At 70.3% G+C, this 55929-nt stretch carries 51 protein-coding genes (1 of these 51 only partly in view); 18 read left to right on the forward strand and 33 right to left on the reverse strand.

Annotation, left to right across the window (positions count from 1 at the left end):
• Positions 1 to 91 precede the first annotated feature (91 nt).
• Complete coding sequence (locus tag ABTZ59_RS19855; protein ID WP_351404370.1) at positions 92 to 652, reverse strand: TetR/AcrR family transcriptional regulator; 561 nt, start codon at positions 650 to 652, stop codon at positions 92 to 94.
• Between the two features lie 124 nt (positions 653 to 776).
• Between ABTZ59_RS19855 and ABTZ59_RS19860 the strand changes: the two genes are divergently transcribed.
• Entirely contained in the window at positions 777 to 1715 is a 939-nt protein-coding gene (locus ABTZ59_RS19860) for an NmrA family NAD(P)-binding protein (protein WP_351404377.1), read from the forward strand.
• Between the two features lie 39 nt (positions 1716 to 1754).
• Here the strand turns inward: ABTZ59_RS19860 and ABTZ59_RS19865 are convergent, their stop codons facing one another.
• Both ABTZ59_RS19865 and ABTZ59_RS19870 read right to left on the reverse strand, forming a co-directional pair.
• Entirely contained in the window at positions 1755 to 2381 is a 627-nt protein-coding gene (locus ABTZ59_RS19865; protein WP_351404383.1) for an HdeD family acid-resistance protein, read from the reverse strand.
• Between the two features lie 120 nt (positions 2382 to 2501).
• Complete coding sequence (locus tag ABTZ59_RS19870; RefSeq protein ID WP_351404391.1) at positions 2502 to 3734, reverse strand: styrene monooxygenase/indole monooxygenase family protein; 1233 nt, start codon at positions 3732 to 3734, stop codon at positions 2502 to 2504.
• Between the two features lie 319 nt (positions 3735 to 4053).
• Here ABTZ59_RS19870 and ABTZ59_RS19875 point away from each other — a divergent pair, with 319 nt between their 5' ends.
• Together ABTZ59_RS19875 and ABTZ59_RS19880 are read left to right on the forward strand one after the other, a co-directional pair.
• The gene (locus ABTZ59_RS19875; protein WP_351404397.1) at positions 4054 to 5448 is read left to right on the forward strand and encodes an MFS transporter; all 1395 of its coding nucleotides are present in this window, start codon (positions 4054 to 4056) and stop codon (positions 5446 to 5448) included.
• Positions 5445 to 6668: an FAD-dependent monooxygenase gene (locus ABTZ59_RS19880; protein ID WP_351404402.1), complete on the forward strand. Its 1224-nt coding sequence runs from the start codon at positions 5445 to 5447 to the stop codon at positions 6666 to 6668. The genes ABTZ59_RS19875 and ABTZ59_RS19880 overlap by 4 nt, the downstream gene beginning before the upstream one ends.
• 90 nt (positions 6669 to 6758) lie before the next feature.
• Here ABTZ59_RS19880 and ABTZ59_RS19885 read toward each other — a convergent pair whose 3' ends face one another.
• The 6 genes from ABTZ59_RS19885 to ABTZ59_RS19910 all read right to left on the reverse strand — a co-directional run bounded on the left by ABTZ59_RS19885 (position 6759) and on the right by ABTZ59_RS19910 (position 13034).
• Positions 6759 to 7442, reverse strand: coding sequence for a response regulator transcription factor (locus ABTZ59_RS19885; RefSeq protein ID WP_351404411.1), 684 nt, complete (start codon positions 7440 to 7442; stop codon positions 6759 to 6761).
• A complete protein-coding gene (locus tag ABTZ59_RS19890) occupies positions 7439 to 8764 on the reverse strand; it encodes a sensor histidine kinase (protein WP_351404432.1) in 1326 nt (441 codons plus the stop codon). The genes ABTZ59_RS19885 and ABTZ59_RS19890 overlap by 4 nt, the downstream gene beginning before the upstream one ends.
• A gap of 83 nt (positions 8765 to 8847) precedes the next feature.
• Positions 8848 to 9723 (reverse strand): hypothetical protein, encoded by an 876-nt coding sequence (locus ABTZ59_RS19895; protein WP_351404441.1) that lies wholly within the window; start codon positions 9721 to 9723, stop codon positions 8848 to 8850.
• Complete coding sequence (locus ABTZ59_RS19900) at positions 9720 to 11588, reverse strand: GMC family oxidoreductase (RefSeq protein ID WP_351404454.1); 1869 nt, start codon at positions 11586 to 11588, stop codon at positions 9720 to 9722. The genes ABTZ59_RS19895 and ABTZ59_RS19900 overlap by 4 nt, the downstream gene beginning before the upstream one ends.
• Entirely contained in the window at positions 11585 to 12010 is a 426-nt protein-coding gene (locus ABTZ59_RS19905; protein ID WP_351404461.1) for a hypothetical protein, read from the reverse strand. The genes ABTZ59_RS19900 and ABTZ59_RS19905 overlap by 4 nt, the downstream gene beginning before the upstream one ends.
• A 217-nt stretch (positions 12011 to 12227) precedes the next feature.
• Complete coding sequence (locus ABTZ59_RS19910; RefSeq protein ID WP_351404469.1) at positions 12228 to 13034, reverse strand: LysR substrate-binding domain-containing protein; 807 nt, start codon at positions 13032 to 13034, stop codon at positions 12228 to 12230.
• Positions 13035 to 13092: 58 nt separating this feature from the next.
• Here ABTZ59_RS19910 and ABTZ59_RS19915 point away from each other — a divergent pair, with 58 nt between their 5' ends.
• Positions 13093 to 13497 carry a DUF5997 family protein gene (locus ABTZ59_RS19915; RefSeq protein WP_351404480.1) on the forward strand — a complete coding sequence of 135 codons (405 nt, stop codon included), beginning with the start codon at positions 13093 to 13095 and terminating at the stop codon, positions 13495 to 13497.
• On the opposite strand, the gene ABTZ59_RS19920 is transcribed toward ABTZ59_RS19915, so the two are convergent.
• The 8 genes from ABTZ59_RS19920 to ABTZ59_RS19955 all read right to left on the reverse strand — a co-directional run bounded on the left by ABTZ59_RS19920 (position 13445) and on the right by ABTZ59_RS19955 (position 22621).
• On the reverse strand, positions 13445 to 14788 hold the full coding sequence (locus ABTZ59_RS19920) for a Gfo/Idh/MocA family protein (protein WP_351404489.1): 1344 nt from the start codon (positions 14786 to 14788) through the stop codon (positions 13445 to 13447). The genes ABTZ59_RS19915 and ABTZ59_RS19920 overlap by 53 nt on opposite strands.
• A gap of 133 nt (positions 14789 to 14921) precedes the next feature.
• Positions 14922 to 15773: a class II fructose-bisphosphate aldolase gene (locus ABTZ59_RS19925; protein ID WP_351404499.1), complete on the reverse strand. Its 852-nt coding sequence runs from the start codon at positions 15771 to 15773 to the stop codon at positions 14922 to 14924.
• Positions 15774 to 15869: 96 nt separating this feature from the next.
• On the reverse strand, positions 15870 to 17198 hold the full coding sequence (locus tag ABTZ59_RS19930) for an alpha-glucosidase/alpha-galactosidase (RefSeq protein WP_351404504.1): 1329 nt from the start codon (positions 17196 to 17198) through the stop codon (positions 15870 to 15872).
• Positions 17198 to 18190, reverse strand: coding sequence for a carbohydrate kinase family protein (locus ABTZ59_RS19935; RefSeq protein ID WP_351404511.1), 993 nt, complete (start codon positions 18188 to 18190; stop codon positions 17198 to 17200). Before ABTZ59_RS19935 ends, ABTZ59_RS19930 begins: the two co-directional genes overlap by 1 nt.
• Positions 18191 to 18250: 60 nt before the next feature.
• Complete coding sequence (locus ABTZ59_RS19940) at positions 18251 to 19147, reverse strand: carbohydrate ABC transporter permease (protein WP_351404520.1); 897 nt, start codon at positions 19145 to 19147, stop codon at positions 18251 to 18253.
• Entirely contained in the window at positions 19144 to 20076 is a 933-nt protein-coding gene (locus ABTZ59_RS19945; RefSeq protein WP_351405591.1) for a carbohydrate ABC transporter permease, read from the reverse strand. The genes ABTZ59_RS19940 and ABTZ59_RS19945 overlap by 4 nt, the downstream gene beginning before the upstream one ends.
• Positions 20077 to 20215: 139 nt before the next feature.
• A complete protein-coding gene (locus ABTZ59_RS19950) occupies positions 20216 to 21556 on the reverse strand; it encodes an ABC transporter substrate-binding protein (protein WP_351404528.1) in 1341 nt (446 codons plus the stop codon).
• A gap of 246 nt (positions 21557 to 21802) precedes the next feature.
• A complete protein-coding gene (locus ABTZ59_RS19955; protein ID WP_503003185.1) occupies positions 21803 to 22621 on the reverse strand; it encodes an endo alpha-1,4 polygalactosaminidase in 819 nt (272 codons plus the stop codon).
• 287 nt (positions 22622 to 22908) lie between these two features.
• Here ABTZ59_RS19955 and ABTZ59_RS19960 point away from each other — a divergent pair, with 287 nt between their 5' ends.
• Both ABTZ59_RS19960 and ABTZ59_RS19965 read left to right on the forward strand, forming a co-directional pair.
• A complete protein-coding gene (locus ABTZ59_RS19960) occupies positions 22909 to 23667 on the forward strand; it encodes a DeoR/GlpR family DNA-binding transcription regulator (RefSeq protein WP_351404541.1) in 759 nt (252 codons plus the stop codon).
• A gap of 209 nt (positions 23668 to 23876) precedes the next feature.
• Positions 23877 to 26351 (forward strand): SpoIIE family protein phosphatase, encoded by a 2475-nt coding sequence (locus ABTZ59_RS19965; protein WP_351404553.1) that lies wholly within the window; start codon positions 23877 to 23879, stop codon positions 26349 to 26351.
• 243 nt (positions 26352 to 26594) lie between these two features.
• On the opposite strand, the gene ABTZ59_RS19970 is transcribed toward ABTZ59_RS19965, so the two are convergent.
• Positions 26595 to 27287: a response regulator gene (locus ABTZ59_RS19970; protein ID WP_351404566.1), complete on the reverse strand. Its 693-nt coding sequence runs from the start codon at positions 27285 to 27287 to the stop codon at positions 26595 to 26597.
• Entirely contained in the window at positions 27284 to 29035 is a 1752-nt protein-coding gene (locus ABTZ59_RS19975) for a sensor histidine kinase (protein ID WP_351404574.1), read from the reverse strand. Before ABTZ59_RS19975 ends, ABTZ59_RS19970 begins: the two co-directional genes overlap by 4 nt.
• A gap of 249 nt (positions 29036 to 29284) precedes the next feature.
• Between ABTZ59_RS19975 and ABTZ59_RS19980 the strand changes: the two genes are divergently transcribed.
• From ABTZ59_RS19980 to ABTZ59_RS19990, 3 genes are all read left to right on the forward strand, one after another.
• Entirely contained in the window at positions 29285 to 30100 is an 816-nt protein-coding gene (locus ABTZ59_RS19980) for an ABC transporter ATP-binding protein (protein ID WP_351404583.1), read from the forward strand.
• Complete coding sequence (locus ABTZ59_RS19985; RefSeq protein ID WP_351404593.1) at positions 30090 to 30986, forward strand: ABC transporter permease; 897 nt, start codon at positions 30090 to 30092, stop codon at positions 30984 to 30986. Before ABTZ59_RS19980 ends, ABTZ59_RS19985 begins: the two co-directional genes overlap by 11 nt.
• Positions 30987 to 31108: 122 nt before the next feature.
• Entirely contained in the window at positions 31109 to 32140 is a 1032-nt protein-coding gene (locus tag ABTZ59_RS19990; RefSeq protein ID WP_351404608.1) for an ABC transporter substrate-binding protein, read from the forward strand.
• 61 nt (positions 32141 to 32201) lie between these two features.
• On the opposite strand, the gene ABTZ59_RS19995 is transcribed toward ABTZ59_RS19990, so the two are convergent.
• The 7 genes from ABTZ59_RS19995 to dnaK form a co-directional block, all read right to left on the reverse strand.
• Complete coding sequence (locus ABTZ59_RS19995) at positions 32202 to 32447, reverse strand: hypothetical protein (RefSeq protein ID WP_351404613.1); 246 nt, start codon at positions 32445 to 32447, stop codon at positions 32202 to 32204.
• A 130-nt stretch (positions 32448 to 32577) separates the two neighbouring features.
• Positions 32578 to 32877, reverse strand: coding sequence for a UBP-type zinc finger domain-containing protein (locus tag ABTZ59_RS20000; protein ID WP_351405600.1), 300 nt, complete (start codon positions 32875 to 32877; stop codon positions 32578 to 32580).
• A gap of 5 nt (positions 32878 to 32882) precedes the next feature.
• Positions 32883 to 35519, reverse strand: a complete 2637-nt coding sequence (gene clpB / locus ABTZ59_RS20005; protein ID WP_351404625.1) for an ATP-dependent chaperone ClpB — start codon at positions 35517 to 35519, stop codon at positions 32883 to 32885.
• Positions 35510 to 35866, reverse strand: a complete 357-nt coding sequence (locus tag ABTZ59_RS20010; RefSeq protein ID WP_351404639.1) for a chaperone modulator CbpM — start codon at positions 35864 to 35866, stop codon at positions 35510 to 35512. Before ABTZ59_RS20010 ends, clpB begins: the two co-directional genes overlap by 10 nt.
• Positions 35863 to 36798 carry a DnaJ C-terminal domain-containing protein gene (locus tag ABTZ59_RS20015; RefSeq protein WP_351404644.1) on the reverse strand — a complete coding sequence of 312 codons (936 nt, stop codon included), beginning with the start codon at positions 36796 to 36798 and terminating at the stop codon, positions 35863 to 35865. The genes ABTZ59_RS20010 and ABTZ59_RS20015 overlap by 4 nt, the downstream gene beginning before the upstream one ends.
• Positions 36799 to 36804: 6 nt before the next feature.
• Positions 36805 to 37356 carry a nucleotide exchange factor GrpE gene (locus ABTZ59_RS20020; RefSeq protein WP_351404653.1) on the reverse strand — a complete coding sequence of 184 codons (552 nt, stop codon included), beginning with the start codon at positions 37354 to 37356 and terminating at the stop codon, positions 36805 to 36807.
• Positions 37357 to 37365: 9 nt separating this feature from the next.
• Positions 37366 to 39258, reverse strand: a complete 1893-nt coding sequence (gene dnaK / locus ABTZ59_RS20025) for a molecular chaperone DnaK (protein WP_351404663.1) — start codon at positions 39256 to 39258, stop codon at positions 37366 to 37368.
• Between the two features lie 273 nt (positions 39259 to 39531).
• Between dnaK and ABTZ59_RS20030 the strand changes: the two genes are divergently transcribed.
• The gene (locus ABTZ59_RS20030) at positions 39532 to 41262 is read left to right on the forward strand and encodes a PucR family transcriptional regulator (RefSeq protein WP_351404670.1); all 1731 of its coding nucleotides are present in this window, start codon (positions 39532 to 39534) and stop codon (positions 41260 to 41262) included.
• Positions 41263 to 41427: 165 nt separating this feature from the next.
• Here ABTZ59_RS20030 and ABTZ59_RS37405 read toward each other — a convergent pair whose 3' ends face one another.
• Positions 41428 to 41505, reverse strand: coding sequence for a 50S ribosomal protein bL37 (locus ABTZ59_RS37405; protein WP_503003238.1), 78 nt, complete (start codon positions 41503 to 41505; stop codon positions 41428 to 41430).
• Positions 41506 to 41708: 203 nt separating this feature from the next.
• On the opposite strand from ABTZ59_RS37405, the gene ABTZ59_RS20035 reads away from it, so the two are divergent.
• From ABTZ59_RS20035 to ABTZ59_RS20050, 4 genes are all read left to right on the forward strand, one after another.
• The gene (locus ABTZ59_RS20035) at positions 41709 to 42110 is read left to right on the forward strand and encodes a DUF6221 family protein (RefSeq protein WP_351404678.1); all 402 of its coding nucleotides are present in this window, start codon (positions 41709 to 41711) and stop codon (positions 42108 to 42110) included.
• Positions 42111 to 42189: 79 nt separating this feature from the next.
• Positions 42190 to 43596: a dihydrolipoyl dehydrogenase gene (lpdA, locus tag ABTZ59_RS20040; protein ID WP_351404689.1), complete on the forward strand. Its 1407-nt coding sequence runs from the start codon at positions 42190 to 42192 to the stop codon at positions 43594 to 43596.
• Between the two features lie 186 nt (positions 43597 to 43782).
• A complete protein-coding gene (locus ABTZ59_RS20045; RefSeq protein WP_351404692.1) occupies positions 43783 to 44385 on the forward strand; it encodes a hypothetical protein in 603 nt (200 codons plus the stop codon).
• 33 nt (positions 44386 to 44418) lie between these two features.
• A complete protein-coding gene (locus ABTZ59_RS20050; protein WP_351404700.1) occupies positions 44419 to 45156 on the forward strand; it encodes a fibronectin type III domain-containing protein in 738 nt (245 codons plus the stop codon).
• A 19-nt stretch (positions 45157 to 45175) separates the two neighbouring features.
• Here the strand turns inward: ABTZ59_RS20050 and ABTZ59_RS20055 are convergent, their stop codons facing one another.
• From ABTZ59_RS20055 to ABTZ59_RS20070, 4 genes are all read right to left on the reverse strand, one after another.
• Positions 45176 to 46228 carry a LacI family DNA-binding transcriptional regulator gene (locus ABTZ59_RS20055; RefSeq protein WP_351404715.1) on the reverse strand — a complete coding sequence of 351 codons (1053 nt, stop codon included), beginning with the start codon at positions 46226 to 46228 and terminating at the stop codon, positions 45176 to 45178.
• Positions 46229 to 46307: 79 nt separating this feature from the next.
• A complete protein-coding gene (locus tag ABTZ59_RS20060; protein WP_351404723.1) occupies positions 46308 to 46895 on the reverse strand; it encodes a DUF305 domain-containing protein in 588 nt (195 codons plus the stop codon).
• A 73-nt stretch (positions 46896 to 46968) separates the two neighbouring features.
• Positions 46969 to 47904 carry a DUF1996 domain-containing protein gene (locus tag ABTZ59_RS20065; RefSeq protein WP_503003240.1) on the reverse strand — a complete coding sequence of 312 codons (936 nt, stop codon included), beginning with the start codon at positions 47902 to 47904 and terminating at the stop codon, positions 46969 to 46971.
• Positions 47905 to 47964: 60 nt separating this feature from the next.
• On the reverse strand, positions 47965 to 49833 hold the full coding sequence (locus ABTZ59_RS20070) for a discoidin domain-containing protein (RefSeq protein WP_503003193.1): 1869 nt from the start codon (positions 49831 to 49833) through the stop codon (positions 47965 to 47967).
• Between the two features lie 371 nt (positions 49834 to 50204).
• Here ABTZ59_RS20070 and ABTZ59_RS20075 point away from each other — a divergent pair, with 371 nt between their 5' ends.
• The 4 genes from ABTZ59_RS20075 to ABTZ59_RS20090 all read left to right on the forward strand — a co-directional run bounded on the left by ABTZ59_RS20075 (position 50205) and on the right by ABTZ59_RS20090 (position 54454).
• On the forward strand, positions 50205 to 51965 hold the full coding sequence (locus ABTZ59_RS20075; RefSeq protein WP_351404734.1) for a pectate lyase-like domain-containing protein: 1761 nt from the start codon (positions 50205 to 50207) through the stop codon (positions 51963 to 51965).
• Positions 51966 to 52152: 187 nt separating this feature from the next.
• Positions 52153 to 52833, forward strand: a complete 681-nt coding sequence (locus ABTZ59_RS20080; protein ID WP_351404750.1) for an ABC transporter permease — start codon at positions 52153 to 52155, stop codon at positions 52831 to 52833.
• The gene (locus ABTZ59_RS20085) at positions 52830 to 53501 is read left to right on the forward strand and encodes an ABC transporter permease (RefSeq protein WP_351404762.1); all 672 of its coding nucleotides are present in this window, start codon (positions 52830 to 52832) and stop codon (positions 53499 to 53501) included. Before ABTZ59_RS20080 ends, ABTZ59_RS20085 begins: the two co-directional genes overlap by 4 nt.
• Positions 53498 to 54454: an ABC transporter substrate-binding protein gene (locus tag ABTZ59_RS20090; protein WP_351404769.1), complete on the forward strand. Its 957-nt coding sequence runs from the start codon at positions 53498 to 53500 to the stop codon at positions 54452 to 54454. The genes ABTZ59_RS20085 and ABTZ59_RS20090 overlap by 4 nt, the downstream gene beginning before the upstream one ends.
• A 1-nt stretch (position 54455) precedes the next feature.
• Here the strand turns inward: ABTZ59_RS20090 and ABTZ59_RS20095 are convergent, their stop codons facing one another.
• Positions 54456 to 55091, reverse strand: coding sequence for a hypothetical protein (locus ABTZ59_RS20095; RefSeq protein WP_351404775.1), 636 nt, complete (start codon positions 55089 to 55091; stop codon positions 54456 to 54458).
• Between the two features lie 5 nt (positions 55092 to 55096).
• A protein-coding gene (locus ABTZ59_RS20100) for a carbohydrate ABC transporter permease (protein ID WP_351404782.1) crosses the window boundary here: on the reverse strand, positions 55097 to 55929 show its 3' portion. It continues 58 nt past the right edge of the window; only the last 833 of its 891 coding nucleotides appear in the window; its start codon lies off the right edge, out of view; its stop codon occupies positions 55097 to 55099.

Raw genomic sequence — 55929 nt, forward strand, 5'->3', positions numbered from 1 at the left:
CAAGTACGTCCAGTACATGGGCGATCCTCCGCCTTGCGATGCACGGCACCAGACGCCGCGGGCTTATCCGCGAAGATCGACCGGACAGGACCTAGCTCCGAGGGCTGATTCCCGCCACGGTCAGACCGAGCAGTCGATGTGCCTCGGTGGCGGGGTCCGGGTGGTGTTCCGTGGCCAGGGCGATGCCCGTGACCAGTGTGACCAAGTCGGCGACGGTCACGTCCCGAGACACCGCGCCGGCCCGCGCGGCCTCACGCAGTAGCGGGTCGGCCGCCTCGGTGAGCCTCGTCGAGCAGGCGTTCACATGTTCCGGGTCGGCCATCCCGTCCCGGGTCAGCGCGTCGGCCATGCCCCGCGCGGAGGCGGCGTACGTGGTGAGCGCGCCCAGCCAGTCAAGTAGCGCGGCCCGTGCGTCGGCCGCCCCGGTCAGCTCCGCGGCCCGGGCGCACAGGGCCTCGATCCGCTCGCTGAACACCGCCTCCAACAGCGCGCCGCGGCTGGGGAAGTGCCGGCGCACGGTGGCCGAGCCGACCCCCGCGGTGCGGGCGATCTGCTCCAGCGAGGCGTCGGCGCCGTGCGCGGCGACCTCTTCCTCGGCCACGGCGAGGATCCGCGCGTAGTTGCGCCGGGCGTCCGCGCGCTGAACGGTCATGGCGTCATCTCCGAGCTTGCTAAGTGGCGGGGCCCTCCGTATCGTACCCGGATGTAAGTGGCGGGCCTCGCCACTTAGGCCCTGGCTGCGAGCCGCCCCCTGCGTGCCCACCACGAGGAACACCATGACTTCAGAATCCGCGACGTCGGCGTCCACGCCTTCGCAGTCCGCACCCGTCCTGGTCACCGGCGCCACCGGTCGCCAGGGTGGCGCCACCGCCCGCGCCCTGCTCGCGACGGGCGTTCCCGTCCGGGCGCTCGTCCGCGATCCCGCGACCGACCGGGCGAAGGCGGTCCAAGCGCTCGGCGCCGAACTGGTCACCGGCGACCTCTACGACCGCGACTCCGTGACCCGGGCTGCCACGGGAGCCCGCGCCGTCTTCTCGGTCCAGATGCCCGACCTGGACGGACGCGCCTTCGAAGGCGAGGTTGCCCAGGCCGTCAGCCTGATCGAGGGCGCGAGGGCCGCCGGAGTGCCGCAGTTCGTGCACACCTCCGTCTCCGGCGCCGGGCAGCACACCCACTGGGTCAAGGACGACTGGGCCTGGATGGAGCCGTACTACGCCGCGAAGGCCGGGATCCAGGACCGGGTGCGCGCGGCGGGCTTCACGCACTGGACGCTCATCAAACCGGGCTTCTTCATGGAGAACTTCCTCCCCTCCGAGGAGATCATGTTCCCTCGCGGAGTCGAAGGCGGCCTTGTGAGCCTCCTGAAGCCCGCGACCCGACTGTCCCTCGTCGCGGTCGAGGACATCGGCCGGGCGGCCGCAGCCGCCATCGCCGCACCCGAGCGGTTCAACCGTGTCGAACTGGAACTGGCCGGCGACCACCTGGCGATGACCGACATCGCCGAGGTCCTCTCCCGCACCCTGGACGCCGAGCTGACCGCGCCCGATCTGACCCGGGACGAGGCGACCGCCGCCGGGATGCCCGGCATGGGCCTCGGTCAGGCGATGCTGAATGAGTATCCGCAGCCCGCCCGGCCGGAATTCGCCCGGGACCTCGGTCTCCCCCTCACCACCTTCGAGGCATGGACACGGAAACACCTGCGGGCCTGGGCCTGACGGAGCAGGGTGCGGGGTGCCGAGTCGTATGCCCGTCAGTCAGCCGCCGGTGGCCGATGCCCTGTCCTCATGAACCCCGCCCGTGTGGCGGGCTGCCAGCGATCTGAGCTGGACGGCGTGCACCACCTCGACCACGCCCAGGATGACCAGCCAGATGCCGGCCACCAGAGTGAGGACGGCGAGTGAGCCGAACGGGGAGACGATCAGCACCACACCGGCCAAGCAGGTGACCACCCCGAGGAACAACTGCCAGCCGCGGGCGGGCAGCCCCTTGGTGGAAGCCGCCACGACGATCAGCATGATCCCGCGGATCAGCCAGCCGAATCCGATCCACAGGGCCAGGAGCAGCAACGACTGCGCCTCTCCCCGGAAGCAGAGCAGTCCGAGCAGCACACACAGGGCTCCGGTGACGAAATGCAGCACTCGCATCCCGCCGGGCACATGCGACCCGAACGCTCCCGCCAGCTGAAAGACGCCGTAGACCAGCAGGTAGATACCGAAGAGGACGCCGACCACCAGCAGCGTCGCTCCCGGCCAGACGAGGACGCAGATACCCAGGGCGATGGCGGCGATTCCCGCCATGAGGAGGACGGTCCAGCCGTGCTTGGCAAGCCTGCCGAGCACGCCTTCCGATACCTCGCCGGGGAAGCCGGTAAAGGAGGCCATGGCACTGCCTTTCGTGGACAAGCCTGGTGACGTGCGGATCCCCCCATCTTCTGCCGCTTCGGGCTTCCCCGCATCGCGGAGTGAGGGCGGGAAGCGCGCTCCCGGGGCCACAGCACTGGGTCAGGCGCGGGTGGCCGAGGCCAGATACGCGTCGGTCGCCGCCGGGTCCGCGAGCCAGTTCGTGAAGTCGGAGGGGTCCGCGTACACGTTGGCGAAGCGGCGGGCGACCGCCTCGTGCGTGACGGCCGCCGACAGGACCCGCAGCATGTGCCCGGGCAGTGGCCCCAGCATCATGGTGGTGAAGGCCGTGGTGTGCCGGGCGTGGTCCCAGAACGCGTCGAAGGTGCGCCGCATCCACGCCGGATCGAAGGCGCCCTCGCCGCGTTCGAGGATCGCGCGGAGGTAGATGTCCGCGCAGCGCGCCGCGTTGTTGGCGCCCTGGCCGGTGACCGGGTCGTTGACGACCACGACGTCGGCCATGCCCAGGACATGGGTGTCGGGGGAGAGGCGGGCGACCGGGTGCCGCACCGTGGGGGTCACCGCTCCGAACAAGGTGGCGTTGGCGTCGGTCGGCTCGGCGGCCGCGCAGAGTTCGTACTCCCACGGCAAGAAGGTGCGCAGCAGGTCGAGGGAGCGGGCGAGGTGGTCCCGCGGCGACGGACGGTCCTGCCAGCAATCCAGCGGGCCGCCGGGTACGGCTTCCCACAGCAGGGTGGTGCACGGGCCGCTGGTGGTCAGAGCCGGTTGAAGGAAGACCTCGCCCACCCCCGGCACGACATGAATCCGTACCTGGGTCCCTGCCGGGCCGCCGGTCATCCGTACCCCGTGCAGGTACACGCAGGAGAGCGTACGCAGCGGCCTGTCGAACCGGGGCCGCCGGTCGTCCCGCGCGAAGACCTCCGCCAGCTCGCCCCGGCCCGCCGCGACCAGTGTCAAGTCCCCTTCCGAGGCGAGGCGTTCCAGCTCAGCCGCGTCGATCGCCCGATGGATGACCCGGCCGCCCCTGGTCTCGAACAACTCCAGCCAGTCGGCCATCTTGACCCGTTGGTCGACGGACTGCTGTGGCTCGTCCAACGGCCCGGTGAACGCCAGGGCCTCGGTGCCGGGGCCGTCCGCGACAGCCGCCCGGATGGCCCGGACCTCGGGGGTCCCCCGCTGCCAGAGGTTCAACCCGGCCTCGCGTTCGATCCGCAGCGCGGGCCCGAACATGGCCTGGGTCGACATCACCCGCCCCGACCGGATCTGCCGCGCGTCACGGGCCGCGACCACGGTCACGTCATAGCCGCGCGCGAGCAGTCCCAGCGCGAGCTGGAGTCCGGCCTGTCCCGCTCCCACGATCACGATCTCACGCATGTCGTCTCCTTGACCGCGGACATCAACGGACATGAACGGGACCAGATCCGCGCCCGCCGCTGGGTGAACGACCTCCACGGCTTGGCGGTTACGATCCGGCCGTTTCGGCCGGCCCGTACGAGTAGCGGCCGGGGGATGCCAGTCGGCTGCCCGAGCCGGGGTGTAGTGCGTAGGCACCAGGACACGTGAGTGGCTGGTCCGAACGCACCAGCGGAAGACGGTGGCGGTGGACGATGCCCGGCGGGGCGCCGGAAGGGAGTGTTGGGGGTGCCGAGGCGCCTCGGCCGCCCCCTCGTCACCCATGAAGAGAAGGACGTCCATGTCCGAAGCTGTGGTGTCCCCGGTACGTCTCGGGAGACTGTCGATCGGTGCCCTCGGCATCTTGGCACTCGCCCTCGGCACCCTGCAGTCAGTGGTGGAGCCCGCGCTCCCGCTGCTCCAACGTGAGTTGGGGGTCAGTCCCGCCGAAGGGGCATTGGTCGGCAACACCTTGCTCATCACCGGCGCGGTGGTCACACCCGTCGCGGGCAAACTCGGCGACCGCTACGGCGGAAAGCGGGTGCTGGTCCGGCTGATGGCCGTGGTCTCGGCCGGTGGCCTGCTGGCCGGCCTGGCGCCGAACCTGCCGGCGTTGTTGCTCGGTCAGGTCTTGCAGGGCGTCATGGTGGGTGCGCTGCCTCTCTCCTTCATCCTGGTGCGCAAACATCTCCCGGCGGGAGAGTCACAGGTGGCGATCGGGCTGGTCATCGCGCTGTTCACGGGCGGCGGCATGGTGGGAACGCTGATCGCCGGGCCGATCGCGGAAGGACTGTCCTGGCATTGGATGTTCGCGCTGCCGACGCTCGCGATCATCGCGACGACACTCGCCGTGACGCGGCTGATGCCGGATGATCCGCCGATCCCCTCGGACAACAGGATCGACTGGCCTGGTGTGGCTCTGCTGAGCGGCACGCTGCTCGCGCTCATGCTCGGGCTCGTGCTGGTGACGAACGGCGATCTGTCGCGACTCGCGATCGGCGCCATCGCGGTGGTCGTGGCCGTTCTCGCGACCGGATGGGTCGTCGTCGAGCGCCGGGCGGCCTCGCCGATGGTCGATCTCCGCATGCTGGCGAAGCCCGCCATGTGGAGCTCGTGCGTGCTCACCCTCGTCATCACCACCAGTTTCGGGATGGTGGTCCTGCTGCTGCCGCAGCTGTTCGCGATATCGGCGGACGGGTACGGCTTCGGGGCCGGCACCACCGACATCGGATTGTTCCTGTTGCCCGGCGCCATCGCCGGGGCGGTGAGCGATTCGGTCGGCGGGATCGCGGCGCGGCGTTTCGGTCCACGTGCCGTGGTCGCCGTGGGCGCCGTTGTTACTACGGTCACGCTGTTCGCCCTGGCGTCGCTGCACTCCGCGGAATGGCAGCTCGTCCTCGCGAAGGCACTGACCGCGTTCGCCGCGGGCGTCGGTACCACGGCGTTGGTCGCCCGCACCGCCACCGCGGTCGAGGCCAAGGACACCGGAATCGCCACCAGCCTGCTCGTGGTGACCCGTGTGATCGGCGTCGCGCTGGGCGCCCAGGTCGGCGGCGCGATCCTCGCCGCCGGGGCCGACCCGACGACGGGCCGGCCGGCTGAATCGGCCTTCGTCACAGGGTTCGCCGTCGCCGGCCTCGTCGCCGCACTGTCACTGCTCGTTGTCCGTATCACGAAGAAAGGAGTCCAGGCATGACACCTACCGTTCCGTCGATGGACATGGGGACCGCCGTGAAGCGTGAGGTTCTGATCTCCGGGGCCAGTATCGCCGGACCCGCGCTGGCGTACTGGCTGCACCGGTCCGGATGGGCGGTCACCGTGGTGGAGAAGGCAGGCGCGCTGCGCGACGGTGGTTATCCGATCGATGTCCGCGGTACCGCGATAGAGGTGGTCCGGCGGATGGGGATACTGCCGCGACTGCGGGACGCGCACCTCGACTCGCGTCGCTGCACCTTCCTCAAGGCCGATGGCGGAAAAGTGGCTTCGGTCAGCCCGAGCGCGGTCGCCGGCAGTGTGGCGGGGCAGGACCTTGAGGTGCGTCGTGGGGATCTGGCCGCGAGCCTCTACGCGATAGTCCGCGACGACGTGGAGTTCCTGTTCGACGACTCCATCAGCACCCTCGACCAGTCCGAACAGGGGGTCGACATCACCTTCCACAGTGGGCGACGGCGCACGTTCGACCTGGTCGTCGGTGCCGACGGTATGCACTCAGCTACCCGGGAGTCCCTGTTCGGTCCCGAAGAACAGTTCCACCGTTACCTCGGCTACTGCTTCGCCATATTCACCATGCCGAACACCTTCGGGCTCTCCCACGAGCTCGTGTTGTGGAACACCCCGGGGAAAGCCGCGGCCCTCTACGCCGTAGGCGACAACGACGAACTGCACGCCTTCCTCAACTTTCACCAACCGGATCCGCCGCTCGATGCCCTCCGGAACCCCGACGCCCAACGGGACTTGGTCGCCGCGGTCTTCGCGGGCGCGCGATGGGAGGTCCCCGGCATCGTCAACGCCATGCGCGAGGCGGATGACCTGTTCTTCGACACGGCCGGCCAGATCCGCATGCCCCGCTGGTCCAGCGGCCGCGTCGCGCTCGTCGGCGACGCCGCGTACGCGCCCTCGTTCCTCACCGGACAGGGCACCAGCCTCGCACTGGTCGGTGCCTATATGCTCGCCAACGCCCTGGCCACGAACCGGGACCACACCGCGGCCTTCGCCGGCTACGAACGCGACGTTCGCGAGTTCGTGGCCATGAATCAGGCACTGGTCGACAACGGTGCGGCCACGCTCTTCCCCACCACGGCACGGGCCCTGGAGCAACGCGACACCGTGCTGCGCGACCTCGTCACCATGCCCGCCGCGCCGGCCCGACCGGCCCACTCGGCCCTGACACTGCCGGAATTCGCCCCGATGCCATGACGCGGCCGGACGCGTGGAGCCGCCCGCGGCTCCCGCGTCGGGCTGGGGTCTTTCGTTTGGATCGGGCTGGGTCAGGAAGCGCCCGCCGCGTCAGCAGCCGTTGCCGCCGTCGTGGGTGGCGTGTGCCAGGCCCGTCCGGTAGGCGATGACGACGAGTTGCGCCCGGTCGCGGGCCTCCAGCTTCGTCATCGCGCGCTGCACATGGGCGCGGACGGTGAACGGGCTGAGGAACATCCGTTCGGCGATCTCCTGGTTGGACAGGCCGGTCGCGACCAGAGCCACCATCTCGCGTTCGCGCGGGGTGAGCACGGCCAGCTGTTCGGGGTGGTGCGGCGGGGCGTCCGGTGTGGCCAGGAAACGGGCGACCAAGGAGCGGGTCGCGGCGGGGGACAGCAGAGTGTCGCCGGCGGCGATCGTACGCACGGCGTGCAGCAGGTCCTCGGCCCCGATGCCCTTGCCGATGAAGCCGCCGGCCCCCGCGCGCAGCGCCTGGGCGACGTACTCGTCGGTCTCGTACGTGGTGAGGATCAGGATGCGGCTGGCACGCAGTTCCGGGTCCGCGCAGATCTCCGAGGTGGCGGTGAGACCGTCCACCCCGGGCATACGGATGTCCATGATGACCACGTCAGGGCGCAGCTCCCGGGTGAGTCTCACCGCCTCCCGGCCGTCGCCGGCCTCGCCGACCACGGTGATGTCGTCGGCGGTGTCGAGAAGCATCCGGAAGGCGTCGCGCAGCAGGGCCTGATCGTCGGCGAGCAGCACTCGGAGTGTCACGGCGCGTCCCCGGCCTCTCCGCCGCCCGTCGCCATGTCGGCCATCAGCCCCTTGGTGGCTGTCGCTCCGTCGGCCCTCCGCGTCGCGTCCTTGGCGGGCGGGAGGGGCAACTGGGCGGAGACGAGGAACCCGCCCTCCGGGCGCCTGCCCGCGGAGAGGTGTCCCCCGACCGCGGTGGCACGCTCACGCATCCCGATCAGACCGTAACCGGGCGGATGGTCCGACACCGTGGACGCACTCGGTCCCTTGGACGCACTCGGTCCCTTGGACGCGGTCGGCGCCGTACCGGCGCCCCCTCCGTCGTCGGCGACGGTGATGGTCACGCGATCGCCTTTCCAGTCGAGACGCACCCGGGCGCTACCGGTACCGGCGTGCTTGGTCACGTTGGTCAGCGCCTCCTGGATGATGCGGTAGGCGGACAGGTCCACTCCCGGAGACAGCGGCCTCGACATGCCCTCCTGACACACCGACACCTCCAGCCCGGCGCGGCGGAACGATTCGAGGAGCGTGGGCAGCCGGGACAGCCCCGGCGCCGGTTCGGCGGGGGCGGCCGAGTCCTCGGACTGACGCAGCAGACCTACCGTGGCCCGAAGTTCGTCGAGCGCGTGGCCGGTGGTCTCGACGAGCTCCCTCAGGCTCTGGCGGGTCTGCTCCGGGCGGGTGTCGAAGAGGTGGGCGGCGACCGTGGCCTGCGCGTTGGCCAGGGTGATCTGATGAGCCACGAGGTCGTGCAGTTCCCGGGCGACGCGCAGCCGTTCCTCGGCCACTCTCCGGCGCGCCTCGCTGTCCCGGCTCTGCTCGGCCCGCCGGGCCCGCTCCTCCACGGCCGCCAGGTAGGCCCGCCGGTTCCGCGCCGAGTGACCGAGTACGCCGGCCACCAGCGGAAGCGCCGCCACCGCTCCGATCCTGCTCGCGTCCTGCCAGGAGAGGGCACCGAACAAGGGGGTGGAGGCGACCAGCAGTGCTCCGGAGGTGAGCGACACCGGGCTCACCGCGCGCCGTTCGGTGCGCGCGGTGAGGGAATAGGCGGTGATCACGGCGGGGGCCACGATGAGCGGGCTCAGCAGCAGACCCACGAGCGGCACCAGCACGCCGCCCGCGGTCGTGGCCGCCATGGCGGCCAGCGGCGCCCGATGCCGCACCGGCAGCACGGCACAGGACACCACGGCGATGATGTAGGCGGCGGCGGGCGGCGGTGACAGCGTGCCGTCGACCCGCACCGCGCCACCGAGCAGACAGAGCGCGAACGCCGTCGCCGTGATCGCTCCCTCCCGCCACCACGCGACGCGCGCTCGCGGGCCACTGCCCTCCGTGTCTGTCATGGCCGGCTGAGTGCCGGCCGACGGGGAGCGGCGGCACCGCCGCGTCCGGCTCGGTCGCAAAGGCGGGGTCACGATCGTTCACGCTACCGCTGATTCCCGTTGCGGGACTCCCCGAGGGCCACGTAGTAGGGGCGGTTGTGCGCCGCGACCGGGGCCGACTGGTAGGTCCACGCTCCGGCGGCCGGTGTGTCTCCGATGAGCGTGGTCAGGTCGGCACCGACGGGTGAGGACGCGTCGTGGACGGTGAGCCGCACCCGGTCGGTCTCGCCGGTCAAAGACCGGTGGTCATAGGGGTGGTAGACGTTCATCGGGCCGGCGATCGGCCGACCGTCCTGGTCGGTGCCGTAGCCGGTGATGGGGGTGTTGTTGACAGGGGTACGGGGCAGCCCGGTCAGGTCGGCCGAGAAGGAGAACAGCGTCCGCTCCTGGCGGTCGATGCCCGCGCCGGAGCGCGCGTGCGTCGCCTCCTTGCAGGCCACGGTCCAGCTGTCCCCCGCGGGGCCGTTGAGCGAGGGCATCGTCGCCTCGAACCAGGCCGGGTACTTCGGCTCGCCGAAGAGCTTCGTGCCGGCCTCGATGGCCAGTGGGTTGTCGCACAGCACATGGAGCCGGGCGATGCCGAGCAGCTTGGTCTGGTCGTAGCCTTGTGCGAACTGCTCGTACGACAGCCGGGCCAGGCGTCCGGCGCTCGCGGTGGGGTGGGCGATGATGCTGTACTCGATCTCCTGCGTGATGCCCGCGCCGTTCGGGTACTGGGCGAAGTACAGCTGGTAGTTGAGCGTGACACACGCCTGGCCGTCGAACTCGGCCGCGCTCAGGTCGGGATGGTGTTCGGCCAGCGTCCTGCGCACCGGCGCGGGGTCGACCAGATAGTCGAGGCCGATGTTGTGCAGGGCCCCGTAGTGGAACGGCAGTTGGTACGGAGCGGCGACTGGCGGCAGGGTGAGGTCGTCGGTCACGGGGCGTGGGTCTCCTCGGGGGTGGCCGGGCCCGGGGAGCAACCGGGGGCCGGCGGGCGGATCGTGACGCGCTGTTCTGACAGGTCGCGGTCGATCTGCTCGGCGCTGCGCAGAGTGATCGCGGCCATGGTGAGCGTCGGGTTGGAGGTGCCGAGCGAGGGCATGGAGCCGCAGCCCACCGCGTACAGATTGGGGTGGTCCCAGCACCGCTGCCAGGAGTCGACGACGGAGTCGGCGGGGTGGTCGCCCATGATGTGCGTGCCCGCGCCATGGCCGGCGCCGCGGTAGGCGTAGGGCCGGCCGCCGTACTCGAACCACCCGGGCTGGGACGGCCCCGGCTCGTACCGGCTGTGGTCCTCCGCCCCCAGGAGGGCGAAGATCTGGTCGGACACGGACTTGGCCGCGACGATGCCCTGTTTCACATGGTCGGACAGGTCATAGGTCAGCACCGGGCGCGGGTTGCCCAGCGGGTCGCGATGACGGGCGTCGAGCGTGACGCGGTTGGCGGGATCGGCGCTCTGCTCCATCTCGAACTGGAGGGCGAACTGCCGCCCGATCCTGTCCCCGGCGGCCCGCCGCAACGCCGTGCCGAACAGCGCCCCGCCCCCGCCGGGCGCGGCCGGGTCCGTGGGGCGCAGCAGGGCGGCGATCTCGTGGCCGGGCGGGCCGACCGCCCAGTTCCAGCCCCAGTTGCCGATCTCGATACGGAAAGGGGCGCGCGCGGCACGGGCCGGGCCGAAGCGGAATCCCTCCAGGCCGGAGGTCGAGCCGGGGCCCCGGTAGGGGCCGATCGGCCGGGGCATGAGGCCCCAGGTGAGCAGGACGGGGTGATCCATCAGATTCCGGCCCACCTGGCCACTGGAGTTGGCGAGGCCGGAGGCGAGCAGCAGCCGGGCGTTCTCGATCGCGTGGGCGGCCAGGACGACCGTGTGCGCGTGGACCGTTCGCCGGCTGACGGACGCGGGGCTGGCGGGATCGTCGTAGCGCTGGTACTCGACGCCCGTGATCCGGCCGGTGGCGTCGGCCAGGAGTCGCCCGGCCACCGCGCGGGTGCGCAGGGTAACGCTCGGACCCCAGCGGTCCTGGGTGCGTCGTGGGGTGTACTTAGCCCCGGTGGGACAGATGGGGATGCAACTGGCACTGCCCTCGCACACGGGACCGTGCTCCTCGGTGGCCGTGCTGTTGCGCGCCTGGGGCGTCCCGACGACCCGCAGCTCGGTGGGGTGCGGATACGAGGGGTCCACGGCCTGGTGTCCGTCGAGCCGTTCGGCGAGCTGCCGGTCCAGATAGCTCGCGGGGAGCGGACGGTGCGGGAAGACATAGTCGTCCGCGAGCGGCAGACCGACGAGATCCCGCTGCTCCGCCGGATCGGCGGCGACACCCAGCTCGCGTTCGGCGGCGCGGTAGTACGGCTCCAACTCCGCGTATCCGATGGGCCAGTTGCGGCCGTACCCGAAGTCGGCGGTGCGGAAGTCCTCCGGGTGCATGCGCGGGGCCAGACCCGTCCAGGCCGTGCCCGTACCTCCATTGACCCGCAGATACCCACTCGCGTACGGCAACGGGCCGTTCTGGACGAGATATCCCTCGGCACGATAGCCACCGCCGGGGCGGCCCACGAGATCCGGTACGTCGGGTGACGGCACCAAGGCGTTGTCCGCGATCGCCGCGCCGGGCACCTTCACGGGCGCGGACCGGAACCGTTCCACATCCGCCGCCCGGCCGCCGCCGGGCCCGGTGTCGTCATCGCCCATACCCGATTCCAGGACCAGGACACGCCGGCCGCGGTCGCCCAGCCACCGGGCCATCAACGACCCCGCGATACCGGCCCCGACCACGATCACATCGAAACGCTCCCCGGCGGTCAACGCTCCCCATCTCCCGCCACACCGGCGGGACGCCCGGCCCAGCTGCCGTAGCCGGGCCGTCCGGCACCGGGGGCGTGGCCACCGAAGCTGTTCCACACCAGCCCATGGGCATAGCCGCGCGACGGGAACGGGAAGGGTACGGTCCGGCCGTCGTCCGCCCGCAGTCCCGGCCATGTCCCCAGATACCAGAGGTGACAGATGGCGCGCGAGAGCTCGGCCAGCTCCTCGTCCTTGGCCGCCACCGCTCGCGGGTCTGCCCCGGTATCGGCGAGCGCGGCCACCAGCCGTGCGTAGAGCGGCGGTTCGACCCGCCCGGTCACGAACTCCCGGTATATCCCTGCCATTCCGGTCGCTGTGAGCTCGGCGGCGTCAAACCCCGTCAGCGCGACCGAGAGCGTGACGAACCGCTCGGTCAGCGTCATGGACACCATCCCCCTCTTCGCGCCAGTCACCGGAGACCGGGCACATCAGCCGGGATCCCTACCTGGATCGGGACCCGTTCATGCCTCGAAAACTCGCCGAATGTGAGCGTGGCGAACTGAGAGTGACGAAAGTGTGGGGCGTCTTGTGCGATACGGCGGAGGCTCGCGCGGAGTGAGCGGAGGAGGCGCGGGCAGCCGTGTAAGCGGAGGAAAGGGACTACGACCGACGGCCGGGTTTGCCGCGTCGGCCGCCCTTGGGGCCGCCGGAACCGCTCCGCGGACTCTTGCCCGTCGACTTGCCCGTCGATTTACCGGCGGATCCACCGGTCGCCTTACTGGTTGCCTTACCGGTCGCCGGCTTTCGCCGCACGCCGCCCGCATCGGGACGCTCACGCTCGGGCTGCGGCGGGGTCGGGCGGCCCCGTGAGCTGTTGACAGTGCGCCCGCGCACGATCCCGATGAAGTCCTCCACCAACTCGGTGGTTTCGTCCTCCGGCCACGACAGCGCGACGCGCGATTCAGGAGCATCGAGGACCGGCCGGTAGGTAAGGTCCCTGCGGTGGTGCAGGCGGGCCAGCGACTGGGGGACGACGAGCAGTCCCACCCCCGCCGCCACCAGTTCGACGGCGTCCGCGGTCGTGGCGGGGCGCGCGTTCGCGGGCCGTCCGGGCCGGACCTCCCAGTCGAGGGTGTCATCGAGGGGGTGCAGCACGATGTCGTCGGCCAGATCCTCGGCCGACACCTCGTCGACCGCCGCCACCACATGGTCCTTCGGGACCACGACCACCGTTGTCTCGGTGTAGAGGGGAATCGCGCTGAGGTCCGTCCGGTCGATCGGCAGCCGTACGAAACCGGCGTCGGCGCCGCGCTCCCGCAGGAGACCCGGCGCCTCGGCGGCGGACACCGTGACCAGGGTCAGCGGGATGCCGGGCAGCCGCTCGTTCCAGATCCGCACCCACTTGGTGGGCGTCACGCCCGGGACGTACGCGAGCCGGAACGAACGGGGTACTTCCGAGCCTGTCACGCCACCAGGCTACCGGCCGTGGTCGGAGGTATCGCACACGCTCGCTACCCTTGACACCATGACGTCGCACCAGACCATCCAGACGATGAAGCCCGCGACCGCGGCCAAGAAGCTGGGTGTGTACCTTGAGGCCACCCCCGCCGAGTTCCAGGACGGTGTCGTCTCGCGCACCGAGCTGAACGCGCTCCAGGCCGATCCGCCCGAGTGGCTGCTGGAGCTGCGGCGCGACGGCCCGCACCCCCGGCCGGTGGTGGCCGCCAAGCTGGGCGTCTCCATCTCGGGTCTCGCGCGCGGCGGAGTCACGGACGCCCTCACCACCGAGCAGATCGAGGCGCTGAAGAGCGAGGGCCCCGCGTGGCTGCGGCAGGAACGCGCCACGCAGGCCGAGGTCCGGAAGGAAGCGCTGCGTATCAAGGAGAAGAACGCGGAGCGGGACGACCGGGCCCGTCGGCCGCGCTCCTGACCACCCCCGCCGTCGGCGCGTGGTCGAGGACATCGACCTCCACCACCGTGCCGGTCACCCGGGCCCGTTCCACCGCCCACACCACGCGGTGCGTGGCCAGACTCTCGGCGGCGTCGGAGAGCAGCGGGGACGCGTCGCCGGTGGCGACGGCGCTGAGGAACGCGTCGATCAGTGCCTCGTCCCCGCCTCCGTGGCCGTCCTCGGACGCAGGCCCAGGGCTCCCCGTCGCGCTCGTCCGTGTGTCGATCGTCTCCTCGGAGCCGTCACGGAAATCGACCAGCCGTAGTGTGCTTCCGTCCCCGTCGATGAAGCCGTGTGTGCCCAACAGCCGGGTGCGGCGCTGTTCCATGGGGGTGAAGGCGCTCATGGTGAACGAACAGGTGGCGCCGGAGTCGAACTCCATGCTGACCACCTGATGGTCGACCACATCGTTGTCACACGCGTACACACAGCGGCCGTAGGGCCCGCTGCGCAGCGCGGCCAGCACGCCCGCCTCGGTGTGATCGTCGGTCACCGCCGACAGCGGCCAGAACTCCTGTTCCGGATCGCCCAGACAACCCAGATAGAGCCGCTTGGCCGAGTACGGACAATCCGGCTCCAGCGGGCAGTCGAGGCAGCGGTCGGTCGCGCCGGGCGGGGCGCCCTCGGGGCGGAAGTGCGTCAGTCCCCCGAAGGAGCCGACCTTCCGGGGCGTCTCTCCGAACAGATGGACCAGCCAGTCGATGTCGTGGCACGACTTGGTCAGCAGCATGGGGGCGGAGGTGTCCTGGCGGCGCCAGTTCCCCCGTACGAACGAATGGGCGTGGTGCCACCAGCCGACGGGCTCCAGGTGCTGGACGCTGACCAGACGGCCGATGCGGCCGTCGGCCAGCAGTCGCTTGAGCAGCCGGGTGTACGGCGTGTAGCGCAGCACATGGCACACGGCCAGCAGGATGCCGTTGCGCCGGGCCGCGTCCGCGATCGCCGCGGCCTCGTCCTCGCTGGTCGCCATCGGTTTCTCCAGCAGGATGTGGTAGCCGAGATCGGCCAGTGCCACCGCCGGTTCGGTGTGCGATCGGTCCTGGGTGGCGATGACGCAGGCGTCGGCCGGTGTGCCCGCGGCCGCCACCTCTCTCCAGTCCGTGTACACCCGCTCCCGCGGTACCCCGAACTCCTCCGCCGCCCGCGCCCGGCGTCGTGGGTCAGGCTCGGCCACCGCCACCACCCTGCCCGCCCCCGTGGCCAGGGCGTGCCGGGCGTAGGTCATTCCGCGGAGTCCGGCTCCGATAAGGACCATCGTCACCTGGGACATGGGCTTCCCCTTCCTTGAGTCCGTCGGGAGATTCGCCGAGTTCGCCGAGTTCGCTGGGTTCGCCGAGTTCGTCGAGTCCGCCGGCTCCGTGGGCCTGTTGACTCATGTGAGTTCTCGTGCGCTCTCCGCATCCTCACCCGCTGCGGACGCGTCCGTCCTGCCCCTGTCCGATCAGCCGCAGCAGCCGGGCGACCTCGTCCGTCACCGCCTCCCGCGCGGGACGCAGATAGGCGCGTGGATCGACGGTCGTCGGCTGGGCGGTCAGCCGGTCGCGCGCCGACGCGGTGAAGAGGGTGTTGAGATGGGTGGCGATATTGATCTTGCGCATCCCCGCGCGTACCGCTTCGGCGAGATGGCTGTCGGCCACCCCCGACGAACCGTGCAGCACCAGCGGGACCGGCACCGCCACATACAGGTCACGGATGAGATCCAGATCGAGCAGCGCGGTACGCCGGGTCATCTGGTGGGCCGATCCGACCGCGACGGCGAGCGCGTCGACACCGGTGTCGAGGACGAACCGGGCCGCCTCACCGGGGTCGGTGCGCACCCCGGGAGTGTGGGCGCCGTCCTTGCCCCCGATCGCGCCGAGCTCCGCCTCCACCCACACGCCGTACGTGTGGCACCAGTCGGTCATCTCGCGGGTCCGGGCGACGTTCTCCTCCCAGGGCAGCTGCGCGCCGTCGTACATCACGGAGGTGAAGCCGCGCCGGACCGCCTCTTCGACCAGAGCGGGCCGGGTGGCGTGGTCGAGGTGCAGCGCGACGGGTACGGAGACGGCGGCGATGGCCTCCTGCGCGGCGGCGGCGAGTGGTCCGAGGGAGCCCCGGTACGCGACGGCGTTCTCACTGATCTGGACGATGACGGCCTCGTTCGCCTGCTCGGCGCCCGCGAGGACGGCCTCAAGCTGTTCGAGGAGGACGACATTGAAGGCCCCGACGCCGTGCGTCGCTTCGCCGAGGATGTCGCCGGTGGGGACGAGTGGCATGTTCTGGTTCCCGTGCTGAACAGGTGGGGGTATCGGATGTGGGGGCGCGGAAATGAGGGGGAGCCGGGAGGGGGAAGGGGAGGGGGCGACGAGCGCTCAGTGGCCGAGCGTCGTACGCAGGGACGGCTGGAGCAGATCCGCGTGCGCGCGCACCATGTCGTCGCACAGGTCCCAGATGCGTTCGACGGGCAGGGCGGCCGCGGTGGCCGGGTCGGCCATGGCCGCCTGCCGGATGGAGCGCGGGTCGTCCTCCAGAGCGGCCCGGACGACCAGTTCGTTCATGCTCAGATAGCCCCGGTTCAGCGCGGCGCACTGGGCGGGGAGCGAGCCGACCCGGGTGGGCTGCACGCCCAACGAGTCCACCAGACACGGCACTTCGACGGTACCGGGCGACGGAAGATTGTCGATCAGCCCGTGGTTCGGGACATTGCCGTAGACCGTGCGGGGCGTGCCGGTCGTGATGCTGTGGATGATCTGGGGGGCGTACTCCATCGTGCCCTCGACGGTCAGTGGGGCTCCGCAGGCCAGCGCGTCACGGGTGCGCTCGTACTCGGCGATGTTCTCGTCGACGATGCCGAGATAGGCGCCGACGGGCAGGCGCAGCCGCTCGATCTCGCTGTCGTGGTGCAGATACCAGGGGACGTATTCGGAGGAGTGCTCGCTGGTCTCGGTCGGGTAGTAGCCGAGGCGCCGGTACATGTCGACGCGTACCCGGCGCCGCAGTTCCGGGTTCTGTGCGACGAGGGCGTCCAGGCGCGGGTAGAGGTCGCTGCCCTGGTGCTCAAGGCGCAGCACCCACGCCTGGTGGTTGACTCCGGCGGCCCGGTAGGTGACCTCCTCGTGCGGCACGCCCAGGAGATCCGAGAGATCGCGGATGGTCCAGTACACCGAGTGGCACAGACCGACGACGCGGGTCAGCCCCGTGGCCCGGGTGAGGTACTGGACGTTCATCGCCATGGGGTTGGTGTAGTTGAGCAGCCAGGCGTCGGGACAGACCTCGGCGATGTCCTCGCCCAGCGACTTGAGCAGGGGGAAGGTACGCAGGGCGCGGAAGATCCCGCCCACGCCGAGGGTGTCCGCGATGGTCTGGCGCACGCCGTAACCGGCGGGGATGTCGAAGTCGATACGGGTCGACTCGCGCATGCCGACCTGGACGATGTTGATGACGAAGTCGGCGCCTTCGAGGGCCGCGCGCCGCTCGGCGTGGGCGGTGATACGGGGCGTGGTGCCGCTCGCCCCCGTCAGCCGGTCCGCGATGTGGCGGGCGGCGCCGTGGGCCGTGGCGAGCCGTTCGGCGTCGATGTCGTGCAGGGCGACATGGGCGCCCTTGAGCTCGGGAAACGCGAAGAGGTCCGCCAGCAGGCCCTGGGTGAATACGACGCTTCCCGCGCCGATGAACGCGATCTTCGGGGTGGTGATGGTCATCAGAGGTTCTTTCCGTCGCGGGCGAGGGCCGTGCTGGCCTCGTCCCAGGTGGGCTGGGCGGTGGTGCCGCCGTGCGCCCGGGTGGACAAAGCGCCGCAGGCGGCGGCGAATTCGAGCGCCTCGGCGGTGGACAGACCGCGCAGGAGCGCGGCGACGAAGCCGGCGTCGAAACTGTCGCCCGCGCCGACGGTGTCCAGCGGGCGGGCGGGGATTGCGGGGGTGCGCAGAGGGGTGCGGCCGTCGTGCAGGAGGGCGCCGTCGGCCCCGTTCTTGACCACCACTCGCGGCCCGCGCGCCGCGAGTGCGCCGGCCGCCGCTTCCAGGGAACCGGCGGTGGCGGGCGAGTCGGCCGCGGTGTCCCGGAAACCGGCGGCGGACGCGAGAGCCAGCGCCTCCCGCGCGTTGGGCAGCAGGAAGTCGGTGACCGCGAGCGTGGCGTCGATACGGCCGGGCGCCCACTCGCCGGAGGGGTCGTCATTGGTGTCGAGCGAGCTGGTGGCGCCGTGCGCCCGTGCCGTGGCCAGCAGTTCGGGCAGCGCGTCGGCGAGTTTGGGCAGGAGGAAGTAGGAGGCGGCGTGCACATGCCGACTGCCGGTGAGCAGCGCCTCGGGGACGTCGTCCGGTCCGGTCGCGGACAGGGTGCCGGGGGAGGTGAGGATCGTACGGTCACCGTCTCCGCGCGTCACGACCACCGTGAGCGGTGTCGGCAGACCGGGGTCGACGCGCAGGGCGTCGGTGTCGACGCCCCGGGCGTTCAGCGCCGTACGGACGAAGCGCCCCGCGTCGTCGTCCCCGACGCGCCCGGCGAAGGCGACCTTCAGCCCGAGCCGGGCGGCGCCGCACGCCATGATCGCGGCGGAGCCGCCGAGCGTGAGCAGGCCGGTGTCGACCAGCTGTTCGCGCTGCCCGAAGGCGAGCGGCGCGTCGAGCGGTCCCAGAACGATGTCGGGGTTGGCGTCCCCGATGACAAGCAGGTCGTAAGTGTGCGGCATGCGGCTTCCCGTGATCGCGGCGCTGGCTGCGCAGGTGTGGTGGGGGCGGTGGCGGGGCTCTCAGCCCTTGAGACCGCTGGACGTGATGGACTGGATGAAGGACTTCTGCGCGAAGAGGAAGGCGAGCAGCACCGGCAGAACGGTGATCACATTGCCCGCCATGACGGCGGACCACTGGGTGTGATGCTGCCCCTGGAAGGTCGTCAAGCCGAGCTGGAGTGTGTACTGGGTGTCATGGTTGATGGCGATCAACGGCCAGGTCAGGTCGTTCCAGGTGGTCAGGAAGGTCAGAACCGCCACGGTGCTCAGGGCCGGTCGTGACAGCGGCAGCACAATGCGGAACAGCACCCGAAGCCGTGAGCAGCCGTCGATCCAGGCCGCTTCCTCCAGTTCCCTGGGCAGGGAGAGGAAGAACTGACGCAGGAGGAACACGGCGAACGGTGTGACCAGCGAAGGGACGATCAACGCGCCCAGTGTGTCGATAAGTCCGAGACGCTTCATGACCAGGAACGTGGGGATCATCGTCAGCTGGAACGGGATCGCCATCGTGGCCAGCATCAGGCCCAGCAGGACACGGGAGCCGGCGAACCGCATCCGGGCGAACGCGTACCCGCCGAGCGAGCCGAGCAGCAGATTGGACGCCACCGCGACCACCGAGACGATCAGTGAGTTGGCGAACCAGCGCGGGAACATCGCGTTGCCGAGCACGTAGCGGTAGCCGCCCAGATCGATCCCCGACGGCCACAGGGCCGGCGGGAAGCGGTTGATCTCCGCGTTGCTCATCACGGAGCTGAGCAGCAGCCAGATCAGCGGGATCGCGAAGATCAGCGTGAGGGGGGCGAGCAGCAGATGCCAGGGGCTGAACGGCAGCCACCGACGGCCCCCCGAAGCGGCGGAAGAGGCGGCGGAAGGGGAGGCGGCAGGGGAGACCGAGGCGGAAGTGGATGTGGCCGTCATCGTGCGGCTCCTTCGAGGCGGTGGTTCTCGCGTCGGCCCCGCACGGCCCGTGCCACCCGCGGGACCATGGCGATCAGGAGCAGCGCGAGCGCCAGCGCGTAGGCGGCCGCCGCGCCGTAACCGGCGGTGAAGTTCTTGAAGGCCTGCTCCCAGATGAAGTAGACGATCACGGTGGTGGAGCCGAGCGGTCCGCCCTTGGTCGTCACATACACCAGGTCGAAGACCTGAAGCGCGTTGATGGTCTGCCACAGCAGGAGGAACACGAGGACCGGTGTGAGCGCCGGCAGGATGACATGCCTCAGCAGGTGCCGTCGCCCGGCGCCGTCCAGCCGCGCGGCCTCGATGAGGGACGGCGATACGTCCTGCAACGCGGCGAGAGTGACCACCACGCAGAGGCCGGTGCCGCTCCACAGCGAGATCGCCACGAGAATGAGCAGGGCCTGTCCGGGGTCGGAGAGGAAGCCCTGGGCGGAGATGCCGAGCTTGTGCAGTACGGAGTTGGCCGCCCCGAACTCCGGGTCGAGGATGAAGGAGAACAGCACCCCCTGCGCCGTCGCCGAGATGACGAACGGCACGAACATCAGGGTGCGGTACATACTCACCAGCCGGATCCGCTGGTTGAGTACGAGGGCGAGCGACAGCCCCAGGCCGATGCTCAGCGGCACATACAGCGCCGTGTACAGCAGTGTGTTGCGTACCGCTTGGCCGAAGTGCGGGTCCCGCGCCAGCGCGTGGTAGTTGCCGAGACCGACCCAGCGGCTGGGTGTGACCAGGTCGTCGGCCTGGAAGGACAGCAGCAGCGACCAGGCCACGGGGATGACGCTCAGACCGAGAATGATCAGGACCGAGGGCGAGACGAACGCCCAGGCGGTCGCGGTCTCCCCGGGCGGCCGACGCCGGAGGGAGCGCGGTCCCGCGCTCTTCCCCATGGCGCCCGACGCCGCGTCGCGGTTGGTGTCCTCGCCGTGGGCGCCCTGGCCCTCTGTTGTCGGGTTGTCGCGGTCGTTGTGCTCGTGGCCGTGGTCCGGAAGCGTGAGCGGAGTGGGCAGGCGCGGCATCGTAGTCCTCTCAACGCGGGATGAGCAGAGCGGCGTTGGCCTCGTCCGCGCACGCGCGCAGGGCCTTGACGGGGGTACTCCTGCCGAGGAGTACGGCGGCGATGGCCTGGCCGAGCGCCTGCGAGATCTGCGGATACGCCGGGTGTACGGGACGTACGCGCGCCGTGTCCAGCGCCCGGGTGAACACCGGCAGCCCGTCGGTCCTGGCCTCCTGTGCCTGCCACGCGGACAGGGCCCTCGTGCTCCGGCTCAGCGGCAGGCTGCCGGCCATGACGTCCCAGCGCACATCCTGGGCGGGCTGCGAGAGCCAGGTGACGAAGGTGCGCGCCGCCCGTACGCGCGCCGGACCGTTGTCGAACACGGTCCATGTGTCGGGTCCCGAGATGGTCATCGGTTCACCGCTGTAGCTGGGCAGTGGCACCACGTGGTAGTCGATCTTCGCCTGCTGGACGTCGGGCAGCTGCCACGGTCCAGTGACGACCATGCCCATCCGGCCGGAGAGGAAGACCTGGTACATCTGCTCGCTGCCCGGCTTGGGGTCGACGTAGACGCTCTTGTCCTTCGCCAGAGCCGCCACCGTCTCCAGGGCCTGTACACCGACGTCCGCGAAGCCGATCCGCTGCCCGTCGGCGCTGACGACATCGCCCCCCAGGTCCCACACCATCGGCCACAGCCGCCACACCGTGTCCTCGTCGCCCACGCCGGGCCAGCCCGTGCCGAAGGTGCCGCGCCCCCCATCGGTCAGCTTCCCGGCCGTCGCCACGAACTCCGCCCAGGTCCAGCCCGGTTCCGGAAGGGGCAGTCCGGCGTCGCGGAAGAGCTTCTTGTTGCAGACCACGGCGAGCGAGTCGATCAGCGCGGGGGCCGCCCGTACCTGTCCATTGAGTGTGACGGCCTCGCGGGCGGGAGCCCAGAAGTCGTTCCAGGGGAGGGGGCCGGAGCGGACCGTGTCGGTCAGATCCACCACGGACGGGCTGCGCGCGACGCTGGCCAGGTCGGAGCCGAAGACATAGGCGACGTCGGGGAAGGAGCCGGACGCGAGCGCCGCGGTGATCTTCTGCAGCATCGCGTCGGCCAGCACGCCACCGCCGGGATCGACACGGATACCGGGATGGGTGCGGTTGAACTCCGTGACCAGCTTCTCGATCGCCTCACGGCCGGTGTCGGTCTGTCCGTGCCAGAGTTCGACCAGCACCCGCCCGTCGGCTCCGACGTCGTCGCTCGTGTCCGTACCGCATCCGGGCAGGGCGGCCGTGGTGGCGGCGCCGAGCGCCAGCCCCGTGCCGCGCCGCAGGACCGTACGGCGCGAGAGCCCGGCGGGAGTACCGGGAATGCGGTGTGCTGCGGCCATCTGAGCCCCCAGGGAAAACGCGGTACGGGACGTCACGCGGGGAGCTTCCCCGCACGGTGGGTGATGTGCTGTGAGGGTGGTGCGCTGTGAAGTGTGTCGCGAGGTGTGCTGTGCGGTGTGTTGTGAGATGGCGTCCAAGAGCGCGCCGCGTGGGGGCGGGGAGCGGCGGCTCGGCGCCCCCCAGCCCGCGGCCGGGATGCGCCGAGCCGGTCAGAACCGCTCGGCGGGCTGATCGGACGGTCGGGTTCAGCAGGTCTTGCGGACGTACGCGCTGTCGCCGGGGGCGGTGACATCGACGTCGCGCAGCACGACACTCAGCCGGTCACCGAAGCCCGCGCACGTCTCCTTGAAGTACTTCTCCTTGTACTCGATCACGATGACGTTGTCACCGAATCCCTCGGTGTAGTCACCGCACTCGTCCCACTCGCCGCACTCCTCCGCGATGGCGAAGTCGAGGCCCGTCTGCGCGTGAGCGGTGGAGAAACCCGCGGTGTTCTTCTGCGCGATCGCCAGGCCCTTGTCGTGTGCGTGTGTGGAGAGCAGCTTGATGAAGGCCTTGGCATTGGCCTCGCTGATCAGGTCGATCCGGTCGAACGTGTCGAGGTTGTCGGGCTCGACGGCGTTGAAGCCCTTGCTCGCGCACGTGTCGATCCAGGAGTTCACTTTGGCGGCGATCCGCTGGCGCTTCGCGTCGGTACGGATGTCCAGAATGGCCTCACCCCAGCCGTCGTCGTAGACGATGTCGCCGTTCGCGTCCCGCAGCAGCAGGTCACCCCATTCGTTCTCGGCCCCCGGCTGGGCCTGGAAGGCGTTGACGTAACAGATGTTGTACACGCCCGCCGCCGGTGAGGCGGTGTGGTCACGGCTGACGACCTTCACTCCGGCCGGCGGAGTGTAGGGCTCGCCGATCTGGTAGTCGAAGTCGGCGCCTGTCGGAGGGAGGGTCACGGCACGGGGGGCCGCGCTCACGGGGGAGGTGGCGAGCAGCGGAGTGATCACCGTCGCCGCGACGGCCGCCGCGGCGATGACACACCGACGGGACCGGACACGGTTCATGAGGGGCATCTTGAGCTCCAGAAGATGGGGGGTACGTCCCCGCCTCGGACACCGCGATCCGCGCGGGCGTCCTGGCGACTCAGTCCGGACTTACGGCGGTTGGGCCGCGTTACCGGCTGGGCGTACCTCTGGCGCCGGGTGCTCAACTCTGGCGTTGCATGGAGTAAAGCGAGCAACTTTCGGCATGTCAACAGATCGAACCTGCGCACCTTGCGCATATGGGCAGGGGGTTCGCCGCTGGAGAGGCCCAGTTATTCGCCGAGTTGCGCGTTCCCGCGCGGGGCTATGCTCATCTCATGCTGAAAACTGAGCGCCATGCGCGGATACTTGAGCATGTCTCCGCGCGAGGCGGCTCCGACGTCCATGAACTCTCGCGGCTGCTGAATGTCTCGGGAGCCACGGTCCGGCGCGATCTGCAGCATCTGAGCCGGCTGAATCTGCTGCGCCGTACGCACGGCGGAGCGGTGGTCGGCAGTGTCGGGGCGGAGCTTCCGGTCCAGCACCGTACGGAGCGCTACCGGCCCGAGAAGCAGGCCATCGCCCGTGCCGCGGCCGAACTGGTGCCGGAGGGCGCGGTCGTCGGCTTGACCGGTGGCACGACCGTCACCGAGATCGCGCGTGTGCTCGCCGCGCGCGGCCCCGTCACGATCGTGACCAATGCCGTCAACATCGCCGCCGAACTGGTGCCGCACAGGGATGTCACGCTCGTGGTCGTCGGCGGCTACGCGCGTACCGCGAGCTATGAGCTCGTCGGTCCGATCGCCGAGAAGACACTGGCCGACCACCACACCGACATGACATTCCTGGGGGTGGACGGGATCAGCGCGGCCCACGGCTGCACGACCCATGACCAGCTCGAAGCGGCCACGGACCGCGCCTTCGCCGCCAACAGCGGCCGTACCGTCGTCGTGGCGGATCATTCGAAGATCGGGAAGGTCACCTTCGCGAAGATCTGCCCGCTGGCGGACATCGACCATCTCGTCACCGACGGGGGAGCCCCGGCCGACCCCCTGGCCCGCATCGCCGATGCGGGCGTCGCGGTGACGGAGGTCTGACCCGGCCCGGCGGAGGTCCGACCGGGCCCGGTGGAGGTCCGACCGGGCCGCGTCCCGGCCCCGGGTGGAGCTCACTCACCCATGGTTTTCCAGTCACCGTAAGTAACCACAGGGCGGCAGCGACCCGGCGGGGCGTACGAAGATCGCCCGTCCGTGCGCATCGCGTGACGCGGTGGGACTATAGGGGGGCAAAGGGGATGGTGAGGCGGATGTCAGCGGCGCGCAGGCAGTCGAGCCCGAGTCCCGGCGCTCAGCCGTCCGCGCGTGCGGAGGTTCCTTTGGACGCATCCAATGGCGGGACCGCGGTGGTGAACGCGGTGGGCGAGGTCGTCGCCTGGACCCCGGGGGCGGAGGAGATCCTGGGCTACCCACCCGCGGAAGTGGTGGGCCGGTCCGCGGCCCTGCTCCTGGCAGATCCGGGCGACCGGGTGCGTGCGGTGGCGATCGCGGAACACTGTCGTGCGGGAGTCGGCTGGAGCGGGGTCATCGCGCTGCGGCACCGCGACGGTCGGCGTTTCGAACTGAGCCTGCGCGTCTCCACCTCGTTCCGTATCGGTGGTGATGAGTGCTTTCTGATCTCGGCATGGGAGCAGCGGGCCCAGTGGACGATGGGCCAGTCCGTGCTGGACGGATTCGTGACCCGGTCGCCCGTCGGCATGGCGGTCATGGATATGGACCTGCGCTACATCTGGCTCAACGACACACTGGAACGGTTCGGCGGTGTGCCCCGTGAACAGCGCCTGGGGCGGCGTCTGAGCGAACTGCTCCCGGGCCTCCAGGCCGACATCATCGAAGACCTGATGCGCAAGGTGCTACAGAACGGCGCGCCGGTCACCGACTACGAGTACCTCGGCTGGAGCTGGGCGGATCCGCATCGCCAGCACGCCTACTCCACCTCGTTCTTTCCCCTGGTCGACGCCGACGAAGCCGTCACGGGCGTCTGCTACATCGTCCTCGATGTGACCGACCGGTGGAACGCCCGCGAACTGCTCGCCATGGTCAATGACGCGGGGGCCATGGTCGGCAGCACCCTGGACGTGACAAGGACGGCCCAGGAACTCGCCGATTTCGCCGTGCCACGCTTCGCCGACTTCGTCACCGTGGACCTGCTGGAACCGATCCTCAGCAACGAGGGGCAGGGGACCTGGCTGACCGATGCGGGACCGGCGGTCAGCCAGACGACACTGCGCCGGGCGGGCATGACCTCCGTACGGGAAGGCTGCCCCGAAGCCGTCGCCCGGATCGGCGACCGGGTCGACTCCCTCCCCCCGCCGCACGGCCCCGACCTCCTGGTCAACGGTGAGCCGATCCTCATAGAGGTCCTCGACGCCACCGATCCCCAGTGGGTGACACGGCAGCCCGCCAGGGTCACGGCCATCCGCGAGTACGGACTCCACTCGCTCATCTCCGTGCCGATGCGGGCACGGGACACCGTGCTGGGCGTCACCACGTTCTTCCGCTCACTGAACCCGGTGTCCTTCAAGCCGGACGATGTCCTGCTGGCCCGGGAAGTCGTCGCCCGCGCGGCGGTGTGTGTGGACAACGCGCGCCGCTACACCCGTGAACACAACGCGACCGTGACGCTTCAGCGCAGCCTGCTGCCGCACACGCTGGCCGGCGGGGCCGCCGTGGACGTGGCCTCCGTCTATCTGCCCGCGGGCGCGGGGGACGGTGTGGGCGGGGACTGGTTCGATGTGATTCCGCTGTCCGGCGCGCGGGTGGGCCTGGTCGTCGGCGATGTGGTCGGGCACGGCATCAGCGCGGCCGCCACCATGGGGCGCCTGCGCACCGCCGTCCAGACACTCGCCGACATGGACGTGCCCCCGGACGAACTGCTGGCCCATCTCGACGATCTGGTGCTCCGCCTCAGCGAGGAGGAGCCGACGGACGAGGTGGCCGACCCGTTCCGTACGACCGTGGTCGGTGCCACCTGTCTCTACGCGGTCTACGATCCCGTCACCCGGCGTTGCACGCTGGCACGGGCCGGGCATCCGCTGCCCGTCGTCGTCACTCCGGACGGGCACGTCAGCTTCCTGGAGCTGCCCGCCGGACCGCCGCTGGGACTGGGGGGGCTGCCCTTCGAGTCCGCCGAGATCGAGCTGGCCGAGAACAGTCTGCTCGGTCTCTACACCAACGGTCTCATCGGGGCGGCCGACCGGGACGTCGATCTCGGTATGTCCCGGCTCGCGCACGCCCTGGCCCAGCCCGGCCTCTCCCTCACGGCGCTGTGCGCCGCGGCCGTGGAGCGGCTGACCTCCGTGGCACAGCCCGACGATGTGGCGCTGCTGCTCGCGCGTACCCGTGCCCTGAGCGTCGAGCATGTCGTCTCCTGGAGCGTGGCGTCCGACCCCGCCGCTGTCGCCGGCATCCGAAATCTGGCGACCCGCCAACTGGAGGAATGGGGCCTGGACGAGCTGGTCATGACGACCGAACTCATCGTCAGCGAACTGGTCACCAACGCGGTCAGGTACGGCACAGGACCGATCCGGCTCCGGCTGATGCGCCAGTCCCGACTGATCGTCGAGGTCGCGGACGCCAGCAGCACCTCTCCCCGGCTGCGGCACGCCCGCACCACCGACGAAGGCGGCCGAGGGCTCTTCCTCGTCGCCCAGCTCGCCCACCGCTGGGGCACCCGGCACACACCCGAAGGCAAGATCATCTGGGCGGAACAGGAACTGATGTGACCCCGCCCCCGCGAGGAGCGGGTGCCTTCTCCACCGCGCCATGGCGAAGAAGGCCCCGCTTCCGTCGGCGCGTGGTCAGGAAGCGGTGTCCAGCGCGTCGAGCGCGGCCGTCGCCTGGCCGGAGCGCAGCGGCAGGAAGACCTGCTGCCCGCCGACCACGCTCTGGCCCCGCTTGCTGAGAATGAAGCGGAGCCACGGCGCCGACCGGGGCGACGGCCCAGGTGGCCAGGTTCTCCGGTGGGGTCAGTTCGAGGCCGCCCACGCGTAGCGGTGCTCCGGGCGGCCGGTGTCGCCGTACTTCAGGGTCAGGCTGATATGCCCGGTGCGCTCCAGGTACTTGAGATAGCGCTGGGCCGTGGAGCGGCTGACGCCGGTGCGTTCCGCGACCTCATGGGCGGAGAGGGGTTGGCGCGCCTCGCCCAGGGTGCGGCGGATGAGGGCGACGGTTGCCACGGAGTGGCCCTTGGGGAGTTCGGAGCGAGGGGCGTCCGCGATCTTGAAAGCGCTGAAGATGCGGTCCACCTGCTCCTGGCCGGCCTCGCCGCGGCCACCGACACCATCGAGGGTGCGGCGCATGGCGGCGTAGCCGTCGAGTCGTGCCCGCAGCCCGGCGAAGCTGAAGGGCTTGACCAGATACTGGAGCGCGCCATATCGCATCGCCGCCTGGACCGTGGCCACGTCACGGGCGGCCGTCACCATGATCACATCGGCGTGATGGCCGAGCTGCCGCATCCGGCGCACCAGTGTCAGGCCCGTCTCGTCCGGCAGATAGTGATCGAGCAGAACGAGATCCACATGGGCGCGCTCCAGGGTGGCCAGGGCCTGAGCGGCGGTATGGGCACGGCCGATGACCCGGAAGCCGCGCACCTGCGCCACATACGCGGCGTTGATCTCGGCGATATGGAAGTCGTCGTCCACGACGAGGACATCGATCATCGTGACTCTCCTGCCGATGTGAGCTGACGCGCGGGACCGTCCCCGGCGAGGTCGTCCGGGGCGAGCGCCTCGGGCAGTATGACGGTGAAGACCGCGCCGCCGCCCGCGCGCGCGGTCACCCGGGCCATGCCGCCGTACCGCTCGGAGAGCCGGCGTACGAGAGCGAGCCCGATGCCCCTGCGCCGGCGGAAGACGATCGGCGCGGGATCGGACGGATCGGCCGACGGCGAGGGAGGGGCGGGCCGCTTCGTGGACCAGCCCTCCGCGAAGACCTGCTCGCGCATCTCGGGGGGCACTCCGGGACCGGTGTCGGAGACCCGGATCACCGCCGTGGTGTTCTCGGCACGCAACTCGACCTCGACGAAGGGCTCCAGGGAAGGGGCCATGAAGGGCTCGGCGGCCGGTCCGCCGAGTGGCTCGACGGGGGGCTCCGACAGCCTCCGTTCGGTCGCGGCGTCCAGCGCGTTGTCGATGAGATTGCCGAGTACGGTCACCAGATCGCGCGGATCGACCACCCGGTGCGACAGCAGGGTGGCAGAGGAGATGCGCAGGGACACACCGCGCTCGGCGGCGATCGCCGTCTTGCCCACGAGCAGCGCCGAGACCAGCGGATCACGCACCCGCTCGGCGATCTGCTCCGCGGACGCCCGGTGTGCGCTGGCCACCCCGGCGACGAACTCCACCGCCCTCTCGTGGCGGCCGAGTTCGAGCAGTCCCAGCACCGTGTGCAGCCGGTTGGCATGCTCGTGGTCCTGTGCCCGCAGCGCGTCGAGCAGCCCTTGGGTGCTGTCCAGCTCGCGCCCGAGCAGCTCCAGTTCGGTACGGTCGCGGAGCGTCACCACGGCCCCGCCGTCCCGTGTCGGCATCCGGTTGGCGACCAGGACCCGGCTGCCGCTGACGGCCAGCAGATCCGTCCCGTCCACCCGTCCCGCCAGCACATCGGTCGTACGGCCCGGCGCGAGCACCTCGTCCAGGGCGCGGCCGGTGGCGTCCGCGTCGAGCCCGAGCAGCCGTACCGCCTCGTCGTTGGCGAGCCTGATCCTGCCGTCCCGGTCGAAGGCGACCACGCCCTCCCGTACCCCGTGCAGCATCGCCTCCCGCTCGTCGAGCAGCGCCGAGATATCGGCGAAGGCGACGCCGTGCGTGATCCGGCGCAGCCGGCGGGCGACCGCGACCGCGGCGAGCGCGCCCGCGCCCAGTGCCGCGCCCGCGCAGAGCAACAGCCCGGGGATGGCGTCGACCAGCCGTCGGCGCACACTGTCGTACGCGATACCCACCGACACCGCGCCGATGATCCGCCCGTCGCTGTCGTACAGCGGCACCTTGGCGCGGGCCGAGCGGCCCAGGGTGCCGTTGTCGATCTGCCGGATCTCCTGGCCGGAGAGCGCGGCGCTCGGGTCGGTGGAGACATGCCTGCCGATCTCGCCGGAGGTGGTGTGCGACCAGCGCACGCCATGGGTGTCCATCACGACGACATACAGCGCGCGCGTGGCCCGGCGGACCCGCTCCGCCTCGGTCTGCACCGGCCCGGCGGGGCTCGGGGAGGTGCTGATCAGCCCCCGGGCGATGTCCGGATCGGCGGCGGTGGTCTGGGCGATGGCGAGGGCCCGGAGGGTGGCCGCTTCGTCCAGCTCGGCCCCGAGCGGGGCGAGAAAGAGCCCGGTCGCGAGCACCATCACCCCCGTGGTGATGACGAGCTGCACCACCAGGACCTGGGCAGCGACGCGTCTGGGCCAGCGCAACCGCATCTCGTCCCCCTCACTCTCCCGCGCTCTCCCGCGCTCCCCGGACCGGCCGGCCCGGCTCGGAGCAGACAAGTCCGGTTAACTTCACCGTGCACGCAACGTAGGCCCACAGCGCCCGGCTGCCCACCCCCGTGCTCCGCTTTTGTTGTTCCGGCGTGAGCAGAACGAGCAGAACGCGGAATGCGCGCAGAAGGACGGGTTGCGACCACAAGACTGCCGCCGTGCCCGAGGACGCTCCTAGCCTCCCGGGCCATGAGCAGCCACACGAGCCCCGCCATCGAGCTGCGGGGAACGAGCAAGGCATTTAGGACTCCGTCGGGGGCGTTGCACACCGCCGTCAGGGATCTGGATCTGACGGTCGAACGCGGCGAGTTCGTCGCGGTGGTCGGCCCCACCGGATGCGGTAAATCGACGACGCTGACCCTCGTCAGCGGGTTGGAGGAGCCCACCGAGGGCGAGGTGCTGGTGGCCGGTGAGCCGGTGCGCGGCATCGGCGACAAAATCGGGTTCGTCTTCCAGCAGGACGCGGTCTTCCCCTGGCGCACCGTGCTGTCCAATGTGATGGCGGGCCCCCGCTTCCGCGGCGTGCCCAAGAGCGAGGCCAGGGAGCGGGCCCGCGAGTGGCTTGCCCGGGTCGGGCTCGCCTCCTTCGAGGACCGCTATCCGCACCAGCTCTCCGGCGGCCAGCGCAAGCGTGTCGCGCTCGCCGCGACCTTTGTCAACGACCCCGAACTCCTGCTCATGGACGAGCCGTTCTCGGCCCTCGACGTGCAGACCCGGGCGCTGATGTCGGACGAACTGCTGGAGCTGTGGGGAGGCACGGGCGCCTCGGTCGTCTTCGTCACCCACGACCTGGAGGAGTCGATCGCCCTCGCGGACAAGGTCGTGGTGATGACGGCCGGTCCCGCGACCGTCAAGGAGGTCTTCGCCATCGATCTGCCGCGCCCTCGCAAGGTCGAGTCCGTGCGGCTCGAACCGCGCTTCATCGAGATCTACCGGGAGATCTGGTCCTCGCTCGGCGAAGAGGTACGGATCACCCGCGAGAGGGGTGCGGCCGATGCCGCCTGAAACCGTCACCGTCCCGTCCGCCACCACCGCCAAGGCCGCCACCGGCAAGGGAAGTGGCGGCGGCGGGGAGCGCACACAAGCCAGGGCGCGGGCCGCCCGCAATCACCGGATCCTGGTCTACGCCAGCCGTGTGGTGCTTCTCATCGCGCTGATCGGGATGTGGGAGTGGCTGGCCAGGACCGCCGTCATCGATCCCTTCAACTTCTCGATGCCGTCCAGGATCTGGGACCAGATGCGCCAGTGGGCGCTGCACGGCACCCCGCAGGGCTCCCTGTGGGAGCAGATCTGGTACACGCTCTACGAAGCGCTCCTCGGCTGGGTCATTGGTGTGACCGGCGGTGTGGTGCTCGGTATCGCGCTCGGCCGGATCCGCTTCCTCGCCGAGGTGCTCGGCCCGTACATCAAGGTGCTCAACGCGCTGCCCCGGATCGTCCTCGCCCCGATCTTCCTCATCTGGTTCGGACTCGGCCCGGCCTCGAAGGTCGCCTCAGCCGTCGTGCTGGTCTTCTTCCCCGTCTTCTTCAACGCGTTCCAGGGTGCGCGGGAGGTCGACCGCAATCTGGTCTCCAACGCCCGGATCCTCGGCGCGAGCAACCGTCAGGTCACCCTTCAGGTCGTCATCCCCTCCGCCACCTCGTGGATCTTCACCAGCCTGCACGTCAGCTTCGGCTTCGCGCTGATCGGCGCGATCGTCGGCGAGTACATCGGCGCGACCAAGGGCCTCGGTCTGCTGGTCTCGGCCTCCCAAGGCACGTTCAACGCGGCCGGGGTGTACGCGGCCATGGTGATCCTCGCCGTGGTGGCACTCCTCGCCGAAGGACTCCTGTCGTTCCTGGAGAGACGGCTCTTCCGCTGGAAGCCGGCCGAGCCGGGCACCGAACGCTGATTCGCCCGCTCCGCCCCCCGCCGCTCTCCACCGACCCCCGCTCCACCGACCCCCGCTCGACCGACCCCCGCTCCACCCACCAGCCCACCCTTTCCCAGCACCTCTTCACAAGGACGTGAACCATGCGCAGACATCTCGCGATCTCGGCGGCCGCCCTCGCCGCGACCCTCGCCCTCGGCACTCTCACCGCCTGTGGTGGCGACTCCTCGGCCTCGGGCTCCGGCGGCAAGGTCAAGATCATGGTGGGCGGCCTGGACAAGGTCATCTACCTCCCCGCGATGCTCACCCAGAAGCTCGGCTACTTCAAGGACGAGGGCGTCGAGGTGGAACTGCTCACCGAGCCGGCCGGTGTACAGGCCACCACATCGCTCGTCTCCGGTGATGTGCAGGGTGTCGTCGGCTTCTACGACCACACGCTCGATCTGCAGGTCAAGGGCAAGCAGGTCGAATCCGTGGTGCAGTTCTCGCACGCCTCGGGCGAGGTCGAGGTCGTCTCCAACAAGGCGGCCGCCGCCATCACCTCCCCGAAGGACTTCAAGGGCAAGAAGCTCGGGGTCACCGGCCTCGGCTCGTCCACCGACTTCCTCACCAAGTACCTCGCGGTCAACGGCGGTGTGCCGACGGAGCAGTTCACATCGGTCGCCGTCGGAGCGGGCCAGACCTTCATCTCGGCGCTTCAGCAGGGTTCGATCGACGGTGGCATGACGACCGATCCGACGGTCGCGCAGATTCTGGACAAGAAAATCGGCAAGGTTCTCATCGACATGCGGACGCCGGAGGGCTCGAAGGCGGCGCTCGGCGGCCCGTACCCCTCCTCCAGCCTCTACATGAACACCGACTGGGTCGACAGCAACAAGGAGACGGTGCAGAAGCTGGCCAACGCGTTCGTGAAGACCCTCAGGTGGATGTCGACGCACTCACCGGAGGAGATCGCGGCCAAGATGCCCGCCGACTACGCGCAGGGCGGCAAGGAGCTGTACGCGCAGGCGATCAAGAGCACACTGCCGATGTTCACCACGGACGGTGTCATGCCGGCCGACGGCCCGGAAACCGTCGAGCGTGTACTGAAGGCGTTCAACCCCAATCTCAAGAACGCCCAGGTCGATCTGAGCAAGACCTTCACCACGGAGTTCGCCGAGAAGGCGGCGGGCTGAACGGAAGGGCCGGACGGAAGGGCCGAACCGTGAGGTGACCGGGGAGGTGACCGGGGAGACCTCAGCGCCAGTGCCTGACGCTCCAGGTGTACTGGTCGCCGCCCACCCACCGGACCATCTCCGGGTCGTCCAGATCGGCGCCCTTCAGTCCCAGCGCGAACGCGTACTCGAACACATCCTCGATCGAGAACGCCTTGCCTGCCAGCTCGCCGCGAATCTCCACCAGCCGGAAGGGCGGCTCACCGTCCTGAACCGGCAGTACGACCAGGGGAGCGTAGGTGAACCGCGGCTTCTCACTCTCTGTCATGGAGTCGACCTCTGCCTCAGCGGTTGAACGTGAACGGTGTGTGCGGTCCGTTCTGACAGGCTCCGGTGCCAGGGCGCGCACGGCAACCCGGGAGCGGGCACCCCGGAAGCGGTCCTGGCGGGCGCCGGTGTCAGACGAACGCCTCGTGCATGTAGCACCAGCGCCAGTCCTCCCCGGGCTCCAGGGACGCCACGAGCGGGTGACCGAGACAGGTGGCGTGCGCGCGGGCGTGCCGTAGCGGGGAGGAGTCGCAGCATCCGACATGGCCGCAGGTCAGACAGAGCCGCAGCTGTTCCCAGGGCGCGCCGAGCCGCAGGCACTCCTCACATCCGTCGGGGGTACGAGGGGTGACGGGGCGCACCATGGAGAGGTGCCAGTCGGAGTCCGTGGTCACGGCCCTCACCGGGCAGGTGACGACCTGTCGGTCCATTGTCCTCACGCCGCCTTCCGTGCGTCGGACCCGGGCGGGTCCCGATACGTCACGACCAGCTCACCGTTCTGGGCGTCCACCTTGATGTGCGATCCGTCCTCCGCCTCACCGCGCAGCAGCGCGCGCCCCACCAGCGTCTCGACCTCGTGCGAGATATAGCGACGCAGCGGCCGGGCCCCGTACACCGGGTCGAAGCCCTGGTGGGCGATGAGTTCGCGGGCCGGTTCGGTGAGTTCCACCGTGATCCTGCGCTCCGCGAGACGCCGGCGCAGTTCGTCGAACTGGAGATCGACGATCCGCTCGATCTGGGTCAGGCCCAGCGGCTTGAAGAGCACGATGTCGTCCACGCGGTTGAGGAACTCCGGCCGGAAGTGCGCGCGGAGTTCGCTCATCACCTGCGCGCGGGCGTCGGGCTTGATCTCGCCGTCCGCGCTCGCGTCCAGCAGATATGGGGAGCCGATGTTGGAGGTCATGATGACGACGGTGTTGCGGAAGTCGACGGTCCGCCCCTGGGCGTCGGTGATCCGGCCGTCGTCGAGGATCTGGAGCAGGGTGTTGAAGACATCGGCGTGGGCCTTCTCGATCTCGTCGAACAGGACCACCGAGTACGGCTTGCGCCGGACGGCCTCGGTGAGCTGGCCGCCCTCCTCGTACCCGACGTATCCGGGCGGTGCGCCGACGAGCCGGCTGACGGTGTGCCGCTCCTGGTACTCGCTCATGTCGAGGCGGACCATGCTCTCCTCGGAGTCGAAGAGCGCCGCCGCGAGGGTCTTCGCCAGCTCCGTCTTGCCCACACCGGTCGGGCCGAGGAAGATGAACGACCCGATCGGACGGCGCGGGTCACGGATCCCGGACCGGGCCCGGATGATCGCGTCGGCCACCAGCTGTACGGCCTCGTCCTGCCCGATCACCCGCTCCTGAAGGATCTCGTCCAGCCGCAGCAGCTTCTCGCGCTCGGCCTCCTGGAGACGGCTCACCGGGATACCGGTCCACGCGGCGACGATCTCGGCGATCTCGTCCTCGGTGACCACCTCGCGCAGCAGCCGTGTCTCGCCCTGCTTGGCGCGCAGCTGCTCCTCCTCGGCGGCGAGGCGGCGTTCCAGATCGGTGAGCGTGCCGTAGCGCAGTTCCGCGGCGCGGTTGAGGTCGTAGGCCCGTTCGGCCTCGTCGGCCTCCTGACGGACCCGTTCCAGTTCCTGCCGCAACTCCTGGACCTTGCGGATGGCCTGGCGCTCGGACTCCCACTGGGCGTGCCGGGCATCGGCCTCGGCCCGCACATCGGCCAGCTCCCCGCGCAGCTCCTCCAGCCTGGTCACGCTCGCCGGGTCGGTCTCCTTGGCGAGGGCCGCCTCCTCGATCTCCAGCCGGGTCACCCGACGCGTCAGCTCGTCCAGTTCGGCGGGCATCGAGTCGATCTCGGTACGCATCCGGGCGCAGGCCTCGTCCACCAGATCGATCGCCTTGTCGGGCAGGAACCGGTCCGAGATATAGCGGTGGCTGAGCGTCGCCGCGGCGACCAGCGCCGTGTCCTGGATCCGCACGCCGTGGAAGACCTCCAGGCGCTCGCGCAGTCCGCGCAGGATGGAGACGGTGTCCTCCACACTCGGCTCGTCCACCAGGACCTGCTGGAAGCGGCGCTCCAGCGCGGCGTCGGACTCGATGTGCTTGCGGTACTCGTCCAGGGTGGTGGCGCCGATCATGTGCAGCTCACCGCGGGCGAGCATCGGCTTGAGCATGTTCCCCGCGTCCACCGCCCCTTCGGCGCCGCCCGCGCCGACCACCGTGTGCAGTTCGTCGAGGAAGAGCAGGATCCGGCCGCCGGCCGCCTTGACCTCGCCGAGCACCGCCTTGAGCCGTTCCTCGAACTCACCGCGGTACTTGGCCCCGGCCACCAGCGCCGCCATGTCGAGCGCGAAGATCGTACGGTCCCGCAGCCCCTCGGGTACGTCCCCTCGGACGATCCGCTGGGCGAGCCCTTCGACGATCGCGGTCTTCCCGACCCCCGGGTCGCCGATCAGCACCGGGTTGTTCTTGGTCTTGCGGCTGAGGATCTGGGTCACCCGCCGAATCTCCGCGTCCCGGCCGATCACCGGGTCCACACCGCCGGCCCGCGCCTCGGCGACCAGATCGCGGCCGTACTTCTCCAGGGCCTCGTACGCTGCCTCCGGGGTCGCGGAGGTGACCCGCTGATTGCCCCGGATCCGGGTGAGCGCCGCGAGGAACGCCTCCTTCGTGAGCCCCTGGTCCTTGAGCAGACGCCCCGCCGAGGTGGCGGAGCCCTCGTCGGCCAGCGCCATCATCAGATGCTCGACCGAGACGTACTCGTCCTTGAGCCGTTTGGCCTCCTGCTCGGCGCTCTCCAGCAGCCGTGACAGCCGCTGGGTGACGAACACCTGGCCGGGCGCGGCTCCGGGGCCGGTCGACCTGGGCCTGCGCGACAGCTCGCCCTCCACGGCCGTGCGCAGCGCGGACGGATCGACACCGGACTGTTCGAGCAGCCGGGGAACGAGCCCGTCCCGCTGGTCGAGCAGCGCCAGCAGCAGATGTTCACCGTCGACCTCGGTCTGCCCGAGGTGTACGGCCGCGCTCTGGGCGTCTTGCAGGGCTTCCTGGGACTTCTGGGTGAGGCGGTTCATGTCCATGGCAGGTCGTCACTCCTCGCGCCGGTGCGGCGCAGCGCCGTCTCCAGCTGACTGATCCGGTCCAGCAGGTCGAGTACCAGCCCGATGGAGGCGTAGTTGAGGGGGAGTCCGGCCCGCAGCCGCTGGATACGGGCCAGCGCCCGCGGGGCGGACAGATCGAACCAGAGCCGGCCCGCGTGGTCCCGGGTGGCGTCCACCAGCCCCAGTGTCACCATGCGCCGGACCAGGTCCGGGTGCAGCCCCGAGCTGCGGGCCACGCTCTCCAGACTGAGTTTTCTGACCGGCGCCAGCTCATAGACCCGGACGGCCGGCGCGTCCGGCCCTCGCCGCCGTTGATCGGACGTCATCCCGGCCTCCTCGGGTCGAAGTCGGACGCGGCCGACAGTTCCTCGAACAGCTCGCGTTCGCGGTCGGTGGGGCGCGGCGGGACCATCACCCGGATCTCGGCGTAGAGGTCGCCGTCGGTGCCACGCGGGTGGGGCATGCCCTCGCCGCGCAGCCGCAGCCGGCGCCCGCTGGAGGAGCCGGGCGGGACGGTGACCTTGGCGGTGCCGCCCGGGGTGGCCAGCGGCACGGTCGCGCCGAGCGCCGCCTCCCAGGGCGTCACGGGCAGTGGGACATGGATGTCGCGGCCGTCCAGCCGGTAGCGCTCATGGGGTTTGACACGGACCCGCAGATATAGGTCGCCGGCGGGCGCGTCGGGGCTGCCCCGGCCCCCCTCGCCGGCCAGCCGGATCCGCTGCCCGTCGCGCACCCCCCGGGGAATGGTGACCTGGTAATCGCGCCGGCCGTCGGGCCCGGCGAGGCTGACCCCGCGCCGTCCGCCGCGGTAGGCCTCCTCCACGGACAGCTCCACCTCGGCCTCCTGGTCGGCGCCGGGAACGGTCCGGCGGGGCCCGCCGCGCCCGCCGAACAGGCCGCCGAAGAGATCCTCGAAGTCCACGTCCTGGTAGGCGCCGCCCGGGCCCTGCGCGAAGCGCACCCCGCCACCGGTGGAGGTCCAGCCCCCACCGCCGCGCCCGGCACCCGCGGCCACCCGCTCGTCGTAGTCCTCGGGGATCTGCCGGAAGTCCGGGCCGAACCGGTCGTAGCGCGCCCGGGTGCCCGGGTCGGCCAGTACGTTGTACGCCTCGTTGACGTCCTTGAAGCGTTCCTCCGCCTTCGGGTCCTTGTTCACGTCCGGGTGGTGGCGACGGGCCAGCTTCCGGTAGGCCTGCTGGATCTCCTCCTGGCTCGCCGAGCGGGGGACGCCGAGGACTTCGTAGTAGTCCTGTGCCATGCGCCGTCACTCCCGTCGCCGGGCGACCGCCACGGCCGTCGGACGCAGCTGGCGGCCGTCGTCCCCGTATCCGGGACGCAGGACCTCCACGACGGTCCCCGGCTCGGTGTCCGGATCGTCGACGACCCGGACCACCTCGTGCCTGCTCGGGTCGAACGGCACTCCGCTCTCCTCCTGGCGGGGGTAGCCGAGCCGCGCCAGTACCTCCACGGCCTGGTCCCGTACGGCCTCGACGCCCTGGATCACCGAGGCGGGATCGGCGTGGGCGTGGGCCAGGGCCAGTTCGAGATGGTCGAGTACGGGGAGCCATTCGGCGGCGGTACGGGCGCGCTCGGCCTCCCGCACCCCCGCCAGCTCCCGGGCGTGCCGCTTGCGCAGATTGTCGAGATCGGCGAGCGCGCGCCGCCAGGCGTCCTGTGCCTCGGCCACGTCCTTCTGGATGTCGTCCGGTTGACCGGCGGTCCGGTCCTCCCCGGCGGGCGCGGTGTCCTCCGCTTCGTCCGGCGGCGGTGCCGGTGCTTCGTCCGGCGGCGGTGCCGGTTCCGGCTCAGTGGTCATGGCGTGACCTCAGCTCCGGTCGAAGTCGGCGTCCACGATGTCGTCATCGCCTCCGGTGCCGCTCGCCGGGGGCGGACCACCGGGCTCCGACGAGCCGCCGGCGGGACCGGTCGGCCGGGCGGCCAGTGCCTGGTAGACCTGCTGGAGCTCGGAGGTCAGCGACCTGACCCGGTCCGGCGTCTCCTCGCCCTTCACCGCCTGGCGGGCGTCGGAGACCAGCAGCTGGGCCCGGGCCCGCTCGTGCTCGGGAGCGTTCTCGCCCAGCTCGCCCAGTCTGCGTTCCACCTGGTAGGCGATGGCGTCCAGTTCGTTGCGGGCGTCCACGGCCTGTCGCAGCGCCTGATCCTCGCCGCGGTTGCGCTCCGCCTCGGCGATCATGCGGTCCACCTCGGACCGTTCCAGGTTGGAGCCCTCGCTGAGGGTGATGCCCTGCTCCTTGCCGGTGTCCTTGTCGCGTGCGGTGACATGGAGGATGCCGTTGGCGTCGATGTCGAAGGTGACCTCGACCTGCGGTTCCCCGCGGGGCGCCGGGCGGATGTCGGTGAGCTGGAAGCGGCCCAGGACCCGGTTGTCGGCGGCGCGCTCGCGCTCGCCCTGGAGGACGACCACATCGACGGCGGGCTGGTTGTCCTCGGCCGTGGAGAAGGTCTCGGTACGGCGCACCGGGATCGTGGTGTTCCGCTCGACGATCTTCGTCATCACACCGCCGCGGGTCTCCACACCCAGCGAGAGCGGGGTGACGTCCAGCAGCAGTACGTCCTTGACCTCACCCTTGAGCACCCCGGCCTGCACGGCCGCGCCCAGCGCCACCACCTCGTCGGGGTTGACGCTCATATTCGGGTCCTTGCCGCCGGTCAGCCGCCGGACCAGCGCCTGCACGGCGGGGATCCGGGTCGAGCCGCCGACCAGGATGACCTCGTCGATGTCGCTGTCGGTCACCTTCGCGTCGGACAGCGCCTGCTGGACGGGGCCGAGGCAGCGGTCCACCAGATCGGCGGTGATCTGCTCGAAGGTGGAGCGCATGACGGATTCCGTCAGATGCTTGGGGCCGGTGGCGTCCGCGGTGATGAACGGCAGGCTGACCTGAGTCTGGGTCACCGAACTGAGCTCGGTCTTGGCCTTCTCCGCCGCCTCGAACAGCCGTTGCAGCGCCTGGGTGTCCTCGCGCAGGTCGATCCCGTTCTCGCGCTGGAACGTGTCCGCGAGATGGTCCACCAGCCGGCGGTCGAAGTCGTCGCCGCCGAGGTGGGTGTCGCCCGCGGTGGAACGTACCTCCACCACACCGTCCCCGACGTCCAGGATGCTCACGTCGAAGGTGCCGCCGCCGAGGTCGAAGACGAGCACCGTCTCGTGCTCCTTCTTGTCCATGCCGTACGCCAGGGCCGCCGCGGTCGGCTCGTTGATGATGCGCAGCACTTCGAGGCCGGCGATCCGCCCGGCGTCCTTGGTCGCGGTGCGCTGGGCGTCGTTGAAGTACGCCGGTACGGTGATGACGGCTTCCGTCACCCGCTCGCCCAGCGATTTCGAGGCGTCCTCGGCGAGCTTGCGCAGCACCAGCGCGCTGATCTCCTCAGGCGCGTACTGCTTGCCGCGGATGTCGAACCGCGCGACGCCGTTCTCGCCGGGTACGACGTCGTAGGTCACCGCCTTGATCTCGTCCGCGACCTCGTCGAAGTGCCGGCCGATGAACCGCTTGGCGGAGTAGATGGTGCCCTTGGGATTGAGGATCGCCTGCCTCCGGGCCAGCTGGCCCACGAGCCGTTCGCCGGAGTCGGTGAAGGCGACGACGGAGGGGGTGGTGCGGGAGCCCTCGGCGTTGGGGAGGACCGTCGCTTCACCGCCCTCCCACACGGCGATCACCGAATTGGTGGTGCCCAGGTCGATGCCGACTGCCTTGGCCATGAGGTGCTCCCTTGCGTCCACTGCCTTCGTTCGCTGGCTCCGTCCACTGCCCTCGGGGCAGGGTCACGTCCCCTCCAGCGTGGCCGCGGCGCCCCGCTGATTCCTGCTCCTGAGAGGTCGAAATCCAGGCGGTGAGTGGACCTGCCGGTACAGGCCGGGCCGGCCGGGGCCCCCGGGGTGGACCGGATGCGCGTCCCCGGCCGCTCGGTAAAATCTCTCCTGGGGGCGACTGACTTCGGGAAGGTGTCGGTCCAGGGAGATGAGTACGGCGAGATGAGCACGGCCGCCGGAAGGGCCGGAGCACCGGACACCCCGGGCAGCCGGTTCTCCCGCCTCCAGCGTCTGACGGCGCTGTCGGGCGCTCTGTCCGACGGCCATGACGCGCACGAGCTGCTGCGGCTCGCCGCCTCCATTGTCGCGCGGCTCGGCCCCTGGCGTACCGAGGCGGGCTATCTCCCGGCCGGCGGGCGGCTGGTCCGCTGTCCCCCGGACTCCTCCCTCCCGCCGGGTTCCGCCGCCACGGGCCGGGCGCTGGACAGTCAGGTCGGGGGACTCGGCGGCCGGGACGGCGCCGTCCGGCTCCCCGGCCGGGAGTGGTCATGGGCGTTCGCGCTCCCTGGTCCCGACGGGCGAACCGGGTCCATCCCTGCCGGATATCTGGTCGTGAGCGGGGGGCGGCGGCCGGACGACGACGACATCGCGCTGCTCGGGCTGCTGGCGCGGCAGACCGGCGCGGCCCTGGCGGGCGCCGCCGCCCACCGCCGGGAGCGGGAGTACGCGGCAGAGCTGAGCCGGGCCCGGCAGGACGGGATCGCCGTCCGCGCGCGGCTCGCCGCCGTGGAGTCCGAGCTGAGATACCGGCGGTCGGTGCACGACGCGCTCAGCGGTGCCACCGCCACCGGGGACACCGAGGCCGGGATCGCGTGGACGGTCCACCGGCTGACCGGCTTCTCCGCCGTGGTGGAGGACCAGTTCGGCAATCTGCGGGCCTGGGCCGGCCCCGGCTGCCCCGACCCGTACCCGAAGCCCGACCCGGGACGCCAGGAGCAGCTGATCCTCGACGCGATCAGGGATCCGCGACCGGTGTATGTCGGGCACCGGCTCACCGCTGTCGCCCGCCACCGCGGCGAGATTCTCGGCACCGTCTCGCTGGTCGATCCCGAGGGCGCCGCGGGGGAGCGGGAGGAGTTCGCGCTCGGTCACGCGTGCGACGCGCTGGCCCTGGAGATGGCGCATCTGCGCAGCCTGGCCGAGATGGAACTGCGGCTGCGCCGCGAGCTGGTCGACGATCTGATCACCGGTACGGACGACGAGAGCGCCTTCGCGCGCTCCGCGGCCGTCGGACATGATCTGCACGGCGCGCAGCATCTGGTCGCGGTGGCCTGGACGGGGCTGACCGCCGATGACGCGTTCGTGCGGGCGGTGGCCGGTGCGGCGGCCGGTCTGGGGCTCCGGTCGCTGGTGGCCAGGCGCTCGGGCCGGGCGGTCCTGGTGGTCCAGGGACGGCCCAAGGGCGAGGAGTTGTATCTGGCGGTCTCGCGGGAACTCGGCTCGCGCGCGGGAGCGATCGGGCTCGGCAGCCGCTGCGACTCCCCGGCCGAGATCCCGCGTTCCTACCAGGAGGCGCTGCGCGCACTGGAGGTACGGCAGCGCTCGCGCGTACCCCACGGCGCGACGTCGTTCGACGACCTGGGGCTGTACCGGATCATCGGCACGGGCGACGACTACCGGGAGATCGAGGGGTACGTCCGCGAATGGCTCGGTCCGCTCCTCGACTACGACGCGGCCCACCGGGGCGATCTGGTCCGTACCCTCTCGCAGTACTTCGAGGCGGGCGGAAACTACGACGGCGCGGCCTCCGCCCTCGGCATCCACCGCAGCACGCTGCGCTACCGGCTCCAGCGCCTGCGCGAGATCGGGGGGCACGACCTGGGCGATGTCGAGACACGACTCAATCTGCATGTCGCGACCCGGGTGTGGAAGGTGCTGGGCGGCGAGGCCTGACCTCACGTCGTCCCGCGCCTCCGCGTGCGGTCATCGTGCGGGCTGAGCGCGGCCTGAAAGCGGGGCTGAGACACAGTGGCCCCCTGGAACCGCGTACGGCGTCGTGCCGCACGCGCGGGGGCCACTCGACCACTGGACGGTAGTCCGTACGGAGGAGTCTTCCGCTCAGGACTGGGGGCGTCGGCCGTGGTTGGCGCTGTTCTTACGACGCGCCTTCTTCTTGCGGCGCCGCTTCGATGACATGACGTCTCCTCTCGTGAGTGGTGATCGTTGCCGGATACGCACCGTTCTACCGTGCTTTCCTCCGGCGGCCACGGACCGCTTACCCCACGCTCGCGATCCTCATGCGCCGCGCCGTTTGTACGGCATCCTCTGCTGGAGGGTAGAACGTGCCCGGGGCCGAGGTCTTCCTCTCCCGCGCCCGTACGGTAAAGGACCGAGAGCTGATGGCTGACGACAATGCGGATCTGCTGGCGTTCGTGCGGGCGCGCCTCGACGAGGAGGCGGGACGGGCCCAGGAGGCGGGCGGGGAGCGCTGGCGTTGCCCGCCGGAGATGCCGGGCGAGATCCATGACCGCACCGGCGGGATCGCGTTCACGGTGCGGACGCGCGGCTATGACGAGCACATCGCCCTCCAGAACCCGGAGTACACCCTCCGGCGCGTCGAGACGAGCAGGGTTCTCCTCGACGAGTACGAGGAGGTGTGCCACCTGGACACCGACCGTCCGGCGGCCGACTTCCGGTCCGGCCGCGCCGTCGGGCTGGGGTTCGTCGTCCGGCAGATGGCGGCGGAGCACGCGAGCCATCCCGGCTACCGGGCGAAGTGGCTGCCCCGGTTCGTCCGGTAGCGCGTGCCGTGTGTGGGGGAGGCGGCAGGTTTTCCCGAGATGAGCACGGGCGGCGCCTTCGGTGCCTATGGTGTGGATCATGAGTACACACTTTGATGTCGTGGTCCTCGGCGCGGGACCGGGCGGATACACCGCAGCGGTCCGCGCGACGCAACTCGGGCTGCGGACGGCAGTCGTCGAGGCGAAGTACTGGGGCGGTGTCTGTCTGAACGTGGGGTGCATCCCCTCGAAGGCGCTGCTGCGCAACGCCGAACTCGCGTACATCTTCACGCAGGAGGCGAAGACCTTCGGAATCCGGGTGGAGGGCCGGGTCAGCTTCGACTACGCGGAGGCGTTCAGGCGCAGCCGCAAGGTCGCCGACGGCCGGGTCGCCGGCGTGCACTATCTGATGAAGAAGAACGACATCGCCGAGTACGACGGACGTGGCGCCTTCATCGACGACCGCACCCTCCAGGTGACGCTGTCGGAGGGCGGCACGGAGACCCTGTCGTTCGACCACTGCGTCGTCGCGACGGGGACCACGACCCGGCTGCTGCCGGGTACCTCCCTGAGCGAGCGCGTCGTCACCTACGAGGAGCAGATCCTCTCCGAGACGCTGCCGGAGAGCATCGTCATCGCCGGCGCGGGCGCCATCGGCGTCGAGTTCGCGTATGTGCTGCACAACTACGGGGTGAAGGTCACGATCGTCGAATTCCTTGACCGGCTCGTGCCGTTGGAGGACGTCGAGATCTCCAAGGAACTCGCGAAGCGCTACCGGCGTCTGGGCATCGAGGTGCTGACCTCCACCCGGGTCGAGGCGATCGACGACAGCGATCCGTCGGCGAAGGTACGGGTCACCGTCTCGCGCGACGGGCAGCGGCGGGTACTGGAGACCGACAAGGTCCTCCAGGCGATCGGCTTCGCGCCGCGTATCACGGGCTACGGCCTGGAGAACACCGGCGTCCGGCTGACCGAGCGCGGAGCGATCGACGTGGACGGACGCGGCCGTACAAGCGTGCCGCACATCTTCGCGATCGGGGATGTCACGGCGAAGCTGATGCTGGCCCACGCCGCCGAGTCCATGGGAGTGATCGCGGCCGAGACCATCGCAGGCGCGGAGACCATGGAGCTGGACTTCGTGATGGTCCCGCGCGCCACCTACTGTCAGCCGCAGATCGCCAGTTTCGGCTGGACCGAGGAGCAGGCGCGCGAGCGAGGCCATGATGTGAAGGTGGTGAAGTTCCCCTTCACCGCGAACGGCAAGGCCCATGGTCTGGGCGACCCGGTCGGTTTCGTGAAGCTGATCAGCGACAACCAGTACGGTGAGCTGCTCGGCGCCCATCTGATCGGCCCGGAGGTCACCGAGCTGCTGCCGGAGCTGACGCTCGCCCAGCAGTGGGATCTGACGGTCCATGAGGTCGCGCGCAATGTGCATGCCCATCCGACGCTGGGCGAGGCGGTCAAGGAGGCCGTCCACGGTCTGGCCGGACACATGATCAACTTCTGACACCCGACAGCGGGGGTGGATCAGACGGATACGTTCCGCATCGCCGACGGCCCACTGCCGGAAGGCTCTTGACGGGCGGTTGGTCCAGTCCTATCTTCCACTCAACCATTCAAAATCAGGGCCAGCGTTCATATATGTGGAGTGCGGGCTCTGTCGGCGTCCCCCCACCAGAGAGGTGAGTGAGACATGTTTTCACGCCTTCGGACGTTCACGGTTCTCGCCGCAGTGGGTGCTTCCTCAATCCTCGCCGTCCCAGAGGCCTCCGCCGAGGTGGAGCCCGGCGGATGGACCTCCGTCTCGCCCACCTTCACGGTCCAGGAGCGGGGGTGCGGCCAGGTCGACGGGCTGACGTTCACACTCACCTGCTCCACCGCGAGCGGCGACCAGCGCGCCGAACGCAGGTACGCCACGTACACCGGGGGCACCCGGCAGTTCGAGGGCTACTTCCGCATCAGCAGCCTGAGCGGTACCCGCATCAGCCTCAAGCAGACCTTCAACGAGTCGGGGTCCGGCCCCTACTTCATGCTCGCCGCCGAACGCGGCGGGCGACTGTACGCGGTCCATGGCGGCGACACCCTCTCCAACGCCGGCACCGTCGGAGCGACGGTCCGCGTCAACACCGTTCACCAGGTCGGCACATCGCACCGTACGTACATCAACGGGTCGCTCAAGCACACCTACGACAGCCCCGGCGGCAGCTTCTACGACAAGTTCGGCGCCTACCGCACCAACAGTGGCAACGGACCGGCCACGGTGGTCTGGAGCGACATCCGCTTCTGGCGCAAGTAGCGGACGCCCGTGCGCCCCGCGATCCGAGCAGCGGTGCCTGCCGTCGCAGTCGTGCTGGCGGCAGCGGCGTGTACCGCGCAGCCGCCGGCCGAGCGCCCCGCCCGGGGACCCGCCACGTCCCCGGGCGGAGCCGCCGCCACGCTCCGCGCGGTCCTGACCACGCCCACCGACATCGATCTCAGCTGGCGGGGCGGCGGGCCCGGCGCCCTTGGCCATGTGCTGGAGTTCGCGACGGACGAGGCGGGCCCGTACACCGTCCTCCAGTACCTCCCACCGGGCGTGACGAGCTACCGTCACCCCGATCTGATGCCGCGCACGACCTTCTTCTACCGCCTGAGGACCTTCGACGGTCCGGCGTCGGCGCCGGTCGACGTCTCCCTGCCGCCGGGTGAACTGACCACGGACGACCAGGAGTCGGACCACGACTGGCTGGCCCCGCGCAGGGATCCAGGACGGTCGGCGACCGGTCGTTCCGTCCGGGACGGGGGAGTCGCCGCACCCACCGGGCTCAAGGCGATGGTCAAGCATGCGAACGGCATTCTCTTCACGTGGACCGATCACGCCTCGGACGAGGAGGGGTTCCTGCTGGAGTCGCGTACCCGGGGCGGTTCCGGTTACGCGCCGGTCGCCGTCCTCGACCCCGACATCAACGCGTGCGGTCTGATCACACTCCCCACCGAGAAGCGGGCTTCGTACCGGGTCCGCGCCTTCACCTACGGAGCGCGGTCGAACGTCCCCCGGCTGACAACCGGCGAGCCGGCCGAGGACTGAGCGGACAAGACCTGGCCGCTCAAGCGGACGCCCTGACCACCAACTCGGGCGCGAACAGTTCCGACCGCACGGCCTGGCCCGGCCGGGCGATCTGGCGCAGCAGGAGCTGGGCCGTCGCGGAGGCCATCTCCTCGACCGGCTGCCGTACGGTGGTCAGCGGCGGGTCGCAGGACTGGGCGGCATGGCTGTCGTCGAAACCCACCACCGCCACATCCCGCGGCACCTCTCTGCCCGCGCGCTGGAGGACCGGCAGCGCACCGAGCGCCATGAGGTCGGACGCCACGAACAGCCCGTCCAGATCCGGCCGCAGCGCGAGCAGTTCCCGTACGGCCGACGCGCCCCCCGTATGGGTGAAGTCGCCCTCCGTCCAAGGGACATCGTGCACGCCGTGCTCCGCGAGGGCCGCCCGGAACCCCTCCAGCCGCTCCCGGGCCGCGGGCATGTCCTGCGGTCCGGCCACCGAGCCGATCCGGGTGCGGCCCAGTGACACCAGATGATCGGCGGCCAGCCGGGCTCCCGCGCGCTGGTCGGCCTCCACGAACGCGAGCGAGGAGTCGCGCTGCGGACGCCCCGACAAGACGGCGGGCAGCCGGGTGTCGGCAAGCAGCCGCGGCAGCGGATCGTCCACATGCGACGAGATCAACACCACCCCGTCCACATGCCCTTGCCGCAGATACGAGAGGGTCTGGAGTCGGGAGGCCTCGTCGTCCACCAGCATCAGGACGAGATGGACACCGGCGGGCCGCAGCACATCGACCAGCCCGCTGACCACGCGCCCGAAGTGCGGGTCGGTGAACACCCGGCCGAGGAAGGGGGCGGCGGCATGGCGCTTCTCCTGTTCGGAGACCACGAGCGCGACCGACCCCGTCCGCCGGGTCACGAGCGAGCGGGCGGCACGATTGGGCACGTACCCGGTGGCGGCCACCGCCTTCTCCACGGCGTGCCGGAGCGTTTGGTCCACCGTGGGTGTCTCGTTGATGACCCGGGACACCGTGGCCCGGGACACACCGGCGACGCGGGCCACGTCCTCCAGTGTCACCGGGCGGGAAGGGGGCGGGGAGTCGGCATCCATGAGGTCCTTTATATCCGCGCCGTCCCCGCCGGCACCCCGGCGGCCTCGCCGTACGGTGCGCCCCCGCCGTACCGGGCGGTCACCGGCCCAGCGAGGAGAGCGTCCTCAACTGCTCGGCGCGCGCGTCGGCGATGCGCCCGGCGAGCCGCTTCGCCTCCTCGCCGCCGCCCGCCCGGGACTCGGAGCGGGAGACGCGCTGTGACTGTTCGAGATGCGCGCGGATCTCCCGGCGCACGAAGCCGTCGAACTCCGCGCCCGTGAGCCCGCGGGCACGGTCGAGATCCGCGTCCGTGACCATGCCCGGCATGTCATGGCCCTCGTGCACGTTGGTGCCGGGCAGGCCCATGCGGCCGAGCAGTTGGCGGAGTTGGGCCAGCTCCGTACGGTGTTCCTCCGCGAGCGCGGCGGCCCATGACGCCAACTGGGGTGTGGACTCCTGGGCGGAGGCCAGCGCGAGAAGCCGCCCGGCCTGCTCGTTCATCGGGGTCATCAGCTGGATCCAGCCGGAGTCGGTGGCGGTGAACGGCGCGCCGGACGAAGGGGCGGGCGCCGAGGAACTGACGGCGGGGGCCGGCCGCTCGGCCGAGGGGGAGCAGCCGCTCGACGACAGGAGCGGCAGAGGAAGGAGAAGCAGGGCCGACAGGGGTGTGACGAGATGTCGCTTCATGGTGGGTTGTCCCGTGAAGGGCCCGCCCGGGGAGACCCGGGCGGGCGTGTGGGGGGTGTGAGGTGGCGGTCAATCAGGGACGGCCGTCCGCACCGCACTTGATGATGGGGTTGATGCAGTCACGGACGCGGCGCTCCATCTCGGCGGCGGGCCAGACATTGAAGAAGTCGCCGTGCATGGTGTATCCGGGCCCCGACGCCAGCCGGAACCGCGCGGGATCTCCGTTGACGGGATACCGGAGCACCTGCCGCAGCTTGGGCACGGGGACCGGGTGTGTGGAGGGGCATGCGCCCGCCACCGGATAGGACATATGGCTCTTGTGGTCCGCCGAGTCGAGGTCCTTGCCGTTCCAGCACTGCGGGAAGTCGAGATAGGACTCCAGCATCGAACCGGCCGGACAGTTCACGAAGTTGGGCGAGGACCCGACCTCGCCGTGGTGCAGACACGACCAGCGGGAGATGGTGTTGTCGTTGGGGCCGGTCGCCTTGGCGTTGCCGGCCACGACGCGCAGACCCCTGGGCATCGGCTGGATCTTCGCGATGATGTCGTCGCGTACGCCTTCTCCCAGGTAGTAGAAGGTCGTTCCGGTCGGCTCGACCGCGGTGTCACCGTTGTACAGGGTCGGCACCCAGTACGACGAGAGATCGGTGGCCGGGCTGCAATTGCTGGACGCCCGTTCCAGACTGGTCAGGTCCGAGTGGGCGTTCGTGGAGGTGTTCCCGAAGAAGCTGTGCATATGGGACGCGCCGGGGAGGCCGGGGAACACGATGGGGTCGTCGGTGGCCCGGTGGCTGTAGGGGCACTCCGCGAGGAACTCGGCGACGCGTACCACCTCTTCGGCCTCGGCGGCGGGCGCTGCCGGGGCGGGCGCTGCCTGCGCGTGCGCTGCCTGCGCCCGCTCTGCCGGGTAGCTGAAGCCGGCGATGAGCAGAACGGCCACGGACGCCGCGGCGAGCCCTGACAGCCGGCGCCAACGGGACCGGGAGGGCGCGGTGGGGGGAGCGAGGATCCTTCTCACAAGGGCTCCAATCCATGGGTTGTCGTGATGTGTGGGGCAGTGGTTCCCGTATCAGCCCTTCTGTTCGACCCGCACCCAGTCGATCTCTGCCTGGATGCCGCCCTGGGCGATACGGTCGACGCTGGACTGCGGCAGCCCCCAGTAGGGCGTGGTGACCTTGTTCCAGCCGGCCGGATAGGCGCCGCCGAGCGCGAAGTTGAGAATCACGTACTGGTTGTGGTCGAAGACCCACTGGCCGCGCGTGGACTCCAGCTTGTTGCGGGTGGTCTCCTGGACCAGCCGGTCGTCCACGAAGAACCGCATGGTGGTGGGCGTCCACTCGACCGCGTACGTGTGCCACTGGTCCGCGCTTGCCCCGCCGGGATAGTACTGCTGTGCGCCGATGTTGCCGTCGGCGGAGTAGCCCGGTCCGTGCAGGGCGGTGCTGGTCCAGTTGCCGTAGCCGATGTTCTCCATGATGTCCGTCTCGCCCGAGGCGGGCCAGGACACGGCCGGGTCGTCGACATTGCTGCCCAGCAGCCAGAAGGCGGGCCAGTATCCGTCGCCCACCGGGAGCTTCAGCCGGGCGCTGACCTTGCCGTAGGTGAAGTCGAACGTGGTGTTGGTGTCGATACGCCCCGAGGTGAAGTCGTACGTCCCGCCGCCCGCCTGGGTGCAGCCCTTGCAGTACTTCGGGCTCAGGATCAGGCTGCCGTTCGCGGTACGGATGGTGTCGGGGGAGTCGACATACGCCTGTGCCTCGCCGTTGACCGAGCCCATCTCCTGGCCCGTCCTGACGACCCGCCACTTCGAGCGGTCGAGTGAGGCTCCCGTGAAGTCGTCGAAGAACGTCGTACGGTACGCGCCACCCTGCTCGCCGGGGAGCGCGGGATAGCCGGCCGCCGCGCTGCCGCCGGTGCCCCACACCTGGAACTCGTAGAGGGAGTAGCCGAATTGGGCCGTGGCGGGCGCGGGATTGTAGAAGGAGCGGCGCTCCTTGCCGAGCATGCGCACATAGCGTCCGGTGGCGGGTGTGGTGAGAGTGATGGCGTCATGGCGCCCGGCCGCCTCGGCCGGGGACTTGATGTCGGCGCGGCGCGCCGCGATCTCGGCGGCGGAGGGACGGTGGACGGTGCGCCAGGTCCTGTTGTCGTCGGAGACCTGGATCTCGAAGTCGACGGCGTACGCGGCTTCCCAGTACAGGTCCACACTGTTGATGGTGGAGGATGCGCCGAGGTCGACGGAGACCCAGCGATTGGCGTTCCAGTCGCTCGCCCACCGTGTCTGGTCGCCTTTGAGGGCGGCGGGCCAGCCGCCGTCGGTGACGAACGCCGGGGAGTTCCCCGCGTGCTGGTAGAGGTTGCTGTAGGCCGGGTGGTGGAGCGCGAGATTGGCCCGGGTGGTGGAGGCGGGTGCCGGGTCGCCGCCGTAGATCTTGAACGAGTAGAGCGAGTAGCCGTAGGGCGTGCCGCGTTCGACGCCGCGCAGACGTACGTACCGGCCCCTGACCTCCTGCGGGTAGGTGTGCGCGGTGACGCTCCCGCCGGTGCCCGCGTCCTCGGTGTAGAAGGGCCGCCAGTTGGTGCCGTCACCCGACACCTCCAGCACGTACTTCTTGCCGTAGGCGGCTTCCCAGTCGAGGGTGACCCGGTCGATACGGAGAGTCTGGCCGAGATCGACCCGGATCCAGGCGTTGTCGACGGCGTTGCTCGACCAGCGGGTGGCGCCGTTGCCGTCGAAGGCGGCGCCGGGTCCCAGGTCGGGGCTCTCGCTGCCGGACGCGGTGGCGGCGGCCGGGTTCGCGCTCTGGGCCGCCGCCGCGAGGTCACTGTCCCAGGCCGCGGCCGCGGCTTGGGGGGCGCCGGTCGCGCTCGGTGCCGTCGCCGCCGTCATCGCGGCGACGACCGCGGCGGCGGAGGCGAAGAGAAGACGTGGGCGCATGGCTCTCCTTCGAGAGGGGTGGGGGAGCTCGGAACACAGCCCGCGGGAGGGGCCGGGCTGGGGAGACCACAGCGAGAGAGCGCTCTCGTGGAACGTAGAAGCAGCCCAGTAAGGTGTCAAGGCGCCGGTGGCACACGGATTCCCGTTCCGTGGAATCGTCACTTCATGAATACAACCTCGCACGCCGGGAAGCGTGCTCGATCAGCCTGGATAGCCGCTCATATTCCCTTATTCCAGGGGTGGTTGGGAGTCGACGCGATGCGGAACCGGTCATCTCCCTTGACGGGGTGTTCACATGCCGTGAACATGCCTGAGTGAGAGAGCGCTCCCTACCACCCGCATCGTTCATATTCTGAACAAGGAGAGCCGCCATGCCAACTCCCCCCACACGTCGTACGGTCCTTGGCGTCATGGCAGCCGCCGCGTCCGCACCGAGCGTGCTCGCGCTGTCCTCGCCCGCGTCCGCGCGTACCGGCGCCGCGGCCCTGCCGGGCGGTGGTGATCTCGGGCCGAATGTGGTGGTCTTCGATCCGTCGACGCCGAACATCCAGGGCAGGCTGGACGAGATCTTCCGGCAGCAGGAGTCGGCGCAGTTCGGCTCGGGCCGCTACCAGCTGCTGTTCAAGCCCGGCACGTACCACAACATCAACGCGCAGCTCGGCTTCTACACCTCGATCTCCGGCCTCGGGCTCTCGCCCGACGACACCACCTTCAACGGCGATGTGACCGTGGACGCCGGCTGGTTCAACGGCAACGCCACCCAGAACTTCTGGCGCTCCGCCGAGAACCTGGCCCTCAACCCCGTCAACGGCACCAACCGCTGGGCCGTCGCCCAGGCGGCCCCCTTCCGCCGTATGCACGTCAGGGGCGGCCTCAACCTCGCACCCAACGGCTACGGCTGGGCCAGCGGCGGCTATATCGCCGACAGCCGGATCGACGGCACGGTCGGCCCCTACTCCCAGCAGCAGTGGTACACCCGCGACAGCTCCGTCGGCGGCTGGACCAACGCCGTCTGGAACATGACCTTCTCCGGCGTCGAAGGCGCCCCCGGCCAAAGCTTCCCCAACCCGCCCTACACCACCCTGACCAACACCCCCGTCTCACGCGAGAAGCCCTTCCTCTACCTCGACGGCGCCGACTACCGGGTCTTCCTGCCGGAGCTGCGCACCAACGCACGCGGCACCACCTGGGGAAGCGGCACGCCCAGGGGTACGTCACTGCCGCTCACCCAGTTCTATGTCGCCAAGCCCGGCGTTTCCGCGGCCACCCTCAACGAGGCGCTCACGCAGGGGCTCAATCTGCTGTTCACGCCCGGCATCTACCACCTCGACCGGACCGTCCGGGTCGAGCGCGCGAACACGGTGGTCCTCGGCCTCGGCTATGCCACGCTCGTGCCGGACAACGGGGTGACGGCGTTGAGGGTCGCCGATGTCGACGGGGTACGGCTCGCGGGCTTCCTGATCGACGCGGGAACCGTCAACTCCGCCACCCTGCTGGAGATCGGGCCGCAGGGCACCTCCACCGACCACTCCGCCAACCCCACCACCGTGCAGGACGTCTTCATCAGGATCGGCGGCGCCGGCCCCGGCAAGGCCACCACCAGCATGGTCGTCAACAACCGGCACACCATCATCGACCACACCTGGGTCTGGCGCGCCGACCACGGGGACGGCGTCGGCTGGGAGACCAACCGGGCCGACTACGGTGTGATCGTCAACGGCGACGACGTACTGGCCACCGGGCTGTTCGTCGAGCACTTCAACAAGTACGACGTCCAGTGGAACGGCCAGCGGGGCCGCACGATCTTCTTCCAGAACGAGAAGGCGTACGACGCTCCCAACCAGGCCGCCATCCAGAACGGCTCCATCAGGGGCTACGCCGCCTACAAGGTCGCCGACACCGTGACCACGCACGAGGGCTGGGGACTGGGCAGCTACTGCTACTACAACGTGGACCCGAGCATCCGCCAGGCCCACGGCTTCGCCGCGCCCGCGGTCCCGGGCGTGCGATTCCACGGCCTGCTCGTCGTCTCGCTCAGCGGCAACGGGCAGTACGACCACGTCATCAACGCCATCGGCGCCGCCACCTCGGGCACGACGACCGTGCCCTCGACGGTGGTGTCCTTCCCCTGACGGTGATCGGCGCGCGCCGCGAGCGGTGTGGACCGCACGCGGCGCGCGCCGGGGACCGCGTGCGCGCTGCCCCGGCTCCCGGCCGACCCGGGGTGTCACCCGTCCGCCCCGGGGGTCCCGGTGGCTCCGCCATCCGTACGGTCCAACACCGCGCGCGGCCGGCCGTACGCGGGCGTCCAATGGACGGGTGACCGCGCCTCCGGACGACTGCCTCGCGCGCAACGAGTGGATCTGCGGCGACTATCTCTCCAGCCGCCGCACGATCCTGTGGGACGCGGTGCTCCAGCATCTCCATCTGACCTTCCTCGCCATCCTGCTCGCGCTGGTCATCGCCGTCCCCCTGGCCCTGGCCGCCCGCCGCTGGAACTGGGCGGTCGGGCCCGTGCTCGGCATCACGACCATCCTCTACACCATCCCCTCGCTCGCGATGTTCTCCCTGTTGCTGCCGCTCTACGGGCTGGCCGCCTCGCTCGTCGTCGCCGGGCTGGTCCTCTACTCGCTGACCCTGCTCGTACGGAACATCCTGGCCGGACTGCGCGCCGTCCCCGAGGAAACCCTGGAGGCCGCCCGAGGGATGGGATACGGACCGATCAGGCTGCTGCTCACCGTCGAGCTGCCACTCGCCCTGCCCGCCGCCATGGCCGGGCTGCGGATCGCGACCGTCTCCGCCGTCTCCCTCGTCACCATCGGGGCGATCGTCGGCTACGGAGGGCTCGGCAATCTCATCTACGCCGGGATGAACACCTTCTTCAAGGCACAGGTGCTCACCGCCTCCGTCCTCTGCGTGATCATCGCCGTCACCGCCGATCTGCTGCTGCTCGGACTCCAGCGGCTGCTCTCCCCCTGGGCGAGGGAGCGCCGCGCGTGAACACGCTCGCGGCGGCCTGGACCTGGCTCACCAGCGCCTCGAACTGGTCCGGGGCCGGCGGGGTCTGGAACCGGCTCGGCGAGCATCTCTTCCTCACCGTCGTCTGCCTGGTCATCAGCTGTGCGATCGCACTGCCCGTCGCGCTGGTCCTCGGTCATCTGGGCAGGGGCGGCGCGCTGGCCGTCAATATCTCCAATGTCGGCCGGGCCGTGCCGACCTTCGCCGTTCTCGTCCTGCTGCTGCTCACCCCGATCGGCACCCATGGACAGTGGCCGACGATCATCGCGCTGGTGCTGTTCGCGATCCCACCGCTGCTCACCAACGCCTACGTGGGGATGCGCGGGGCGGACCGCGATGTCGTCCAGGCCGCCCGTGGCATGGGGATGACGGGCCCTCAGCTGCTCCGGCGGGTCGAGGTGCCGCTCGCCCTGCCGCTGATCCTCACCGGCGTACGGATCGCCGCCGTCCAACTGGTGGCGACCGCGACCATCGCGGCCCTGGTCGGCGGCGGTGGTCTCGGCCGGATCATCACCGCCGGATTCAATCTCGCCGACACCCCCCAGGTGGTCGCGGGCGCGGTGCTCGTCGCCCTGTTCGCGCTGCTGGTGGAGGGGGTGTTCGAGCTGGTGCGACGGCTGGGGCCGCGCTGGGTGAGGAGCGGGGGATGAGGGCGGCGCGCACCGCCGCCGTCCTGGCCGGCTCGTTCCTCCTGGCCACCGGCTGCGCCACCGGACCGTCCCTGGAGAATCGGGGCGATGTCACCGCACCGCCCGGCGACAGCAGGCATCTGACCATCGGCTCGGCCGGCTTCACCGAGAGCGATCTGCTCGCCCAGATGTACGCGCTGCTGCTGGACCGCGCGGGCTATCACACCCGCATCCTCTCCGTCACCAACCGGGAGATCTATGAACCGGCCCTGGAGAGCGGCCAGATCGATGTCGTGCCCGAGTACGCGGCGACCTTCGCCGACTGGCTGAACGCCAAGGCCCACGGCCCCGACGCGAAACCCGTCGGCTCACCCGATCTGGGCGCGACGATGAAGGCGCTGCGCTCCCTCGCCGCGCCGCGCGGGCTGATCGTCCTCGACCCGGGCCGCGCCGTCGACCAGAACGCCTTCGCCGTCACCGCCGCCTACGCCAGGAAGCACCGGCTCAGCACACTGAGCGACCTGGGCCGGTCCCGGCTGCCGGTCAGGCTCGCGGCGGGCGACGAGTGCGTACGGCGCCCCTACTGCGAGCCGGGTCTGAAGAAGACGTACGGCATCGACATCACCGCCGTCGACCCCAAGGGGGTGGGGACGACGCCGGCGAAGCGGGCCGTGCAGAACGGCCAGGACCAGATGGTCCTCACCACGACCACCGACGCGACACTCGACCAGTTCGGCCTGGTGCTCCTCGCCGACGACAGACATCTCCAGAACGCCGACTACATCGTGCCCGTCGTCAACCGCGCGCGGGCCGGTGCCAAGGGCGTGACCACGGCACTGGACAAGCTGAACACCGTACTCACCACCAAGGACCTGGCCTCGCTGAACCAGCGGGTGGACAGCTGGCGCCGGCTCCCCGAGGACGTCGCGCGGAGCTATCTGGAATCGAAGAGGCTGATCCCGGCCGCGCACTGAATCACCGGCGCGGGGACCGTCCCCGGCCGGGGGCCGCGCGCAGCTCGACCGAGACGGCGGCCAGCGCCAGCGGACCGGCCACGACAAGCGCGAGCGGCGGCAGCGCCCAGACGATCGCGGCGCAGATCACCAGGGCCACCGCGATCAGTACGGACCCGGCCGGATCGGTGGCCGAGCGGCGGGCGGCGCCCCGTAGGGCGGCGGGCCAGCTGCGCCGCGCCGCCGGGTGCGCGGCGGCCCGTACCCCCACGAGCAGCGCCACCGCCCCGACGGCGGCCAGCGTGACCGAGACGGCGGCGGCCCCGGGCAGTCCGGCCCCGGCCAGCGCCAGATCCAGCAGGAACAGCGCACCGAGCGCGACCAGCACCACGCCGGCGATGAGCGTACGGGCGAGGCCGTGCGCCCGCAGCGCGTCCCGGTACCGGCCGGCGGTCGCCGTCCGCCGCGTACGGGCGGAGTCCCGCAGCACGCGGCAACCGGCGGCCAGCGCGGCCGGGGCGGTGATGAGCGGCAGACTCGCCACCGTCGTGAACAGACCGACGGCGAGCATGTCGGCGAAGAGCGCGAAGCGCGGCCCGAACAGCTCCCCTGGCTCGCGCCGGTCGGAGGGCGCGGACACGCCCGGCCGGGTACCCATGGCGCTCATCCCTTCAGCCCGGAGGTCGCCAGACCCTGCACCAGATAGCGCTGGAACGCGGCGAAGAACAGCACGATCGGCAGCAGCGAGATCACCGACATCGCGAACATCGGGCCGAACGCCGACTGGCTCGACTGGTCCACGAAGTTCCGCAGCGCCAGAGTGATGGTGAACTTCTCCGGGTCGAACAGATAGATCAGCTGGGTGAAGAAGTCGTTCCAGCTCCAGATGAAGGTGAAGATCGCCGTGGTGATCAGCGCGGGACGGGTCAGCGGCAGCACCACGGACCAGAAGGAGCGGAACGGCCCGCAGCCGTCGATCCTGGCCGCCTCCTCCAGCTCGCGGGGCAGCCCGCGCATGAACTGCACGATCAGGAAGACGAAGAACGCCTCCGTGGCCAGGAACTTCGGCAGTACCAGCGGCCAGTAGGAGTCCACCATGCCGAGCTGGTTGAAGATGATGTACTGCGGGATCAGCACCGCGTGGTGCGGCAGCATCATCGTGGCGACCATGAAGCCGAACATGACACCTCGCATCCGGAACCGCAGCCGGGCGAAGGCGTACGCGGCAAGCGAGCACGAGATGACATTGCCGAGCACCGAACCCGCGGAGATCAGCAGCGAGTTGGTGAGGAGAGTGGAGACCTGCACCCCGCTCACCCCGTCCAGGGCGGTGCTGTAGTTACTCCATTCCAGTCGGCTCGGCAGCAGTTTCAGACTGGTCAGAACCTCGTCGGCCGGTTTGAGCGAGGTGGCCAGCAGCCACACCAGCGGATAGAGCAGGACCAGCAGGATCAGGGCGGCGGCCAGCTGCGGGACGATACGGCGGCCGCGTGTAC

Source organism: Streptomyces sp. NPDC094034 (assembly GCF_040303865.1).
GTDB lineage: Bacteria > Actinomycetota > Actinomycetes > Streptomycetales > Streptomycetaceae > Streptomyces.

What these genes read in the sequence shown, in the direction of transcription:
- ABTZ59_RS19855 (WP_351404370.1), bottom strand. Translation starts at nt 652, where the DNA reads ATGACCGTTCAGCGCGCGGACGCCCGGCGCAACTACGCGCGGATCCTC.
- ABTZ59_RS19860 (WP_351404377.1), top strand. Translation starts at nt 777, where the DNA reads ATGACTTCAGAATCCGCGACGTCGGCGTCCACGCCTTCGCAGTCCGCA.
- ABTZ59_RS19865 (WP_351404383.1), bottom strand. Translation starts at nt 2,381, where the DNA reads ATGGCCTCCTTTACCGGCTTCCCCGGCGAGGTATCGGAAGGCGTGCTC.
- ABTZ59_RS19870 (WP_351404391.1), bottom strand. Translation starts at nt 3,734, where the DNA reads ATGCGTGAGATCGTGATCGTGGGAGCGGGACAGGCCGGACTCCAGCTC.
- ABTZ59_RS19875 (WP_351404397.1), top strand. Translation starts at nt 4,054, where the DNA reads ATGTCCGAAGCTGTGGTGTCCCCGGTACGTCTCGGGAGACTGTCGATC.
- ABTZ59_RS19880 (WP_351404402.1), top strand. Translation starts at nt 5,445, where the DNA reads ATGACACCTACCGTTCCGTCGATGGACATGGGGACCGCCGTGAAGCGT.
- ABTZ59_RS19890 (WP_351404432.1), bottom strand. Translation starts at nt 8,764, where the DNA reads ATGACAGACACGGAGGGCAGTGGCCCGCGAGCGCGCGTCGCGTGGTGG.
- ABTZ59_RS19905 (WP_351404461.1), bottom strand. Translation starts at nt 12,010, where the DNA reads ATGACGCTGACCGAGCGGTTCGTCACGCTCTCGGTCGCGCTGACGGGG.
- ABTZ59_RS19915 (WP_351404480.1), top strand. Translation starts at nt 13,093, where the DNA reads ATGACGTCGCACCAGACCATCCAGACGATGAAGCCCGCGACCGCGGCC.
- ABTZ59_RS19920 (WP_351404489.1), bottom strand. Translation starts at nt 14,788, where the DNA reads ATGTCCCAGGTGACGATGGTCCTTATCGGAGCCGGACTCCGCGGAATG.
- ABTZ59_RS19925 (WP_351404499.1), bottom strand. Translation starts at nt 15,773, where the DNA reads ATGCCACTCGTCCCCACCGGCGACATCCTCGGCGAAGCGACGCACGGC.
- ABTZ59_RS19930 (WP_351404504.1), bottom strand. Translation starts at nt 17,198, where the DNA reads ATGACCATCACCACCCCGAAGATCGCGTTCATCGGCGCGGGAAGCGTC.
- ABTZ59_RS19935 (WP_351404511.1), bottom strand. Translation starts at nt 18,190, where the DNA reads ATGCCGCACACTTACGACCTGCTTGTCATCGGGGACGCCAACCCCGAC.
- ABTZ59_RS19940 (WP_351404520.1), bottom strand. Translation starts at nt 19,147, where the DNA reads ATGACGGCCACATCCACTTCCGCCTCGGTCTCCCCTGCCGCCTCCCCT.
- ABTZ59_RS19945 (WP_351405591.1), bottom strand. Translation starts at nt 20,076, where the DNA reads ATGGGGAAGAGCGCGGGACCGCGCTCCCTCCGGCGTCGGCCGCCCGGG.
- ABTZ59_RS19950 (WP_351404528.1), bottom strand. Translation starts at nt 21,556, where the DNA reads ATGGCCGCAGCACACCGCATTCCCGGTACTCCCGCCGGGCTCTCGCGC.
- ABTZ59_RS19955 (WP_503003185.1), bottom strand. Translation starts at nt 22,621, where the DNA reads ATGCCCCTCATGAACCGTGTCCGGTCCCGTCGGTGTGTCATCGCCGCG.
- ABTZ59_RS19960 (WP_351404541.1), top strand. Translation starts at nt 22,909, where the DNA reads ATGCTGAAAACTGAGCGCCATGCGCGGATACTTGAGCATGTCTCCGCG.
- ABTZ59_RS19965 (WP_351404553.1), top strand. Translation starts at nt 23,877, where the DNA reads ATGTCAGCGGCGCGCAGGCAGTCGAGCCCGAGTCCCGGCGCTCAGCCG.
- ABTZ59_RS19970 (WP_351404566.1), bottom strand. Translation starts at nt 27,287, where the DNA reads ATGATCGATGTCCTCGTCGTGGACGACGACTTCCATATCGCCGAGATC.
- ABTZ59_RS19975 (WP_351404574.1), bottom strand. Translation starts at nt 29,035, where the DNA reads ATGCGGTTGCGCTGGCCCAGACGCGTCGCTGCCCAGGTCCTGGTGGTG.
- ABTZ59_RS19980 (WP_351404583.1), top strand. Translation starts at nt 29,285, where the DNA reads ATGAGCAGCCACACGAGCCCCGCCATCGAGCTGCGGGGAACGAGCAAG.
- ABTZ59_RS19985 (WP_351404593.1), top strand. Translation starts at nt 30,090, where the DNA reads ATGCCGCCTGAAACCGTCACCGTCCCGTCCGCCACCACCGCCAAGGCC.
- ABTZ59_RS19990 (WP_351404608.1), top strand. Translation starts at nt 31,109, where the DNA reads ATGCGCAGACATCTCGCGATCTCGGCGGCCGCCCTCGCCGCGACCCTC.
- ABTZ59_RS19995 (WP_351404613.1), bottom strand. Translation starts at nt 32,447, where the DNA reads ATGACAGAGAGTGAGAAGCCGCGGTTCACCTACGCTCCCCTGGTCGTA.
- ABTZ59_RS20000 (WP_351405600.1), bottom strand. Translation starts at nt 32,877, where the DNA reads ATGGACCGACAGGTCGTCACCTGCCCGGTGAGGGCCGTGACCACGGAC.
- clpB (WP_351404625.1), bottom strand. Translation starts at nt 35,519, where the DNA reads ATGGACATGAACCGCCTCACCCAGAAGTCCCAGGAAGCCCTGCAAGAC.
- ABTZ59_RS20010 (WP_351404639.1), bottom strand. Translation starts at nt 35,866, where the DNA reads ATGACGTCCGATCAACGGCGGCGAGGGCCGGACGCGCCGGCCGTCCGG.
- ABTZ59_RS20015 (WP_351404644.1), bottom strand. Translation starts at nt 36,798, where the DNA reads ATGGCACAGGACTACTACGAAGTCCTCGGCGTCCCCCGCTCGGCGAGC.
- ABTZ59_RS20020 (WP_351404653.1), bottom strand. Translation starts at nt 37,356, where the DNA reads ATGACCACTGAGCCGGAACCGGCACCGCCGCCGGACGAAGCACCGGCA.
- dnaK (WP_351404663.1), bottom strand. Translation starts at nt 39,258, where the DNA reads ATGGCCAAGGCAGTCGGCATCGACCTGGGCACCACCAATTCGGTGATC.
- ABTZ59_RS20030 (WP_351404670.1), top strand. Translation starts at nt 39,532, where the DNA reads ATGAGCACGGCCGCCGGAAGGGCCGGAGCACCGGACACCCCGGGCAGC.
- ABTZ59_RS37405 (WP_503003238.1), bottom strand. Translation starts at nt 41,505, where the DNA reads ATGTCATCGAAGCGGCGCCGCAAGAAGAAGGCGCGTCGTAAGAACAGC.
- ABTZ59_RS20035 (WP_351404678.1), top strand. Translation starts at nt 41,709, where the DNA reads ATGGCTGACGACAATGCGGATCTGCTGGCGTTCGTGCGGGCGCGCCTC.
- lpdA (WP_351404689.1), top strand. Translation starts at nt 42,190, where the DNA reads ATGAGTACACACTTTGATGTCGTGGTCCTCGGCGCGGGACCGGGCGGA.
- ABTZ59_RS20045 (WP_351404692.1), top strand. Translation starts at nt 43,783, where the DNA reads ATGTTTTCACGCCTTCGGACGTTCACGGTTCTCGCCGCAGTGGGTGCT.
- ABTZ59_RS20055 (WP_351404715.1), bottom strand. Translation starts at nt 46,228, where the DNA reads ATGGATGCCGACTCCCCGCCCCCTTCCCGCCCGGTGACACTGGAGGAC.
- ABTZ59_RS20060 (WP_351404723.1), bottom strand. Translation starts at nt 46,895, where the DNA reads ATGAAGCGACATCTCGTCACACCCCTGTCGGCCCTGCTTCTCCTTCCT.
- ABTZ59_RS20070 (WP_503003193.1), bottom strand. Translation starts at nt 49,833, where the DNA reads ATGCGCCCACGTCTTCTCTTCGCCTCCGCCGCCGCGGTCGTCGCCGCG.
- ABTZ59_RS20075 (WP_351404734.1), top strand. Translation starts at nt 50,205, where the DNA reads ATGCCAACTCCCCCCACACGTCGTACGGTCCTTGGCGTCATGGCAGCC.
- ABTZ59_RS20090 (WP_351404769.1), top strand. Translation starts at nt 53,498, where the DNA reads ATGAGGGCGGCGCGCACCGCCGCCGTCCTGGCCGGCTCGTTCCTCCTG.
- ABTZ59_RS20095 (WP_351404775.1), bottom strand. Translation starts at nt 55,091, where the DNA reads ATGGGTACCCGGCCGGGCGTGTCCGCGCCCTCCGACCGGCGCGAGCCA.